Genomic DNA, 57,671 nt, shown 5'->3' on the forward strand with positions numbered 1-57,671 from the left:
CAAGGGCTTTGCGATCGGCGGAGACCGTCATGACGACGTGGTCCTCGCCTTGCAGCTGACGGATCGTGCCGACGAGGTTCTCGGTCGCGGTGACCAAGCGCAGCCCGGTTTCGCGTGCGGCCGAGGTGATCGCGTGCACGGCAGGCGACGGCTCCCGGTCCACAGCCAGAACGGCTTCGAGGTGATCGCCGTGCGCCAGGCCGAGCACCAGCTCGCGGCCTTCCAGCTTCTTGAGCTGACGGGTTCCTTTGCGGCCATCGATGTCCAGGTCGTCGATCGGCCCGAGCGACCAGTCGTCGTTGTGCCGCACGGTTTCCGGCTCGGCGGGGTCGAACAGTTCGAAAGCCCGTTCCACCAGGTCCGTGGTCTCGTTGCCAGGCAAGGGAATGAGGTCGCTGAGCAGCCACCGGCCCGAGCTGAGCGAGGACTCGTCGAGAACCAGCACGTCAACGTTGTCCAGGAGACGCAATGCGGATCGGTCCATCACGAGCGCGCCGCGCCTGGCGAGCACCCGGCCGAGTTGCGCCGCGAAGGAAGCCCGGCCGACTCCGACAGCCTTGGGCAGCGACGCCAACGCCAGGCCAGCCGCCCGCCGCGGCCCAGCGAAGGGCAACGCCACAGCACCCGCGCTCACGCCTACGAGCAGCGCGCGATGGGCGTAGCTCTCAGCTGGGCCGTCAGGAAGTGGGCGTGGCCGTTCGGTGACCACAGGGTCAGCCGCCGCGTCCTCCGGGCCCTTGATCAGATCGGCCTCAGCTTCGCACCACGCTTCCTTGTGCGCCTTGGCTTCACGCCATTGCTGCACGCGCTGTGCGGCGTCGAGCATGGTGCTTTCGCTGCGTGCGGCCAGTCCGTGTGCGACCGCCGCGATCATGGACGTCGCCGAGTCGGCGCGCTCGTGGCCATGCAGGTACTGGCCGAGCCGGGCCTTGAGCTTGGGATGCATGTCGATGGCCGAGAGCAGGCCAGCGACCTCGGCTGGCAGCGGTGCCCATGGGGAGATCTTGCTGATCGCGGAGATCACCAGGCCGACGGCGTCCACCGCGAGCGTGGGCAGCAGCCGGGTGCCGACGGCGCCGTCCGCGGGGTGGTGCAGCTCGTCCTCGACGATCCGCTCTTCCTCGGTGTCCGGCTCCGCCTCGGCCTTCTCGACGAGTTTGACCAGCTCAGACTGACGGGCCCGGTCGTCGACCGCGATGATCACGCGGGACGAGGGCGCGTTGACCGCGGCCCAGAGCACCCCGGGCTGTTCGGCCAGTCGTTTTTCCACGCGCCGGGCCACTCGTGCGCCGCGTGGCCCGTGCACGCCGTGCACCTCGATGTGCAGGCGCCCTGGGCACGACCAGACGTTTCGGCGGTCTCGGTCGAGCAGCGCGCGAGCGATGCTGAACGGCGTCGGCACAGGAATACCCAGCAGCTTCACCCTGTGGGCTTTCCCAGTCGATCATCACCACAAAACAAGCACGCGTGCTTGATTTTCGGAACGGACCGTGCCACGGTGTGAGATGTGAGCGTCTTGAGCACGCCCGAGCGTGATGCGCTGAGGCAGACCGTGCGGCGGTTCATGGCTGCCGAGGTCCTGCCACACCAGGAAGAGTGGGAACGGGCCGGAGAGCTTCCTCGCGAGCTGCACCGCAAAGCGGGCGACCTCGGGCTGTTGGGCGTCGCGTTCCCGGAAGAGGTCGGTGGTGGTGGCGGCGACTACCTCGACGGACTGACCGTCGCCGAGGAAATGCTGTACGCGGGCGCCGCCGGAGGCTTGATCGCGTCCCTGTTGACCTGCGGGATCGCGGTCCCGCACATCGCGTCCGCCGGAGATCGCGTCCAAATCGAGCGCTGGGTCCGGCCGACGCTGGCAGGCGAGAAGATCGGCTCGCTCGCGGTGACCGAACCGGACGGCGGGTCCGACGTGGCCAACGTCCGGACTGTGGCGAAACGGGACGGCGATGACTACATCGTCAACGGCGCCAAGACTTTCATCACGTCCGGCTGCCGTGCGGACTTCGTGACCACGGTCGTCCGGACCGGTGAACCGGGCGCGCACGGCATCTCGTTGCTGGTGATCGAGCGCGGCACGCCAGGATTCACGGTGTCCCGCAAGCTGGACAAGATGGGCTGGCTCTGCTCGGACACCGCCGAGTTGTCCTTTGTGGACTGCCGGGTGCCCGTTGCGAACCTCGTCGGGGCGGAGAACACGGGGTTTATCCAGGTCGCGCAGCACTTCGTGACCGAACGTCTGTCGCTGGCGGTCCAGGCGTACGCCGCCGCCCAGCGCTCGTTGGACCTGACGCTCGCGTGGGCGCGGATGCGTGAGACATTCGGGCGCCCGCTGATCTCACGCCAGCTCGTCCAGCACACCTTGACCGACATGGCCCGAAAGATCGACGTCGCCCGCACGTACACGCGCAGTGTCGCGATGAAGTACCTTGCCGGCGAAGACGTCATTGCCGAGGCGTGTTTCGCCAAGAACACTGCTGTCGAGGCAGGCGAGTGGGTGGTGGACAGGGCCGTGCAGCTGCACGGCGGCCTCGGCTACATGCGTGAGGCGGAAGTCGAACGGCAGTACAGGGATATGCGGATCCTCGGGATCGGCGGCGGTACCTCGGAGATCCTCACCGGCTTGGCCGCGAAGCGATTGGGATACACACAATGACTTTTGTCGAGTCCGACGAACGGCTCGCGCTGCGCAAGGCGGTCTCCGACCTGGGCAAGCGGTACGGCCATGACTACTACGTCCGCAAGGCCCGCGAAGGCGGGCACACCACAGAGCTGTGGCAGGAAGCCGGAAAGCTTGGCTACCTCGGCGTCAACGTGCCCGAGGAGTTCGGCGGGGGCGGCGGCGGCATCGGCGACCTCGCGGCCGTGTGCGAGGAGCTCGCGACGGCAGGCTCCCCGCTGCTGATGATGGTCGTGTCCCCGGCGATCTGCGCGACGATCATCGCCCGCTTCGGCACCGACGCGCAGAAACAGCAGTGGCTGCCGCGGTTCGCCGACGGCTCGGTCGTGATGGCGTTCGGGATCACCGAACCGGACGCCGGATCGAACTCACACAAGATCACCACCACCGGCCGCAGGGACGGCGGCGACTGGGTGCTGAACGGCCAGAAGGTCTTCATCTCGGGAGTCGACGGCGCCGACGCGGTCCTGATCGTCGGCCGGACGGAAGACGCGAAGACCGGGAAGCTCAAGCCGGCGCTGTACATCGTGCCGACCGACGCGCCAGGCTTCACGTACCAGAAGATCGAAATGGACCTGGTCACCCCGGACCGCCAGTACACCCTGTTTTTGGATGACGTCCGGCTGCCCGGCGACGCGCTGGTCGGCTCGGAGGACGCGGCGCTCGCGCAACTGTTCGCTGGCCTGAACCCCGAACGGATCATGGGCGCGGCATTTGCCACTGGAATGGGACGCTTCGCGTTGAACAAGGCGACCGAGTACGCGAACACGCGCAGTGTCTGGGGCGCTCCAATTGGTGCGCATCAGGGGCTAGCGCACCCGTTGGCCGACGCGCACATCAACATCGAACTCGCCCGCCTGATGACACAGAAAGCCGCGGCGCTCTACGACGCGGGCAACGACATGGCCGCAGGTGAAGCCGCGAACATGGCCAAGTACGCGGCAGGCGAAGCCGGAGCGAAGGCGGCAGACCAGGCACTGCAGACCCACGGCGGCAACGGCATGGCGAGCGAATACGGCATGGGCGCGCTCGTGCTGGCGTCGCGCGTCGGCCGGATCGCCCCGGTGAGTCGTGAGATGATCCTGAACTTCGTGGCCCAGCACTCGCTGGGATTGCCGAAGTCCTATTAGGAGTTTTTGACCGTGCGCCAACCGCAACAGGACCGCAGCCGCGCGACAAGGCAGCGGCTGCTCGAGTCCGCGATCGAGGCCCTGGCCGAACTCGGCTGGCAGGGCAGCACGGTCGCGGTCGTGGCGGAACGGGCAGGCGTGTCGCGAGGTGCGGCACAGCACCACTTCCCAACCCGCGAAGACCTGTTCGCGGCAGCGGTGGAGTACGTCGGCGAAGCCAGGCAAAGCTGGACCCGTGAACACAGTGCGGACCTGCCGACGGGCCCGGAACGCACCCGCGCGGTTGTGGATCTGATCGTCCGGATCTACACGGGCCCGCTTTTCCGTGCGGCACTGCACTTGTGGGTCGCGGCAACCTCGGACGCCCAACTGCGTGCCTCGATCGTGGACCTGGAAGCAAGGATCGGGCGCGAGCAACACAAGCTCGCGCTGGAGTTGCTGGGCGTGCAGGAAAGCACGCCGGGCGTAAGGGAGACCGTGCAGGCAACCCTGGACATGGCCCGCGGTCTCGGTTTGGCGAACCTGCTGACTGACGACAGCAAGCGGCGCGCCGGAATCATCGACCGCTGGGCCGAAATCCTGGACTTGGCACTGACCGAGGCGGCCAGGGCATGATCGAAGTCGTCGACTACGACCCGGTCTGGCCCGCGATGGCGGCGGCCGCGATCGCTGACGTGCGAGGCCTGTTCGTGGACATCGAGCACATCGGCTCGACCTCGGTGCCAGGCCTGGCAGCCAAACCGGTGATCGACCTGATGGCAGCGGTACCCACGCTTGCTGAGGTATCGGCGGATTCCCTTGCCCGCGTGGACTTTCACCCGCATGACAACGGCATGACAGATCGCCTGTTGTTCATCCGCACGCGCGACGGCGTGCTGACCCACAACCTGCATGTCGTGACAGTGGCCAGCTGGCCAACGCGCAACCAGCGCATCCTACGCGACTACCTCCGCGAGCACCCTTCGGACGCGGCGCGTTATGCCGCTCTGAAAAGGAAACTGGCTGCGGGCGGTATTCACCATGGTGACTATGCGGCAGCGAAGACCGAACTGATCCAGGAACTCACCGACAAGGCACGGACCCGGCTCGGGTTGCCGCTCGTCGACGTGCGGGAGAAGTGATCGAGGCAAGGCGCCTTGCCTCGAACTCATCTACGCCTGAACAAGGCTGATCCGTTGGCGTTCAACGTCAACATCCAAGATCTTGACCTGGACCACGGTGCCTTCAGCGATCTTGGCACCCGGCAGCAGCCCATGGATTTCGGGCGCCATCTCGACAAAGACGCCGAACGGCACCTCGGTGACGACACGTCCAGTGAGGACAGTGCCATCCCGCTGTGCGGCGATGAACGATGCGAAGGGTTCTGTCATGTTCTCACCTCCTCTCCTCAACACCAGTGCTGTTGCCGACTGGGTGGAGAGGGCGGGCCACGGGCCCGCGGAGAGGTCACGACAAGACCGGGAATCCTGTCTGTGCTTGGCGCATGGCCGACCCGGTAGTCACGCCGCAAACTCTAGCACGCCTAAACCCTCGTGAGTGGTTAGCCGTGTTAGAACACGGCTAACCACTCACGAGCGTCTACCAGCGGCGGGAGCTATAGGCGTTCGAGGGTGACGGGCAAGCCGTCCGATGGGGCCGGAAGTGCCGTGGAGTCCCAGCGGACTTTGTAGTCCTGGGGTACGGACCACCGGTACCGGGTGACCATCTGGTGCAGCAGGGTCTTCACTTCCAGCATCCCGAAGTGCATGCCGATGCACTTGTGCGCCCCACCGCCGAACGGCATCCACGCGTACCGGTGAGCCTTGTCCTCCCGGCGATCCTCACTGAATCGCTCGGGATCGAAGTGTGAAGGCTCCGACCAATACTCCGGAAGCATCTGATTGACCCAAGGCCCCAACGAGATCATGGTGTCCGCGGGAACGAAGTGACCAAGGATCTCGGTGTCCCGCACAGTCTTGCGAGCCAACGAAGGCACCGGAGCGACCAACCGCAAGGACTCCTTGATGACCAACTCCAAGTCCCGCAAACCTTCCAGAGCATCAATATCCAACGGCCCTGGTCCAGCGGCCATGCACTCGGCGCGAACCCGGTCCTGCCACTCGGGATGTTTCCCGAGGTAGTAAGCGGCGGCGGTAGTAGTGATGGTCGAAGTGTCGTGCGCGGCCATCATCAAGAAGATCATGTGGTTGACGACATCATCGTCACTGAAAGCCTCGCCAGAATCGGCCTGAGCGTGGCAAAGCCCGGAGAACAGGTCATTGGAGTCACTGGCCCGCTTGGCAGGAACATTGCGCCGGAAGAAGTCCTCGAGAACCCGCCGCCCCCGCAACCCCGCATTCCACCGTCCACCAGGGACACCGAAGCGGATCATGGAGGTCCCAGCGCGCACGGTCGACACGAAGGCCTTGTTCAGAGAGTCCTTCTCGGAACCCAAAGCCGAAGCCATGAACACGCGACCAGCGATGTCCAGAGTGAGCTGCTTCATGTGCGGGTAAACCGAGAAGGTCCCGGTCTGCCAAGCCTGAACGCCCGAGGCCGCCACCGAAGCCACATGCTCCAGATACCCGGTGACCCGGGGACGGGTGAAAGCCTGCTGCATCAGCCGGCGATGGAACATGTGCTCATCGAAGTCCAGCAGCATCAACCCACGCTTGAAGAACGGCCCAATGAAGTAAGTCCACCCCTGCTGCGAGAAAACCTTGTCCTTGTTGGTCAACACGACCTGTGTGGCATCACCGCCAGCCACCCCGACGATGTTCACCCCGAAAGCCCGCATCCACGAAACCGGACCATAGGTCTCGTAGCGCTTCAACCCGAAGTCCAGCCCCAGTCGCAAGGCCGTCAACGAGTGCCCGATCAGCGGGATCCCGCCGTCCCCAGGCACGGCCTTCAGCGCCGAACCCTCAGGCACATGAGTCAATTCACTGCTGCGCCAGCGTTTGTTGAGCAGCCATTCGTCAAACCGAGTCGCGCCGGCCATGTGCGTCGTTGCCACTGCCTGCCTCCGCTGCTGTGTCCAGTACGGCTACCGCGAGTCCGGTCAGCTCGGCCACCAGCCCAGGTCTGGTGGTGACCCGAGGTGTCCGGGTGAGATCGTTGACAATGGTCAGTGCCGCGTGCACGGCTATTCGAGCTTCCGGCTCCGGCAGCGATGGCGCAACGGTCCTGAGCAACGTCACCCATTCGGCGACATACGCCCGCTGTACCTTGACCAGTTCCTTGCGGTCCCGGTCCGGCACGTTGCCAAGCTCGCTCGCGAACACCGAAAGCAGGTCGTCCGACCCGGACACGATGTCCACATAGGATGCCACGAGCCCGGTCAGTGCCTCGTGCGGGGATGGCGCGGTCTCGATCACCCGGCGCGCGCCCACCTGCAACCGGTCGGCCATCCGATACCCGGCCGCCATCAGCAGCTCGGCCTTCCCATCGAAATGCCGGTAGACGCTCGGTCCGGCGATCCCGGCCGCGGCCCCGATGTCCTCCATGCTCACGTCGCGGTACCCGCGTTCACGGAACAGCCGGGTCGCTACCGTCAGTAGCTCCTCACGGCGGGACAGCTGCACAGGAGGCCGTTGCCACGAGGCCCGCGTGCTGACCGGAGTTTCCGGCACCGAGCTGCGGAACACCGCACACGCCATCCGCCCGAGCAACTGCTCGAACCGGCGTTTCGGCAGCGTCACGTGATGGTCGGCAACACTGCCGAACACGCTCAACGCCGCCCAGCTCAGCAACTCAGCGTCATCCAACGCCAGTGAAGGACGGGCGCCGCGCAAAGCCGAAACCCAGTCGCCCATCAGCTCCGAGCCGCGTTTACGGATCTTGATCTGGTCGGCTTTGTCCAGGTGACGGCCCTGCCAGCGCCACAACGCGGTGATCTCACGCCGCTCGACCGCCAACGCCGACACGGCCGACACCAGTGCGTCCAGCGGCTGCGATTGAGCCAGCGCCTGATCGGTCACCAGGCCGAACTTGTCCAAGCCGGTGAGCAGGACATGCGCCAGGACGTCCTGCTTACCGCGGAAATGGCGATACACAGCCGGGCCGGTGACGCCCGCGGCCGCCGCGATGTCGTTGACGCTCACCCCGTGATAGCCGTGCCTGCGGAACAGCTCGGCAGCAGCGTCGGTCAGCTGCTCCTTGCGGTTGCGCGGTCGGCTGTTCACGGCGGGAGTGACCTCCGTCTCGTAATCGGTCAATAGCTAAGCTAGATCAGCCAGTTCTGCTTGACAAGCAGCGGATTCGTTCCATTATGTGAATGAGCATTAGCACCAGCGCGGGTGAGAGGAACTTCGGCGTGAGCACAGAAGCGTTCATCTACGAGGCGATCCGAACGCCTCGCGGCCGGGGAAAGAAGACCGGCTCGCTGCACGGCGTCAAACCGATCTCGCTGGTGACCGGGCTCATCGACGAGATGCGCACCCGTCACCCCAACTTGGACACCGACCGGGTCAGCGACCTGATCCTCGGCGTCGTGTCGCCCGTCGGCGACCAGGGCTCGGTCATCGCCCGTACCGCCGCGATCGCCGCCGGGCTGCCGGACACGGTCGCCGGCGTGCAGGTCAACCGGTTCTGCGCGTCCGGCCTCGAGGCCGTCAACCAGGCCGCGCAGAAGGTCCGCGCGGGCTGGGACGAGCTGGTCATCGCCGGTGGCGTCGAGTCGATGTCCCGCGTCCCGATGGGTTCCGACGGCGGCGCGTGGGCGATGGACCCGGAGACCAACTACGAGACCTACTTCGTGCCGCAGGGCGTCGGCGCGGACCTGATCGCCACCATCGAGGGCTTTTCGCGTGACGACGTCGACGCGTACGCCATTCGTTCGCAGGAACGTGCCGCGAAGGCTTGGGCGGGCGGGTACTTCGCCAAGTCCGTGGTCCCGGTCAAGGACCGCAACGGTGTGGTCATCCTGGACCACGACGAGCACATGCGCCCCGACACCACGGCCGAGGGCCTGGCCAAGCTCGGCCCGTCGTTCGCCGGGATCGGCGAGATGGGCGGCTTCGACGCGGTGGCGCTGCAGAAGTACCACTGGGTCGAGAAGATCAACCACGTGCACCACGCGGGCAACTCGTCGGGCATCGTGGACGGCGCCGCACTCCTGCTGGTCGGCAACGAGCAGGTCGGCAAGGATCTCGGGCTGACCCCGCGGGCCCGGATCGTGGCCACCGCGGTCACCGGCTCCGACCCGACGATCATGCTGACCGGCCCGACGCCAGCGACCCAGAAGCTGCTGAAGACCGCGGGCCTTGGCATCGAGGACATCGACCTGTTCGAGTTGAACGAGGCCTTCGCCTCGGTCGTGCTGAAGTACCAGAAGGACCTGGGCATCCCGGACGAGAAGCTCAACGTCAACGGCGGCGCGATCGCGATGGGCCACCCGCTCGGCGCGACCGGCGCGATGATCACCGGGACCATGGTCGACGAGCTGGAACGCCGCGAAGCCCGCCGGGCCGTGGTCACTCTCTGCATCGGTGGCGGCATGGGCCTCGCCACCCTGATCGAGCGCGTCTGAGGGATCCATGACTGAGAACATGATTCGCTGGGAGCAGGACGCGGACGGCATCGTCACGCTGACGATGGACGACCCGGACCAGTCGGCCAACACGATGAACGAGACGTACGCGCGCTCGATGCACGACACGGTCGAGCGCCTGTACGCCGAGCAGGACAGCATCACCGGCGTCGTGCTCACCTCGGCGAAGAAGACCTTCTTCGCCGGTGGCGACCTGAAGATCATGAGCAAGACCGGCAAGGCCGACGCCGCCGCGATCACCGAGCACGCCAACGCCATGAAGGCCGACCTGCGCAAGCTCGAACTGCTGCCCAAGCCGGTCGTGGCCGCGATCAACGGCGCCGCGCTCGGCGGTGGCCTTGAGATCGCGCTGGCGTGCAAGTACCGGATCGCGTTGGACGCCAAGGGCAGCCAGATCGGTCTGCCCGAGGTCACACTCGGCCTGCTGCCTGGCGGCGGCGGTGTGGCGCGAACTGTTCGCCTGCTAGGCATCCAGAGCGCGCTGCTGAACGTTCTGCTGCAGGGCCAACGGCACAAGCCGGCCAAGGCCAAGGAAATCGGCCTTGTGCACGAGGTCGTGGCGACGCCGGAAGACATGATCGCGAACGCCAAGACCTGGATCAAGGCCAACCCTGACGCCGTGCAGCCGTGGGAGGTCAAGGGCTACAAGATTCCCGGTGGCACGCCTGCGAATCCGTCGTTCGCGGCGAACCTGCCCGCGTTCCCGTCGAACCTGCGCAAGCAGCTCAAGGGCGCCAACATGCCCGCGCCGCGCAACATCATGGCGGCCGCGGTCGAGGGCTCCCAGGTGGACCTGGACACCGCGTTCCTGATCGAGACGCGCTACTTCGTGGACCTGCTGACCGGCCAGGTCGCCAAGAACATGATCAAGGCGTTCTTCTTCGACCTGCAGCACATCAACTCCGGCGGCTCCCGTCCGGACGGGTACGAGCGCTACACCGCCCGCAAGGCTTTGGTGCTCGGCGCGGGCATGATGGGCGCCGGTATCGCGTATTCCTGCGCCAGGGCAGGGATCGAGGTCGTGCTCAAGGACGTGTCCATCGAGTCGGCGCAGAAGGGCAAGGACTACTCGGTCAAGCTGCTCGAGAAGGCCGTCTCCCGCGGCAAGATCACGCAGGACAAGGCCGACGAGGTGCTCGCCAGGATCCACCCGACCGACAAGGCCGAGGACGCGGCAGGCTGCGACCTGGTCATCGAGGCCGTCTTCGAGGACCCGTCCTTGAAGCACAAGGTGTTCCAGGAGATCGAGGGCTTCGTCAATCCGGATGCCCTGCTCGGCTCGAACACCTCCACGCTGCCGATCACGGGTCTGGCTGAAGGCGTGCAGCGCCAGGAAGACTTCATCGGCCTGCACTTCTTCTCGCCGGTGGACAAGATGCCGCTGCTCGAGATCATCCGCGGCGCCCGGACCAGCGACGCCACGCTGGCCAAGGCGATCGACGTGGCCCAGCAGATCAAGAAGACCCCGATCGTGGTGAACGACAGCCGCGGCTTCTTCACCAGCCGCGTGATCGGCACGTTCCTCAACGAAGCGGTCGCCATGGTCGGCGAGGGCATCGCCGTCCCGTCGATCGAGCAGGCGGGCAGCCAGGCCGGATACCCGGCGCCACCGTTGCAGCTGATGGACGAGCTGACGCTGACCCTGCCACGCAAGATCCGCGAGGAGACCAAGGCAGGCGTCGAGGCAGCGGGCGGCACGTGGGTCGCGCACCCGTCCGAGGCCGTCATCGACAAGCTGGTGCTGGAGTACGACCGCAAGGGCCGCTCGACCGGCGCGGGCTTCTACTCCTACGTCGACGGTAAGCGCGCGGGCCTGTGGGACGGGCTGGCTGAGGCGTTCGGCTCCGGCTCGAAGGAGATCCCCTTCGAGGACATGAAGGAGCGGATGCTCTTCGCCGAGGCGCTGGAAACCGTGAAGTGCTTCGACGAAGGCGTGCTGACCTCGATCCCGGACGCCAACATCGGCTCGATCATGGGAATCGGCTTCCCGCCGTGGACCGGTGGCGTGATCCAGTACATCAACGGCTACCCAGGCGGCCTTGCCGGATTCGTGGCACGGGCCCGTGAGCTGGCGCAACGCTACGGATCGCACTTCGAGCCGCCCGCCTCGCTGGTCACGAAGGCCGAAAAGGGCGAAATCTTCGAATAATCCCAGCTCAGCCCTCGTGAGTGGTTATGCGTGTTAGAACACGCATAACCACTCACGAGGTTTTTTGTGCGCGCGGTCACACCGGTCATCCCGGGTTTTCGGTGGTTAGGGCACGCGCGAGCTTGGGTACCCGGGCCTCACAACGGACATGACCGGGGTGGGGAGAGAGAACACCATGACGTACACGAAGCGACTGCCAAAGCCTGTGGTCGAGCAGTGGGACTGGCAGCTGGAAGGCAGCTGCCGTGGTCAGGAGTCTGCTGTCTTCTTCCACCCGGACAACGAGCGCGGCCCGGCGCGGCGGACCCGTCAGGCCAAGGCCAAGCAGGTCTGCCAGGCCTGCCCGGTGATCGTGCAGTGCCGCCAGCACGCGCTGCGGGCCCGTGAGCCATTCGGCGTCTGGGGCGGAATGGACGAGGACGAACGCCGCGCGATCTTCTCCAAGCGGACCCGCGAACAACACCAACCCGCTGCCTGACAGGACGGTCCCCCCGGTCGGATACGTTGTGTCACTGTGGACACGTTCATGGTTGAGCAGCTGAAGCTGCGCTGGCCCGAGGACTGGACGAAGCTGCACGTCTACTTCGTGCCCGACCCCGCCGAGATCAAACCGCTGGTCGACGCCTACGCTGCTGTCCTCGACAGCCTGGATTGCGTTGCGCGGCAACCGGTTGAGTGGCTGCACTCGACGATGATGGTCCTCGACGGCGTGCCTGCCAGTGACGTGCCCGCCGACCAGCGCGCGGAGCTGATCGACCGCCTCAAGCAGGCCGTTTCCGACGTACCCTCTTTTACCGTGACCTGCGGGCCAGCGGTCGCGGGCCGGGGCACAGTGACCCTGGACATGGTGCCCGACAAGGACTTCGTGACGTTGGTCGGGCGGGTGAAGGCTGCGGCAGGGCAGATGTTCGGGCCGGAAGCCGTGAAATACGCCAACAACCGGCCGCACATCACGCTCGCGTACGCCACAGGCGACGGCGACTCAGGAATCATCCAGGACAAACTCCGGCACGCCACGGACCTGCGCGCGACGCTCACAGTCGACACCGTGCGCCTGGTGGACGTGCTCGTGGACCGTGAGCTTTTCCAGTTCAGGTGGGAGGAACTGGCCGTGCTGCCGTTGAAGTGACCTCGGTGCGCACGCGCTCGCGGATGTCCCTGACAGTCGGGTCCTTGGCGAAGGCCTGCGAGACGCGGATCAGCCAGTCCCGCTCCGCATTGATGTCTCCCGTGCCAGCGTTCGGACTCTCGGCGGTACGCGGGTCCGGGTGATAGCGAACGCCCGCCGCGTGCGCCTCGATCGCGCTAGCGGTCACCGCAGCCTCAACCAGAACCTCTATCTGGTCACCCGTAATGCCTCGCTGTTGCGCGGCTTCGGTTGCCCAAGCGCGAACCTCAGGATGGCAGTACGCGCGGAGAGCCAGGTTCGCGTCACGAATCTCAATCACGCGACGGTAGACGCCGAAGTCGTCGTCATCGACCGCCAGCTTGATCTCCGGCAACACGCCGTGCAGCTCGCTCCACAATGGCTCAAGCGCCCGCAGGCGACGGGCCGTCCGCGCGCGCCGTATCGGTCGGGCAACCAGCGGCACCACACCACCGACGGCGATCAGCGCCGCGGCGGTCGACGACAGCAGCGCGGTCACCTCAGCCTCGGCCGCCACAGGAGACGCACTGAGCCGGTTGATGACGAGAACAACGGTCTTCCACAACGCCCACAGCAGACCGGCGAAAGCACCCAGCATCATGATGTTCAACCCGACGCGCAGGGCGCGATCCGTTGCTGCGGCTGAATAGCGGCGAATCAGTGCCACGAACGCGCCAAGACCCGCCGCACAGTAGGCGCTGAACAACGTGAGGTACGCGGCAATCGTGGGCCTGTTGCCGTAGACGGTCACGAACTCGATCTCGAACTGGGTGTCGCCCGCGAACAGCAGAACACCCATCGCGAGCACGACCAAACCAGCGATCACCCCGTGCAGCACGACAAGGCGGCGCGCCCGCGCCCCTTCCCGCACGGTGTACGCGAGGATCGCGATCACGCACCACCCGGCCACGATCACCAGGCCGTTGCCGATCCAGCGGCCGAAGTTCGGCAGCGGCTCGAAGGTGTGGATGAGCCGCAACGTGCCCGGCGCGATCGCGAAAGCGGCGAGCCCGAGCAGCGCGAAGCAGGCCACGGCGTAGCGCGCCGCGGTGTTCACGGTCCCTTGCCTGGCTTTGAAGACAGCGATGACCAGGCAAAGCACGCCGACGGCGTACTTCACGTAATCGACCACGCGTGAGCCACCTATCCGAAAATTGATCCGAGTCGGTCGAGGCCACCCGCGAGCTCAGGGTTGACCGGGTGCGTCGGGCGGGCGAGGCCGCCGCGGATCAGGATGACAGATGCCAGCATCTCCGCTTCGGTCTCCTCGGCCTCGGAGTACACCGTGCGGCCGAGCACCCGGCTGATCAGCTTGGCGGACAGGTTCTTCATCAGCAGCGCGGTGACCGCTTCTGGCAGCGCGCTCGTTCCTTTGTGGCCGCACAGCAGGTGCCCGATCTCGTGGGCGATGATGTGCTCCTGGTGCAGCCGGGTGGTGTTGGACGCGTAGAAGATGTAGTCGGCGTCCGGCGTCTCGACGAACATGCCGCACGGAGTGTCCCGTTTGGCGGCCATCCCGACCAGTTCGATCCGCCTGCCGCGGTGCTCGACGAGCGCGGCGACGAACGCCTCGGCGCTGAACGGCTGAGGGATGGGCAGACTCTCGGCCAGCTGTTCACAGCGTCGACGCAGATCTTCCAGCGCCACGTTCACCCCCGTGATCGACCACCAGCCGACGGCGAGCCGCCGGCACATCGACCAGCGTAACGCCGGGCGATCAGTCATCCGCGCGCCGTTTGGCCTCACGCTTGGCGATCGCGTCGATCATGTCGTTGATCGTGCCGAGCCCGTCCTCGGACAGGTTCACGGCGCGCAGCGCGACATTGCGGACCTCGGCATTGCGCAGCGCGCCAAGCAGTTCGAGCTCGGCATGGATCTGCTTGCCCTGGTCGTCGTCGAAGAAGTACGCGACGGGCACGTCGAAGAACTCCGCAAGCGCTTCCATGTGCCGCTTGGTGGGATTGTCCCGGCGGCCGGTGCGCAGCTGCCAGAGGTACGTCGCGGAGAAGCTTTCGCCGGTCGCCTCCCGGCACGCGGCCGCGACCTCCTCGTTGGTGTACTGCTCACCATCGGGCCTGCGGACGATCTGGAACAGCTTGTCGATCTTGGCGGCAAGCGTCGGAGCCGTGCCCTCGGTCATCTCGATCCTCCCCCAGCAGCTCACGTGAATCCGACTACCTGTGACATTCATGCTAGTTGACACGGCGGCCGGCGCCGATAGACTCTCCCATGAGCTGAGATGAATCATGGGGATATGCGATTCACGGTAGCTGAGTCGTGGCGGTGTTCCGGGGAGCTGGGGGTTTCCCGGAATGCCGCACATCCGCGGTAGGCCGCGCGACGACTGCCACACGCACATCCCGGACCGAGGCTCGCAGGCTTTGCGTCCGCGGTCCTCTTTTCATCTGGTACCGAAACGGGAATTTCGCCGCGCCGGGATGGCCGGTTTACCCGGTGTTTGACGCTTGACATCCGGCGCCATGGAATGGCGGCGAAACAAATTACCGTTCCTTTGGGCATGGGAACTTTTGGGCATTGCGGCGGGTATCGAGGTTCATCGATAGGCGATCCACGTTGCCACCGTGCCGACTTCGCGACCATCGTGATCGAAGTCGACTAGTGAGATGCTGATCGTCAACCCCAGCAATGGAAACTCCATGTTTTCAGTGAAAAAGGGGCGATGGCCGACCACTCTTGTGGCCGCCTTTTCGGTAGCGCTGCTGCGGCGAGTCCCGCATTCGCAGCGACTGCTGCCCAACCCGGCGAAGAGGGCAACTGGCACCCGGAACACATCCAGACGGCTGGCACGCTCAGCGAGGGGATACGAACCGCAGAGCCAGATGATTTTTGTCGCCCACACGGGCGTGGACGCCCAGGTTTACGCCGCCCACCGGTCACGGAATGCCGGTAGTAACTGGAGTGGCTGGACGTCACTTGGTGGGGTGAGCGTGGGAACACCCGCGATCGCGGCAACAACATCATCCGGCCCTACTGCGCTGGCAACCAGAGCCCCGACGCCAGCATCTGGTTCAACCATATGGATCAGCGCGGCATTCCAGGGACAAGCTGGACGCCAGATCTGGCTGGTTGGCACAGTCGGTGGGACGTCGGCCTGAGCGTCGTGGATAACGACGTATACGCGATAGCAACAGGCAACGATCACAACAACACGTATTACAAGCGCGAAATGCACGGTTAGGACGAACATCGTTCAAAGAGCCCGCCACTACCCGGTGGACGGGCTCTGGCCCCGCGGCGCTACGCCGGTGACCCCGGCAACGCGTGAGGTCATCCATCGGTGCTCCGTTGCGATCCAACTCGTCAGCGCGGTGATGATCAATGCAACGCCCGCGACGAACGTGAGCACGGTGCAGACCCCTGATGTGATCCGGAGGCCTTTCGGCTTGGTCTTCGCGTCGGCGTAACGCAAAAGCAGGAGCAGGGTCACTGTTGTCAGCACCGCCACACAAGACATCAGAATCGGCGCCAGAGTCATCGCCTCGACCTCAATGTCGGTCACCATCGGGGCAACCGCAGGGTGCCTGCGTTGTCCACTTGCGACTATGCGAAGTGGACTGACTACGCCTCTTCTTCGAGCATCCCGTCGCGCAGCTTCTGGAGGGTGCGGGCCAGCAGGCGGGATACGTGCATCTGCGAGATGCCGATCTTCTCCGCGATCTGGGTCTGGGTGAGGTTCCCGAAGAACCGCAACAACAGGATGGTCCGTTCCCGCTCCGGCAGGTCACGCACGAGCGGCAGCAGCGACTCGTGGTTCTCCACGCCTTCCATCGCCGCGTCCGGTTCTCCGAGCATCTCGCCGAGTGACGTGTTGTCCGAATCCTGCGTCAGCATGTCGTCAAGTGATACCGAGTGGTACGCGTTGCCTGCCTCAAGCCCTTCGTACACCTCGTCTTTGCTCATGCCGAGACGGGTCGCGATCTCGCTCGGGGTTGGCGCGCGACCCAGTTGCTGTGACAACTCGTTGCCTGCCGCCGTGATCGCCAGGTGGAGTTCCTTCAGCCGTCGCGGTACGCGCACAGACCAACTGGAGTCACGGAAGTACCTGCGGATCTCACCCATCACGGTCGGCACCGCGAATGACAGGAAGTCCGTGCCACGGTTGGGATCGAAGCGGTCGACCGCGTTGATCAACCCGACCGTGGCGACCTGGACGAGGTCTTCGTTCGACTCGCCACGGTGGGAGAACCGCCTGGCGATGTGCTCGGCGACCGGCAGGTGCCCGGTCACCAGTTCGTCGCGCAGCGCTATCCGGCGCGGGTCGTCCTGGTCAAGCCCGGCGAGCTCGTGGAACAGCGGCGTCAGGTGCTCGTAGCCGTTCTTGGTCCTCGCTCGTGTCGTCACGCCCCACCTCTGCCGCGCTTGGCCAGCTCGATCAGCACTCGGTACCCACCCGGGACCTGCTCGACTCGTGTGCTGGCGGTGTCGGCGAGTGTCGTGAGCACCCGCCAACCGAACGAATCGGTGTCAAGCAGGGCGTCCACTGTGGACAAAGCGGAAGCCTGCATGCCGATCGTGTCGTCGGTGACCCGGAAACGGCACCGCAGCTCGGTTCCCGGCCATGCCGAGCCTGCCAGCATCGAGCAGGCCTCGTCGACCGCGAGCTTCAGATCGGCGACGAAATCGAGGTCGAAGTCCTCGCGCATCGCGATCGTGGCCGCGAGCGACCTGATGATCGGCAGGTACCGTGCCTCCGCGGGAACTCTCAGTTCGATGTCGCCTACGTCAACCGAACTGTCCACGGTGGACTTGTTGGCCGCAGTCATGATCACCGCCCCTCTAATCGTGTGACTGCTGGTTGGCTGGTTAACCCGTGGCTCGGCGAACCAAACGCATGTAACGGTGGGTAATGGCTGGGAAGTCGAATGGTTGAAATACCGTTCACCTGGGTAACTACCAGGGGTGTCGCGCCGATCATCCAGGTGAACCGCACGCCTGGGGAGGTGGACGAGAGATGAGCGACGAGTGTCCGCTTGTGCAGACACGGGCTCGGGCCAGAGCACTCGTGGCGATGGCACGCGACGGCGACACGGCCGGGCTGGTCGACGCCCTCGACCGGCTGCTCGATGAGCAGGCGGAGGGCGGGCCGAGCCCGCACCGGATAGTCGGCGAGCTCATCTCCGCCGCGGTTCAGATGGTGTCGTTACGGGCGGGCGAGGTGCCCGCGCATACGCTTTTCGCCGTCGACATCCGTGACGACACCGACCACGCGGTGGCGATCGACCACCTCGAGCCGCCACTGCGCGCGACCATCCGCGCGTTGCTGGCCGAGCTGAACGGCCATCCGGACGACGCCAGGTTCCAGCTCGAACTCGCGTTGCGTGACATCGATCTGGAATCGACCCTCGAAGTGGTCGTGCACGCTCTACTGTGGACGATAGGAATGCTGGAGTGGTGCGAGGAACAGGGCGTCGACGCTCCGGATTGGCTCAGGGGAGCGGGGTTGGCGGCTTAACCGATACGGTGTCCCTGTGCCGGGAGATCTGAGCGAGTATCGCCGCAAACGTGATGCCGCACGCACTCCCGAGCCCATTCCTGATGCCGCCGAGTTGCCTCCCCGACGTAGTGAACACAGCGACGATGTCATTTTCGTGATCCAGGAACACCACGCGCGCCAGTTGCACTGGGATGTCCGGCTGGAACGTGGCGGCGTGCTCGTGTCGTTCGCGGTACCGAAGGGGCTGCCGACCGATCCGAAGACCGTTCGGCTGGCTGTGCATACCGAAGACCATCCGATGGAATACGCCACGTTCGAAGGCGTGATCCCGAAGGGCGAGTACGGCGCCGGGAAGATGACCATCTGGGACCGCGGTACGTACGAAACGCTCAAATGGGAGGACTACGAAGTCGACGTCATCCTGCACGGCGAACGGGTTGACGGTCACTTCACATTCTTGAAGCGCAGCGAAGGCTGGATCGTGCGCAGGCGCGGCGCCGCGCAGGACCCGAACTGGCAGCCGCTGCCTGACGAGATGAAACCGATGCTGGCCACGGTCGGCTCGATGCCGCCAGCCAACCAGAAGGACAAATGGGCGTACGAGTTCAAGTGGGACGGCGTGCGCGCGCTTGTCCGGGTCGAGGGCGGCAGGCTGCAGATCTTCAGCAGGGCCGGCAACGACGTCACGGCGAGCTACCCGGAACTCGCCGAGCTCGGCAAGGAACTGGGCAGCGCACAGGCCTGGTTTGACGGTGAGATCGTCGCGTTCTCCGGCGGCAAACCGAGCTTCGCCGAGCTGCAGAAGCGGATGCACGTCGGCAACGCCGCGCAGGCCCGCAAACTCGTCAGCCAGGTTCCAGTCAGCCTGCTGCTGTTCGATCTGCTGCATTTCGAAGGCCGGTCGCTGCTGAAGCTGCCGTTCGCCGATCGCCGTGCTCTGTTGGAGAAACTCGGTTTGCGTGGCAGTCATTGGTACACCGCGCCGTCGTATCCCGGCGCGGGTGACGCGGTGATCGCAGCCAGTCGCGAACAAGGCCTCGAAGGCGTGATCGCCAAACGGCTGGATTCTCGCTATATCCCTGGCCGGTCCCCGGCGTGGATCAAGATCACCGACGTGCAGCCGCAGGAAGTCGTGATCGGCGGCTGGCGACCCGGTGAAGGCCGTCGCGAGGGCGTGCTTGGCGCGCTGCTGCTCGGGATACCCGAAGAGGGCGGGTTGCGGTTCGTGGGTTCGGTAGGCACCGGTTTCTCCGATGCCGATCTCGAGTCGCTGACCGAGCGGTTACGTCCGTTGGCCCGCAAGACGTCTCCGTTCAACGGAAAACTGCCGCCGGAGCGAGCGAGGGGAGCCAAGTGGGTGGAGCCCGAGCTGGTTGGGGAAGTGGTGTTCCGGATCTGGACGCCGGACGGCCGGATGCGCGCCCCGGTGTGGCGCGGCCTGCGGCCGGACAAGTCGCCGGGCGAGGTGGAGCTCAATGGCTGATCAGCTGGTCAAGGTCGAGGACCGGACGCTGAAGCTGACCAATATGGAGAAGGTGCTGTATCCCGAGGCCGGGTTCACCAAGGGCCAGGTGATCGACTACTACGCCCGGATCGCGCCGGTTCTGCTGCCACATTTGAAGGATCGTCCGGTCACCCTGCGTCGGTATCCCAACGGGGTCGACGGCCAGTCGTTCTTCGAGAAGAACGTCGCACGGCACGCGCCGGAGTGGGTGCGCACCGAGCGGCTGCCGACGCCGGGCAGCAGCAAGGGCAACGAATTCCTTGACTTCGTGGTGATCGAGGAACTCGCGACGCTCGCGTGGGTGGCCAATTTGGCCGCACTGGAGCTGCACGTTCCACAGTGGAGGATCGGAAACGATCCAGACCTGCTCGTGTTCGACCTCGATCCCGGTCCGCCCGCGACCGTGGTCGAGTGCTGCCAGGTCGCGCTGTGGCTGCGCGAGGAGCTGGCCGAAGGCGGCTACGAGGCATGGCCGAAGACCAGTGGCTCCAAAGGAATGCAGCTCTATGTGCCGGTCGAGCCCGGCGAGCTGGACACTTGGACCTATTCCCGCAAGCTGGCCGAGCGGCTGGCCCGCGAATACCCGCGGCAAGTTGTCGCCACGATGGCCAAGGCGCAGCGCGGCGGCAAGGTCTTCATCGACTGGAGCCAGAACCGTCCGGCCAAGACCACGATCGCGCCGTACTCGCTGCGCGCCCGGCCGCAGCCAACCGTTTCCACCCCCGTGACCTGGCAAGAAGTCGAGGCATGCGATCACGTTGATGATTTGACCTTCACCGCGGACGAGGTCCGCGCCCGCGTCGAGGAACTCGGTGATCTGCTCGACTACGGCTAGACGGCCGCCGATACCCGTCGGAAACGGACCGTTAACCCTGCTCTCACCGTTCGAGCGAAGGACTCAGTTGGTGGGTCCCGCTAGGGAAAAACAGGGGTAACCTCCCAACGGGGATCGGTTGGAAGGGAGTGGTTCACGGTGTCACGTCAGCGTTCTTCTGTCGTACCAGTGGGTGCGATGAAGCCGAGAACCTCGCCGGAGCACCGGCGGTTACGTGCTGAGTTGCCCCGGCCGATACTAGCGCTGACTCCAGGCCTGCAATTGCGCCGTGCTGTCGACATCGCACTCGTGGATCTGCAGAAAGTGTCGCAGGCGGAGCGAACCGAGATGCTCGGCGCGATGCGCCGGGTCAACGACAATCTGCACGGTGCGCTCGCGCACACCGCGGCCATCGGTGAGACGTGCATGGTCGCTGCCGCGGTGCAAGCCGTGCATGCGGCCGAACGCCACCTCGAAGCCTCCGAACTGAGCCAGGCCCGCGTGGCGTTGACCACTGCGCGCGACCGGCTCACCCCGCCGTCGGCGAGGGACCTGTCCTGAGCGAAAATATCGACGAGAATCTGGCGGCGCTGGCGCGCACCCATGGCGTAGCCACCTGGTACGAGGACGCGGACCAGCGCCGGGTCGAAGTGGACCGTGCGGTCGTGCTGGCCATCTTGGAACAGCTCGAAGTGGACCCAACCGGGCCCGCCGCGCGCACTGGCTTGCCGGACACGATCGTTGTCCGGCAAGGAACTCGCTACGAAACCGGTTCCGGGTTGCTGCGCACCGAAGACGACACGCGTATCGCGATCACCGACCGGTTGCCCGCGGACCTTCCGTTGGGCTGGCACGTCTTGGAAACCGACGACCGGGAAATCCCGCTCGCGGTAACGCCCGCGCGGATGCCGGATGTTCCGCGTGCGTGGGGGTGGATGCTGCAGCTGTATGCCGTGTACTCGCGTGAGTCGTGGGGCATGGGCGATTACGGCGACTTGGCGTCTTTCGCCAAGCAGGCCCATGACCAGGGCGCTGGCGTGCTGCTGGTGAACCCCGTTCAGGCGATCGTGCCGACGCTGCCGGTCAACCGCTCGCCGTACTCGCCGTCCAGCCGCAGGTTCGCGAATCCCTTGTATATCAAGGTAACCGACACCGTGGAGTTCCATCGAGCCGATCCGGCCGTACGTGAGCAAGTGCTTGCTCTGGCGCCAGGGCCGCCTGCCGAGTTGATCGACTACGACGTGGTCTGGGCCGCGAAGCTGGCTGCGCTGGAACTGTTGTGGCCCGGGGAGATCCGCGACCTTGAGCCCGGTGTGCGTGATTACGCGACCTTCTGCGCGCTGGCCGAGCGACACGGCGGCGACTGGCGTGAATGGCCTTCTTCTCTGCGCCACCCGGACAGTCCCGATGTCGCTGCCGCGCGCCGCGAACTGGCGCCGCGGATCGCGTTCCACGCCTGGCTCCAAGAGGTCTGCGAGACGCAGTTGGGCACGGCCCGTGCCGCCGCGCGCGACATGTCTGTGGGCATCGTGCACGACTTGCCGGTGGGCGTGGATCTCGGCGGAGCGGACGCCTGGGCGCTGCAGGACGTGCTCGCGCCGCGTGTCACGGTCGGCGCGCCGCCGGACGCGTTCAGCCAGCAAGGCCAGGACTGGCGACTGCCGCCATGGCGCCCGGACAGGCTCGCCGCGGCCGGATACCAACCTTTCATCGAAGTTTTACGAAGCGTGCTCAAGCACGGCGACGGTATCCGCGTCGACCACGTCGCAGGGCTGTGGCGGCTGTGGTGGATCCCGCCGGGCGAACCGCCGAGCCGTGGCACGTACGTGCACTATGACTCCGAGGCGATGCTGGGCATCCTCGCGCTGGAGGCCCACCGGCACGACGCCGTGGTGGTCGGCGAGGACCTCGGGACCGTCCAGCCGCACGTCACGCGGACACTGCACGAACGAGGGATGCTGTCCTCAGCCGTGCTGTATTTCCAGCGTGACTACGAAACCGCTGGTCACCCGTTTGTGCCCATCCGTTCGTGGGAACCCGCTTCCATGGCCAGCATCTCCACCCACGACCTGCCGACCGCCGCCGGATTCCTCGAAGCCGAGAACGTCCGCGTCCGCACCGGACTCGGGCTCGTCAACGATCAGGCGAAGGAGTACGAACGGGTGGCGGCCGAACGGCGTGACCTGATCGACTTCTTGGTGAAGGAAGGCGTATTGGAGTCGCCTGACGCGAGTGAAGACGACATCCTGGTCGCCATGCACGCAGTGCTCACCCGCGCCCGCAGCGCGTTGATTCTCACATCGCCCCCGGACGCGCTCGGTGACCTGCGACAACCCAACCTGCCAGGAACAGTCGACGAGTACCCGAACTGGCGAATCCCGCTGTCCGTGCCGGTGGAGCAGTTGTTCGCACATCCCGTTGTCCAGCGGGTCGTGCACGCTCTGACGGAGAACGCCAACCCTGGGTGACATCGCACGTGCCCCTGATGTGTACCGCGTGGCTCTCTTCTAGGGTCATCGCAAAGCAACACGAGGAGCGAGTGTGCGGCCCTGGCCCGGATCCCCTTATCCACTCGGCGCCACGTATGACGGCGCCGGGACCAATTTCGCGCTGTTCTCCGAGGTAGCTGAGTTCGTCGAGCTGTGCCTGATCGACGACGACGGCAGGGAGACGCGGATCAAGCTGCCTGAGGTGGACGGGTTCGTGCACCACGGCTACCTGCCGACCATCGGCCCAGGTCAGCTGTACGGTTACCGCGTGCACGGGCCGTACGACCCGGCCAACGGGATGCGCTGCAACCCGAACAAGCTGCTGCTGGACCCGTACGCCAAGGCGATCGCGGGCAGCAACGTCGACTGGCACGAGTCTTTGTTCGCTTATCCGTTCGGTGACCCTGACGGGCGAAATGACGGCGACTCCGCTGGTCACGTGCCGATGGGCGTGGTGGTCAGTCCGTACTTCGACTGGGGCAACGACCGGCACCCGAAGACTCCGTACAACGAGTCGGTGATCTACGAGGCGCACGTCCGCGGGTTGACTCTTCAACATCCTTTCGTGCCAGAGGAAATCCGTGGCACGTACGCCGGCCTCGCGCATCCGGTGATCATCGAGCACCTGAAGAAGCTGGGCGTGACCGCGGTCGAGCTGATGCCGGTGCACCAGTTCATCACCGACCACGCGCTGTCCGAGCGTGGCCTGCGCAACTACTGGGGCTACAACACGATCGGGTTCTTCGCTCCGCACTCCGCGTACTCGGCCACCGGCCGGGGCAACCAGGTGCAGGAGTTCAAGGCGATGGTCCGTGACCTGCACGAAGCGGACATCGAGGTCATTCTCGACGTGGTCTACAACCACACCGCCGAGGGCAACCACCTCGGGCCGACGCTGTCCATGCGCGGCATCGACAACGAGGCGTACTACCGGCTCGTCGACGACGACCGCCGGTTCTACATGGACTACACCGGCACCGGCAACTCGCTGAACGTCCGCAACCCGCACACCCTGCAGCTGATCATGGATTCGTTGCGCTACTGGGTGACCGAGATGCACGTCGACGGGTTCCGGTTCGACCTCGCCGCGACGCTCGCCCGCGAGTTCTACGACGTGGACCGGCTGTCCGCGTTCTTCGACATCGTCCAGCAGGACCCGGTGATCAGCCAGGTCAAGCTGATCGCCGAGCCGTGGGACGTCGGCCCCGGTGGCTACCAGGTCGGCAACTTCCCTCCACTGTGGACGGAGTGGAACGGCCAATTCCGTGACACCGTCCGGGATTTCTGGCGCGGTGAGCCCGCGACGCTCGGCGAGTTCGCTTCTCGGATCACGGGTTCGTCGGACCTGTACCAGGATGACGGGCGCAGGCCGTTCGCGTCGATCAACTTCGTCACCGCGCACGACGGCTTCACGTTGAACGACTTGGTGTCGTACAACGACAAGCACAACGAAGCCAACGGCGAGGAAAACCGCGACGGCGCCAACGACAACCGGTCGTGGAACTGCGGCGCCGAAGGCCCGACGGAAGATGCTGAAATCCTTTCGTTGCGGGCAAAACAGCGTCGGAACATGCTGGCGACGCTGATGCTGTCGCAGGGCGTGCCGATGCTGGTCGCCGGTGACGAGATCGGCCGCACCCAGGGCGGCAACAACAACGCCTACTGCCAGGACAACGAGATCTCGTGGGTGGACTGGGAACGGGCCGAGGATTTCGGTGACCTCAAGTCGTTCACGTCCGCGTTGACCAAACTTCGCCGTCACCACCCGGTGTTCCGGCGTCGCCGGTTCTTCGCCGGACGCCCGATCCGCAAGGACGACGAGCTGCGTGACATCGGCTGGTTCACCCCGTCCGGTCAGGAAATGACCGAGCAGGACTGGGAATCCGGGTTCGGCCGGTGCATCGTCGTGTTCCTCAACGGCGAAGGCATCGCGGATCTCGACCAGCGCGGCGAACAGGTCACCGACGACTCGTTCCTGTTGTGTTTCAACGCCCATCACGAAGACATCGACGTGACCCTGCCCAACGGCGACTACGCCGAGAAATGGACAGTGGTTGTGGACACCGCGACCGGGGAAGTCGCTGCTGGACCGACGATCCCGGCCAAGTCCACGTTGACGGTCGCTGCCCGGTCCCTGGTCGTGCTGGAACGAGCCGAGGAAGAAGAATAGATGATTCCCAGCTCCACCTACCGGCTGCAACTCGGGCCGGACATGACGTTCGAGCATGTCGCCGAGATCGCGGACTACCTTGCCGCACTGGGCGTCGGCGCGGTGTACGCGTCACCAGTGCTGGCCGCGACGCCAGGATCCACGCACGGCTACGACGTGGTGGACCCGACCATCGCTTCGCCGGCGCTTGGCGGCGAGGACGCGCGGATGCGTCTGGTCGGCGAGTTGCAGGAGCTGGAGCTGGGACTGGTCATCGACATCGTGCCCAACCACATGGGCATCGCCGACCCGCCAGCGAACCCGTGGTGGTGGGACGTACTGGCGAATGGCCGTTCTTCGGACTACGCCTCGTATTTCGACATCGACTGGGAAGTCGGGCCGCTGCTCGTACCCGTACTCGGGTCGGATTCGCTCGATGATTTGTCTATTGTGGATGGCGAGCTGCGGTACTTCGAACATCGGTTCCCGATTGCCGAGGGGACTTCGGGCGGGACCGCCCAGGAAGTTCACGAGCGGCAGCATTATCGCCTGGTGAACTGGCGCCGGGCCAACTCGGAGCTGAACTACCGGCGGTTCTTCGACATCACCACGCTGGCCGCGGTTCGGGTTGAGGATCCTGAGGTTTTCGAGGCCACGCATTCGGCTGTGCTGCGGTGGATCTCGAATCTGGAGGTCACCGGGCTGCGGATCGATCACCCGGATGGCCTGGCCAACCCGGGGGAGTACCTGCGGCGGTTGCGTGCGGCGGCGCCGTCCGCGTGGCTCGTGGTCGAGAAGATCCTTGGGGCGGATGAGGTTCTGCCGTCCACCTGGCCCGTGCATGGCACGACCGGATACGACAAGCTTCGGCTTGTCTGTGGGCTGTTCATCGATCCGGCCGGTGAGGCTGGTTTCTCCTCGCTGGCGGGCGATCAGGACCTTGTTGCGATGGAACTGGATCGCAAGCGGTGGGTTGCCGAGAACTTGTTGCGTGCCGAGGTCCGGCGGATCTCGCGGCTCGGTGTCGACGAGTCCGAGGTTATCTCGTTCCTTCCTCGGTTCCCGGTCTATCGGTCCTATGTGGCCGATGGGGTTGCCGCGAATCTGCCATCGGGGACCATCGCTGAGCAAATGCTTGCGCAGCCAGGTGGGGAGTTGACCTCCCGGGTCGAGCAGACAGCGGCGATGGTGATGGCCAAGGGCGTCGAGGACACGACCTTCTACCGGTACAACAGGTTCGTCGCGTTGAACGAGGTCGGCAGCGATCCCGGCCGCTTCGGCGTCCCGGTTTCCGAGTTTCACACCAAGATGGCCGAGGCCGTCGAAACCTCGATGACCACACTGTCCACACACGACACCAAGCGATCCGAGGACGTGCGGGCCCGACTTGCCGTGCTGTCAGAGATCCCGGCCGAGTTCGCGGACTTGGTGCGACGCTGGACCGCCAAGGCTGGGCTGTCCGAGCCGACGCTGAACCTGTTGGCGTGGCAGACGATCGTGGGCGCGTGGCCGATCAGTGAGTCCCGTTTGCAGGCCTATTTGGAGAAAGCCTCGCGGGAAGCCAAGATCGCGACCAGCTGGACCGACCGTAACGCGGAGTTCGACGCCGAGGTCGCCGCGTGGCCCGCGCGTGTGCTCGCCGAACTCGGCGAAGAGATCGACGAATTCGTGTCACAGATCCGTGCCGCGGGATGGTCGAACTCGTTGGGACAGAAGGTTATCCAACTGGCCATGCCCGGTGTGCCGGACGTGTACCAAGGCACCGAGCTGTGGGACTACTCCCTGGTCGACCCGGACAACCGGCGCCCGGTGGACTTCGAACTGCGCCGCCAGATCCTCGCCGAAGCCGAAGAGACCCTGCCCCCGATCGACGAATCGGGCGCGGCCAAACTCCACATCGTGTCCCGGATCCTGCGCCTGCGCTGGGAAAACCCCGAACTCTTCACCGGCTACGCACCCATCACCGCATCCGGCCCAGCGGCCGACCACCTGGTCGGCTTCGCCCGCAACGGCCTGATCGCCCTGGCCACCCGCCTGCCCCTGGGGCTGGCGCGCTCTGGGGGATGGCGCGACACGAAGGTGAAACTGGACGGACCCTGGACTGATTCCCTCGTGAGTGGTTATGCGGGTTCTAACCCTGATAACCACTCACGAGAGGTTTTGGTGTCTGAGCTGTTCGCCACCTACCCGGTGGCCGTTCTGGTGCAGGGGGACGCGTGAGCTTCTCTGTGTGGGCTCCGGGCCATTCAAGGGTGCGTGTGCGGGTCGACGGTGAACTCCACCCGATGAATGAGGATTCCGGCGGCTGGTGGCACGCCGAGGTCGCCGGGACCGACTATTCGTTCTTCGTGGACGACGACGAGACACCGCTGCCAGACCCGCGTTCGCTGCGCCAGCCGGACGGCGTTTTCGGGCCGTCCCAGGTCTATGACCACAGCGCTTTCCCGTGGACCGACCAGGGTTGGACGGGTCGCGCGTTGCCCGGAAGCGTGCTGTACGAGCTGCACATCGGGACTTTCACGCCTGAAGGCACTTTCGACTCGGCGATCACCAAGCTTGATCACCTCGTCGACTTAGGCGTCGACCTCGTCGAGGTGATGCCCGTCAATTCCTTTGACGGCACAACGGGTTGGGGTTATGACGGCGTTTTGTGGGGCGCCGTTCACGAGCCTTATGGCGGCCCAGACGGGTTCAAGCGGTTCGTCGACGCGGCGCATTCCCGGGGTCTTGGCGTGGTTTTGGACGTCGTCTACAACCACATGGGCCCTTCTGGCGCCTTTCTGGACCGGTTCGGGCCGTATTTCGCGGGCCGGAACCTGTGGGGTCCGGCATTGAACGTCACCGGTCCCGGATCCGACGAGGTCCGCAGGTACGTGCTGGACAACGCGCTGATGTGGTTCCGCGACTTCCACGTCGACGGGCTGCGCCTGGACGCCATTCACGCCATTGTGGACACCCGGGCCACTCATCTCCTTGAGGAAATGGCTCAGGAAGTCGACGCTCTGGCCGCCGGTCTGCAGCGGCCGCTGTCCTTGATCGCCGAGTCGGACCTGAACGATCCACGGCACGTCACACCGCGTGCCGCCGGCGGCTACGGCCTCGCGGCGCAATGGTGCGACGACCTGCACCACGCCCTGCACGTGTTCCTGACGGGCGAAACACAGGGCTACTACAAGGATTTCGCCGCGCCCAACGCTTTGAAGACCACGCTGGAGAACGCTTTCTTCCACGCTGGAACATGGTCGTCCTTCCGTGACCGCACGCACGGCCGTCCCATCAACAAAGCGGTGACGCCAGGCCACCGGTTCCTGTGCTTCCTGCAGAACCACGACCAGATCGGCAACCGCGCCACCGGCGACCGGATGGCGGCCTCGGTCTCACCGGGTGTGCTCGCCTGCGGCGCCGCGATCATGTTCTGCTCTCCTTACACCCCAATGGTTTTCATGGGCGAGGAGTGGGCGGCTTCGACACCTTGGCAGTTCTTCGCGTCGTTCCACGATCCCGGCCTTGCCGACGCGGTCCGGACCGGGCGACGTAAGGAATTCGCCGACCACGGCTGGGGCGAATCCGAGGTCCCTGACCCGATCGACCCGCGGACGGTGGTGAACTCCCGGCTCGACTGGTCCGAACTGGACGATCCAGCGCACGAAGCCGTGCTGGAAACCTACAAAATGCTGATTGCCTTGCGCCGCAAACACCCTGAGCTGTCCGATCCACGGCTGGACTCGTTCTCGGTCGACCAGGACGATCGGGTGGTCACGTTGCACCGAGGGGCGATCCGGCTCATCTGTAACCTGGGTAAGACGGATGTGCCACGCCCGGAAGGCGAAATTCTGCTTTCATCGGCAGTGAGCGGCGTGATCCCGCCGGAGAGTTTCGTGATCATCCGCTGATTGCGGGCTTGGCGGCCCTGATTCTGCCCTTTGGGGAACCGGTTCGCGGCCGGTCGGACCCTACCGTCGATGGCCATGACACAGGTGCTGCTCGACGTGCTGGCCCGTCCGGACAAGCCGAACTCGACCCGGCTGGTGATGACGGACGAGGCAGTCACCATCGGCGGGAAAAGCTTCGCGTGGCCGGAGATCGACAAGGTCGACTTCGGCTTCATCGACAGCTACCAGAACAAGGTCTACGTGGGCACGTCCTTCACGATCAAGGTCGGAACCCACGATGGTCGCAAAGCGACTTTCCTGATGCTCTCCAAGAGCAAGGGATTCTTCGGCGGCACGGTGGATCATCAGAAGCGCGACCACGGCCGTGAGCAATGGTCGCGAGCTGTGGACATCCTGGTCGAGCGTGCCGGTATCCGGATCGTCGAGACCGCTGTCGCCGCCGTCCGCGGGGGCGGCACGGCTGAGATCGGCGGTGTGCGGATAGACCAGCGAGGCATGAGCAAAGGCCGCCTGTTCAAGAAGTCGGTGCCCTGGAACGAGATCGCCAGCTTCGAGTCGAAGTACCCGTACCATCACGTGCTGGTTCGGCAAGGAGACAAGACCAAACCGCGGATCCAGATCGCCAACGGGACGTGGAACTCGATGCTGCTGCCGACAGTGATCAGGGTTTTCGCGCCCTGAGCCACTCCGACCTGAGCCATCCCGATCTGAGCCATCCCGATCTGCGCCCTTCCGACCTGATCCGTCCTCCCGCCGTTGAACCATCCCCGCCCATCCGGTAACCGACACCTATTGTCAGATGTAGTAGGTCTGCTACATTCTGACTGAGATGTTCGATGGGGAGGTACCTGATGGTGGGGGACGATCTCGTGTTGGACGTGCGTGACTTACGGATGCGCTACGGCACGAACGACGTACTCAAAGGCGTGAACTTCCACGCGTGCCGCGGCGAAGTGCTTGCGTTGCTCGGGCCGAACGGCGCGGGCAAGACGACGACGATCGAAATCCTCGAAGGCTTCCGGATGCGGTCAGCTGGCGAGGTATCGGTACTGGGGGTCGATCCCGCGCACGCCGACGAAGCGTGGCGTGCGCGGCTCGGCGTAGTTCTGCAGTCCTGGCGTGACCACGGCAAATGGCGGGTCCGTGACCTGCTGCACCACCTGGGCAGCTACTACACGCCATACCGCGAGCCGTGGAACGCCGACGAGTTGATCGACGTGGTCGGCCTGACCGCGCACGCGAGCAAGCGGATCATGAGCCTTTCCGGTGGCCAGCGGCGGCGGCTTGACGTGGCTGTCGGCATCGTCGGCCGCCCTGACCTGCTGTTCCTCGACGAGCCGACGGTCGGGTTCGACCCGGCGGCTCGGCGTGAATTCCACGACCTTGTGCACCGGCTGTCCGACGACGAGGACACCACGATCCTGCTGACCACGCATGACCTGGCCGAAGCCGAGAAGTTGGCCGACCGGATCCTGATCCTCGCCGGAGGCCGCGTGATCGCCGACGGTTCAGCGGACCAGTTGTCGCTGCAGATGTCGACAGAGTCCGAGGTGAAGTGGACACTGCACGGCCAGCGCTATGTGCACGCGACGACGGAAGCGACCAAGTTCGTGCACGACCTGTTCAAACAGCATGGCGATGACGTCGGCGATCTCGAGGTGCGCAGGGGAAACCTCGAGGACACGTACATGGCCATGGTGGTGGCCTTCGAATCCGGCCAGGCCGAGCCCGAGTTCGCGGCGGTGACCCGATGAACCCGATGATGACGACGATCCGCAGCGGCGCACGACGAGGCGTGATCGAGTTCAAGCAGTCGTTCTTCACCGCACAGGACCTGCTCGGGCTGCTGATCCCGAACACGATCCTGATCGTCGTGATGATCTTCATGCGCGGCTCGACCGTCGGCACGACCGGGTTCTCGCTGGGCACGATGTCACTGAGCAGCGTGCTCGGAATGACGGTGGCGTTCAGCGGCATGATGACCGTGATGCAACACCTGACGATCGAGCGTGAAGACGGAACGTTGTTGCGCGCGAAGGCAATCCCGAACGGCATGCTCGGCTACCTCGTCGGCAAGGTGGTCGTGGTGTCCGCGCTGTCGGTGGTCGGCCTGCTGATGATCCTGATCCCAGGGTTGTTCCTGTTCGACGGCCTGGCGTTCGATACGGTCGGTTCGTGGCTGACGTTCATCTGGGTGCTCGTGCTCGGGCTGATCGCGACGATGCCGATCGGCGCGGTGCTCGGCTCGATGTTCTCCAACCCACGAAACTCCGGCCTGATGTCCCTGCCGGTGATGGGCCTCGTGGCGATCTCAGGCATCTTCGTCCCGTTGACGCAGATGCCGGACTGGCTGCAGCCAATCGGCCAAATCTTCCCGATCTACTGGCTGGGGCTGGGAATGCGGTCGGCATTGCTGCCGGATGAGCTGGTGGTGGTGGAAATCGGCCAATCGTGGCGACACCTGGAAACCGTTGGTGTGCTAGGCGCATGGGCGCTTGCGGGCGTCCTGCTCGCCCCGATCGTGTTGCGCAGAATGGCGCGCCGCGAATCAGGCTCAACCCTGGCTGAGCGACGCGAGAAGGCACTGCAGAGGACCACCTGATGAGTGGCGAGGTCATCTACAACCGCATCGCGATGCTGCGGGCGGAACGCGGAATCTCCCGCAGGCAACTGGCGGACGCGCTGAGCGTGCACTACCAGACAATCGGCTACCTCGAGCGAGGCGAGTACAGCCCAAGCCTCTACCTCGCGCTGAAGATCGCGGAATACTTCGAGGTAGCGGTGGAAGTAGTGTTCTCGACGGCGCCATTCCCCAGAATCGGAGCGGAAAAAGCGGGCTGAACCCACCCGAGGTGAGTCCGGCGACCAAGCCGAACCCGCCCAAGAGGCCGGAAAGCACGGGAGTCGATCCCGTCATACCCCTGACACACAACGGATCGATAGATATCGTCGGACACAACAGAAACGAGCGTTGCGCCACTGAGGCGTAGCGCTCGTTTGGTTTGTGGCGCATCGACAAACCGGCACGTGAGGTCGATAGCCTCACCGAAATACCCACGCTTGTCCCGATGCACCTCACCCGCATGCATCGCAACCCTGATGGGAAAACCCACGTTTTTCAACTGAGGCACCACGTCCGTGATCACCCAAGTCTTCGGCACGTCCTTGAGCAGAACAAGCATGCCGTCGCCGCGATCAACGAACGGCCCAGTAGTTTGCGTAGCCTCCTCAACAACTTCGTAAAGCCGCTCCCGGATCTGACCACGGGTGGCGTTGGTCCCCGCGGTGGACCCGACAGCGTCGAGAGCGAGGATCGTCCGATACACAGGTTGCAGTCGCATAGCGCTAGGTTGTGAAACCCAGCGGGTGTCCCGCCAGCGAAGGGACACTTGTGGGAACACATCCGGGACACCTTCGGGGAGTGCGCGTGGGATTCGCGGAGGAAGTGCGCAGAGCACTGGCGGTGGCGGGAATGAACCAAAGGCAGCTGAGCGCGGCAATGCCCTTCTCCCGGCCCAAGATCAGCGAGATGTGCAACGGCCACTACCTGCCAAGCGACGAAACAGCCCGAAGAATGATCGAAGTCCTTGTGATGGACCAAGATCGAGTGATGCGCTTGCTGCGCGAAGCCCGTGCCGCCCGCAACCCGGTCGCTGAATCGTCGTGGAACCGCCCACTCCCACTCGAGATCGCGTCATTGCTACGCGCTCAAGTCTCCGCGGCGGATGTGCTCCCGTACAAACTCCCCGGCTCACGGCCCGTTTCCTTGTCCACGTTGTACGTCCGCCAAGAACTCGGCAGCGGTATAGAAGAGACAACCGTGCCGGACCGAATGCCGGAGATCCAGCAACCCGACGACCGCGACCCAGGCTGGCGGTCGCGTAACCCTGAGCGTTTTCGCCCATTGCTTGGTGTCCGCCCACCTTCCCGACCGATCCGCGCGGCACTTGACGCACACGACCATCTGTTGGTGACGGGCGGTCCCGGCCAGGGAAAGCCGACCCTTGCGCTGCGTCTGTCGGCGGAGATGGCGGCCGCATGGGACGGCGGGCCGCCGCCGATCACCGAACCAGTAATCCCGTTGCGCTTGCCTGCCCGTGAGCTTGCGGCCCGGTTAAACCTGCCTTTCGCAGACGCGATCGCCGAAAGCGTCCTGGCCGAGTACGGCCAGATGCTGCGTGCCGGGCTGCCATCATCCTTGTTCGCCGCCAGAGTGGAAGGCGCCCGCTGGCTCCTGCTCGTCGACGCCGTCGACGCCGTCGACGAAGTCGCCGACGCGGCCGACCGTGACAGCCTGATCAACAACCTGGCCCGGTGGGCATCCGAGGGAATCTACCGATTCCTGGTGACGAGTCGCCCACTGGAAGGTGCGGGACTCGCGCCATTGCATCGGGTATCGGCGGCCCGGTTCGAACTGCTGCCCTTCGACCTCGAGACATTGCGGCTGTTCGCCGAGCACTGGTTCGAGTCAGCGGAAGCCAGCCACCAGTTCCTCGACCAAGTACGCCAAGGCCAACTGGAAGACCTCGTCCAAGTCCCCTTGCTGGCCGCGATAGCCGCGATCGTGTTCGAACAACATAGAGACCGTTCGTTGCCAGACAACAAGTACGGCATGTACCAGGACTACCTGGAGTACCTCGGTTCCACCCGGGTCCATCCTGACATGACTGATCTCTTGGAGCACCTGGGCCTTGCCCGCGTGGAGGAGGACGCTCCGCTCCTGCAAGCCGCGCACTCGTGGCGCCCCGGGCTACGCTCCAGCGACCTCGTGCACAACCTGCTAGCGACTGGCGTCTTGGTGATGCGAGCAGGCAAACTCCAGTTCCTGCACCACAGTTTCGCCGAGCACCTGGCAGCAACCGCCAAGGCCCGGCAGTTGCCGGCGCCCTTTGACGCGGAAGATCCGTTGTGGCGAAAGGCCTTGCACGCCACTCGGTACGGCTGGTCAACGGATCACGCCAGGGATGTCCTAGTCCACTACATGCACTTGAACCGAGGCGAAGCCGACGCGGTACTGACGTGGTTGCACGAGAACACGGCGCAGCTGCAAGAAGTAGCGGCGGACCTGTTGGCTCGGCGGGCTCCCGTGAGCCGACCCGTATTGCAGTCCTTCTTGGATATGGCACGGTCGCTGGCGACAACGAGTGCGTACTGGCCAGAGAAAACTCTTCGACGCGCTACTCAGGCAGCTCCAGCTGAGTGGCTGCACGCGATCTGTTCAGCATTGGATGCGCCGTGGGAATCCCGCGTAGAGGCAGCCTCGGCGTTGTGCAGGCGCCAGAACCTGGCAACGTGGAATGACGCGGTGGCGTTGTTGTGTACCGCGATGAATTCTGGAGACCTGCCGTTGAGTCTTCGCTTGCGAGCCGCACAAAGCCTGGCTACCGCGGGCGTTTCAAATCGTCAGGCCGCAGCCGAAGGGCTGAAAGGCATCCTGTCGCACCCAATGAGTCCGGACCGGGACCGTCGTGCCGCAGCGGTTGCCCTTGCTGAGCTGGGTCCGCAATGCCGGACGGACGCTGTTGCGGCGTTGGTGTCGACCCTTGACGACTGCAACGCGTCTGTTGGCGATCAAGTGCATGCCGCTGCTGGCCTCGCTGAGATTGGTATCGAGTTCCATGACCGGGCGCTGGCGGTTTTCCGGAGCGTCGCCGAATCCGATTGGGTAAACGCGGAATGCCGCCAAGACGCGGCGCTCGCTCTCGGCGCGTTGGGACCCGCGCATCTCGAGGCAGCGGCTGCCTCACTGGAAGACATGATGGTGAACCAACGACACCTACGGGTGCCCGCGCGTTCCGACCTGGCGCTTGCGATCGCCAAACTGGGACCGGTGTATGTCCCGATCGCCGCGCGGCTTCTGAACGACTTGGCGGGTGATCCATGGGATACGTATCACTACTCGCGATATGTCAACGCCACCAACCTCGCGGGCCTGGGTTCGGCTTATCACGCTGACGCTGCGAACCATTTGCGAAAAATTTTGGCCGATCCCGCAGCATCGCCGAATGAGAAGATATGGGCTGCGAAAGGCCTCACTGAGCTTGGTCCGGATTACCATCCCGAGGCCGAGGCTGAGTTCCGGCGTCTGAACCTCGACCCGATAGCAGATGGGTACGACCGGTGGGGGGCGCTTGCCGAGTTGGCGGAACTCGGGCACAAGTTCCGTGATGAAGCTGTTGCCGTCCTGCGAACCGTATTGGCTGAGCAAGCACACGAATTCAGCGACCGGTACTGGTTCGCCGCGGGTTTGACGAGATTGGGCCCCGAGTTCCATCGGCAGGCCGCTTCGACCTTCGAGACCCTCACCGGTGAGGTCAGTGTCACGAGGCGGCAGTGGCATGTCTATGCGGCTCGGATGCTGGTGCAGACCAGTTCTGGACACACTCGCGAAGTGGTGGCTGAGTTGCGATCCATCCTGCGGTCACCAATCGCCACTGTTCAGGCTCGTGTGGTGGCCGCATTGGAGCTCAGCTCTCTCGCACCCGAGTTCGTCACGGACGCGGCAAAAGGCCTACCGGCCCCCGCCGACATGCGAGCATACGACTACATGGCTGTGGCCGAGGCCTTCGGTGAACTCGGCAAGACTCACGTGGTTGATCTGGTGACTGTGCTCGCGGCATGCCTCACGGATCGGTTGGTGTTCCAGCACCATTTCGCTCGGGCTGCCGCAGCGATGGCATGTCTCGGTAGTGAGTTGCGGGTACAGACAGTACGGCTGCTGCAGACAATCATTGAGGACAACACCGAGACCGACTTCCGGCACGCGATGGCAGCGGGCGCACTAAACCGGTTCGGGCCGGCCCACTACCCGAAAGCCGAGGCGACGTTGGTGGCGTTGGTGACGGACCCTGAAGCAACAGTCTTGGGTAGGAGCTTGGCGGCAGAGTATCTGGCGCGGTCCGGGGATGAGATTCGTGATGAGGCGATCGCCGCGTTGCGCGTCATCATTGCGCGTCCTGTTGACTACCTGTCGTGGACAACTTCCGTGGAGACGTTGGCACGCTTGGATGCGGAGTCCCATCGACTGGCGGTCGCGGATGTGCGAGCGATTCTCGTGTGGGAGCCGCAGGTGCGCTTGCGACGCGCTGCCGCGTTGTGCCTTGCCCGTCTGGGGTTTCCGGGTGAAGCGATTGCCGAGTTGCGTATCCAAGCGTTCGATCCTGGCTGCCCCACCGAAGACCGGATCGTCGCGCTGTGGGAGCTGGCCCGCCTCGACCCGTTCGCTGTGGATCAGGTGGCCAGCGACCTCACCGATTTGGTTACTGCCGAGCCCATCCGTGTGGCTGATCGGTGCCGGGCTGCCGGCTATCTGGTTCAGCTGGATCGGGACGGCTGGCAGGAAGTATGTCGGCTGCTGGCTGGGATACGTATGTCACTGCTGACCAATCCACATCAGCGGTGGGGCGTCGTGGTGGTGCAGCGAGAGATAAACGCGATCACATCCGAAGGGCTGGCGTCGGTTCTGCTGGACATCTTCCATGACCCGAGAGCTGCGGCCGATGTCCGCGCCGAAGTTCCGGGAAACTATGCGATCAGGGAGTACTTGCCGAGTGGTACTAGCACGGAACTGGCGCGGGACCTGGCTGCCGATGCACTGGCGGAGCCTTCGTTGCGGGGCAAGGACGAAGCCATCCTGCAAGACATCATCTCCGCTCCCGAGTTCGATCACCGGACGAAGGTCAAAGCTATGGTGCACCTGGCCGAGTGGCATCCGCAGCACATGCCAGAAGTAGCTGCTGACCTGTTGGCATCTCGGCAGTACGTGGCTGTGGCGGGGTTCAACCGGCACTATCGACGCGAAGCCGTCACGGCCTGCCGCGCGATCGTCGCCAACACCGTCGAAGCACCGCGACAACGCTGGAGTGCGGCCATCGCACTCGATGAACTCAAGACCGAGCTGGATGAAGCCACGGTCGAACTTTTCCGAGGGGTCATCGAGCAGCCGAGTTGTCGGAGTGTCCGTGCGGCGGAAGCGTTGGCCCGGGTTGGTGAAAGCACTGGCGTGGAAACGCTTCGGCGGCTGCTCAACGACTGCCGCCGCAACAGTTACGTCCGTGTGTCCGCGGCCAAAGCCCTCATCAACTGGAGCCGAGTGGATCGACCTGCTGCGGTGGCGACGCTCGATGCCCTGGCCACCAATAATTGGCGCGCAGCCGAAGTGCTTGGCGAAGTAGCACCGGACTACAGGGATAAAGCCACAGCGCACCTGAAGCGGATCATGACAACCACACCCTCCGCACGCATAGAAGCCGCCAGGGCGATCGTGAACGTAGACCGCACCGCCATCCTGGAAGCGGCCGACGTCCTCAGGGAAGTCGCCAAGGACCCGAAGTACGCCAGACGAGCCCTGTTCGTCCTGGGCCAGTTGGCGCGGCCGTTCTGCGACGAAGCGCTGCCGGGTCTGAGGGCACTGATGAAGCAGTCCGATCACACCGTGCGATGGCGGGCGGCGGAGGCGATGGCCATCCTGAGACGCGACCTTCGGGAAGAAGCCTCCGTCGTGGCCCGTGAGGTTGCGAGAGACGAAACGGCCCCATGGCACGTCCGGATGAGGGCTGCCACTGGCCTTGCCAAGTGGAGTCTCATTTGCCGAGACGAGGCACGGGCGGTTTTGCTTGATGTAGGCTTGAGTCAGCGTCCAACCAGAGGGTGATCCTCGTCACGCGTCCGTGTGTCGCCTTGACGGGTAGCTCGAATAAATGGAGCGCGCGTTCGCGCTGCTCAGGGCTATGATTTGACGCAGACATAACCTGTTCGAGTGATGCTGAGCGATACAGGCGTCATACGCCCATGTGTCGATCGTCCCATACGTGGAATACCTAGACGACAGGTACCGTTGAACGCTGTGTAACCGGCAACACCGGTACACCCCGTTCGCTACCCCGGGCCGAACCAAGGCGGCGTGGGGTAAAACCTGCGCGCCCTTGAAAGGGGGAGACCATGTCCGTCGAGACGACCAAGGCCGCTGTACGCCCTCGGGAAGACGCCGATCTGGTTGGATACTACCTGGCCGAGGTCGGAGCGACACCACTGCTCACCGCTCAGCAGGAAGTCGAGCTCTCCAAGCGTATCGAAGTCGGACTTTACGCGACCGAACTGCTTCGCCGCCACGCCGAAGGCGAGGACATCGGGCACGACCCGGCCGAGCTGAAGATCCTGGCCCGCGAGGGCAGGCAGGCGAAGGACCACATGATCCGCGCCAACCTGCGGCTCGTCGTGTCCCAGGCGCGCAAGCGCTCGCAGGCTGGCCTGCCGATGCTCGATGTCATCCAGGAAGGCAATCTTGGCCTGATCCGTGCCGTGGAGAAGTTCGACTACTCGAAGGGCTTCAAGTTCTCCACGTACGCCATGGCCTGGATCAAGCAGGCGATCGGGCGTGGTCTCGCCGAGCAGACCCGCACTGTCCGGCTTCCGGTTCACGTTGTCGAGGAGCTCGCGAAGTTCCGCAGGGTCGAGCGCAAGCTCGAGACCAAGCTGAACCGCGACCCCACGCCGGAGGAGCTGGCCGAGGAGGTCGGCACCACCGCCGAGCGGATCGTCGAGCTGCGGCGCGCCGGGCGCGACGCTGTCAGCCTGGACACTCCGGTTGGTGAGGACGGCGACTCGAAGATCGCGGACCTCGTTCCCGACGCGGAGGCGGAGAACGCCGCCGAGATCCTGGAGCGTGAGGAGCTGTACACCGAGCTGCGCAAGCAGATCGCCACGCTCCCGCAGCGCGAGGCGTTGATCATCTCGTTGCGCTACGGCCTGCACGACGGCCACGAGTACACGCTGCAGCAGGTGGCCGACCGGATCGGGCTGACCCGCGAGCGGATCCGTCAGCTGGAGAAGCACGCTCTTGCCGAACTGCGGCACCCGAGCCGCAACCAGAACCTGCTGGCACTGGCGGGTTAATCAACCACTTGGGCGAGCAGGGCCGTGAAGGCCTTTCTGTCCACTGTGATCGGATCGGCGGCCAGCCAGCCGCCGATCTCCCTGACAAAATCCGCAGGCACCATCGGCGGGATCACCGCACCCGTGTAATCCGTGGTGATCTCACCAGGCCTGCTGGGATACAGCAGCAACACTCCGCGCACCTCGAGCTCCGGCCAATGCGCACGGAAAGCCGGGATCTGCTCGATCAGCTGAATCGACCCGCCACGGAACGGGTGGTCATTGCGCCACACCTCGCCGTCCTCGTCGATGTCGTAATGCCCGGGCAGCCACATCTTCGACTCGATCAGCACGAGTCTGCGCCCGCACAACACCGCATGGGCCACGTCGGCGAACACCGATCCCGGCTCGGCGAGACCGTGGAAAATCCGCACAGCAGGCAGCCGCGTGAGATACGTGGCCAGCACGTTCGCGGTCAGTCGTTCCGCACGAGGGTCAGCGCCCGCGCCAGGGGTTCCGTAGATCTGATTCGCGCCAAAGCGCGCCATGAATGCCTTGTGGGCGTTGCGCCCGTCGAGGTGTCGCCGCACCGACTTGAACAACACGGCGCCAGACGCGATCAACGCGAGCAACCAGATGACCAGTAGCGGGATCGGCGGCGCCACCAGCAGCAACGCCAGCAACATGGTCACCCAGCCAGCGATCGCGGCCGCCAGCACCGGCGGGTCCGGCTTGATCGGCGGCGCCATCACCGCCTGCGTCACGGTTACGCTGTGCCACCACCCGATCGTGTCGGCTGAGATCTCCGTCAGAACGGGGACGTAGTTCGGGTCGTCCCGCACGATCTTGCGCGCGACCCGTCTGACCACGGGCGCGGGCGGTTCTTCTTCCTCTTCTTCGTCCTCGTCGCTGTCGTAGTACGCGCGGCGTTCGGGGTCCGACAGCGTCTCGTACGCCTCGCGGAGCAGGCGAAACGTTCCCGCGGTGCCGCCAGCGTCCGGGTGCATTACCTTGGCCAAAGCCCGGTACGCCGACCTGATCTCGCTGGCTGTGGCGTTCTCGTCGACGCCAAGCAGTTCGTAGTAGTCGACGTTCTGCACCCGCACAAGATATTGGGTCGCGGTCGCGCTCAACGAAACGGGCCACTCACCGCGTGTGGGGTGTGGGGAGCTAGAAGGGGGGACGGCCGTGACGTTCGAAGAGTTCGCCGAGGCCCGAACGCCGGGCCTGCTGCGCTACGCCACCGTGCTGACATGCGATCCGCATCTGGCCGAGGACGTCGTGCAGGAGGTTCTCGTGCGGGTGTACCGGAAGTGGAAACGCATCAGCGCGCTGGACATGCCGGAGGCCTACGTCCGGCGCATGATCACCAACGAGTTCCTGTCGTGGCGCAGGCGCAAGGCATCGACAGACGTGCCGTTCTCGCCTGAGGCGATCGCCGATCTCGGCCTGACGACGAGGGATTCCGCGGCCCAGTACGACGAACGGGACCTGTTGCTGCGTGACATCGCCGCGTTGCCGCGTAAGCAACGGGCGGTGTTGGTGTTGCGGTACTTCTGCGACCTGCCGGACGAGCAGATCGCCGAGAACCTCGGCTGTGGCGTGGGAACCGTGCGCAGCCACGTCTCAAGAGCCCTCGCGACCCTGCGCATCACGCCCGCGCCGAGCCGAGTGTGAGGACACGATGAGCACAGAGGAAAAGATCAAGCAAGCGTTTGAGCGCCAGGCTGGGCGGGCCGGAGACCACCGCGCGGTACTGGCAGAGGTGCGGAAGGCCACGGCCAAGCGCCGGATCAGCGGCTGGGGGATGGGCCTGATCAGCATCGGTGTGGCCGCGGCCGTGGCAACCCCGATCGTGTTGTCCTCAGCGGGACAGCCGTATACGGCTCCGCCCGCGGATCCAATGGTGACAACGCTTCCGGCGGCTCCAGTCCCGGAGAAACCGGCCGAGCACGCGGGTGAAGGCGTGACCGTGTTGCAGTACAGGCCAACCTGGTTGCCGGACGGCGCATACGAAGTCTCCCGGATGTTCGCGGGAGAGAGTGCTCTCATGCGGATCTGGGAGTTGCCCGGCAGCGAGACCGCCAATCAGCGGACTCTGCGCCTCCTGCTGAGCCAGGCCGCGATGCCGACCGTGGGCAAAGCCGTTGACATCAACGGGATTCCCGGAATGCTGGTGACCGATCACCAGGAAACCTCGGTGACGTGGATGGTCGAGCCGGGGCAGCGCCTCTCGGTTATCTTCCCGGGCACAGACGAAGTCGCTGACATCGCACTGCGGGTCGCGCGCTCGGTCAAGCCCGATGGGGACGCGGCGTTCGTGTGGCCCCTCGAGTTCCAGTGGCTGCCAGAACACCTGCAGCCAAGCGGATTCACTGTCCACGCCATTGATCTGAAGTACGTCGATGTGTCGGCGAGCGCACAGACCATCCCAAGGGAAGCCGAAAAAGGCGTCTCGGTGAGCATCTTCACACTGCGCCCGCCGGGCGTGCCAGGCGGCGTGCCGCCGTATCGGCCGGAGGGTGGCACACCAGTGACGGTGCGCGGCAAGCAGGGGGTGTTCGTCTCGGGTGAGGTGTATGTGGAGTTCGAGCTCGGCCGGGCGATGGTAGTCAGTGGCCCACTCTCGCAACAGGATCTGGTCAGGATCGCTGACTCGATCAAGATCGGGCCGCTCAACTATCCCTGGATCGGGACTCGTTAGACGCCGTCCTGAGCTGGTCGGCTTGATCGGTCAACGCACCTATCCGGTCGGCCAGCTCAGGATGACTGCCGCGCAAGCGTTCTCGCACGGCCGTGAGCGGCGCGAGCAACGCAATCGGGTCGTCTTCAGACAGTGCGGCGGCCAGTTTTCGCGGACGCATGCCTGGCAGACCGATGATCTGTCCGGCCAGCTGGCGCAGGACTGCCGAGTTCTTCCTTGCCCAATCGCTGACCGCGCGGTCAGCTGCCCTGCGGTCGCGGACTTCCCGAACCCGGTCCTCTGCGCCGGATGTGCCCGATGGCAAGGGGCTCAGCCGCAGGTAACGGCGCTCGGCGGCCTGCCTGCTTGCCAGGCCGAGCGCGGGTGCGATCGCCGCCCAGCTGGTCCCCAGTTCACGCGCCGCGGTGATGAGTGCCGGTTCCCACCGTGCGAGGTCGTCCCGCAACTGCCGCAGGACAACCAAAGCAGCGAGCAGTTCAGTCGAGGACGGATGCTGGTTTCCCTCAGCGACTTGCTGCACCTGGTTCATCGCGTCGGTCGCCGACGACCCCGAGCCCCAGCCCTGATCGTCCAGGTACTGCCGGGCTTCGCGGTAGTTGTCCATGGATGTCATCATGATGACGACATTGGCTCTTGTCAACGGGGTGACGACAGTGCTACCACAGAGGTACGTGCGTAACGACACCAGAAACCAGGGAGGACAAGACAATGTTGATGCGCACCGACCCGTTCCGTGAGCTCGACCGGTTGACCCAGCAGTTCTTCCAACCAGCTGGCACGTGGACGAGGCCCGCGTCGATCCCGATGGATGCCTACCGGGACGGGGACGAGTTCGTTGTGCACTTCGATCTGCCCGGTGTCGACCCGCAGGCAGTGGAGGTCGATGTCGAACGCAACGTGCTGACCGTGAAGGTCGAGCGGCGGCCGACGCACAAGGCGGATGTCCAGATGCAGGTGTCCGAGCGCCCGCTGGGTGTTTTCTCGAGGCAGCTGTTCCTCGGTGACAGCCTGGACACCGAGCGTATCGACGCCGCCTATGCCAATGGTGTGCTGACACTGAGGATCCCGGTCGCCGAGCGCGCGAAGCCACGCAAGATCGAGATCTCGGCCGACACCGAGCAGAAGCAGATCACCACGAGCTGACAAGTCTATTGTGGACAATGAGAGGGGTCGGCCCATGCAGGGCCGGCCCCTTGTCCGACTCGCCAGCCGGAATCGAACCGCGCGTCCTCTCCTGTCGGTGAAGCCACCGGCCTGAGTGCTCTCCCACTTGAGCTATGGCGAGGCCCATATTCTCACTCGACTATGCGTCCGTTCTCTACGCCCTTTCGAGTGCATGTCGTCAAAGTGTTTGCCACCATCCGTCTACCGTTGGCGGCGCGTCGATGTCCACTCGTTCACCCGGTTTGGGGACAACGAGTGTCACATCCTGGGCTTTTGCCTCACGCCACAAGCGATCCACGGGTTGCCCCCATGCGTGTGGCGCCAGCGTGAAAGTGGCCCAGTGCACGGGAATCAGCACGTGCGCCTGCACGTCCAGATGCGCGGCCACGCCTTCTTCCGGCGTCATGTGTATGTCAGGCCACATCGGGTCGTACGCGCCGATCTGGACAAGTGCCACGTCGAAGGGCCCGTGCTGCTGGCCGATCGCGGCGAATCCGTCGAAATATCCCGTATCCCCGCTGTAGAACACGCGTCGCTTCGGACCGGCGACGACCCACGACGCCCAGAGTGTCCCATCACGTGAGAGCCCGCGGCCGGAGAAATGCTGCGCCGCGGTCGCGGTCAGCCGCAGTGGACCGGCGGTCACGCTCTCGTCCCAGTCGAGTTCGATGATCCGGTCGGCCGGTACCTGCCAGCGCTCCAGGTGTGCCCCGATCCCCAGTGGCACAACGAATGGCGCACTCTGCGTACGCAGGAGGGCACGCACCGTCGGGAGGTCGAGGTGGTCGTAGTGGTCGTGCGAGATGACGATCGCGTCCAGCGTAGGCAGCTGGTCGATCGATACCGGTACGGGGTGTAGTCGGCGCGGGCGGCAGCCGACGGTGACACTCGTTCGCTCCACACTGGATCGAACAACACGCGTGCGCCGTCGAGCTCGACCAGCGTGCTCGCGTGTCCGTACCAGGTGACGTACAGACCATCGGGTCGGGTGGGGGCACCCGACTGTGCGACGAGAGGGACTGCGCCGCGTGGCTTACGGCGATCCTTGTCCGCCCTGTAGCGCCGGATGAGGTCACCCGGGTCACCATTCGGCGTCGTTCGTGTTGGGTGTCCGTTACGGAACTTCCCATCACGGAACTGCGGCGACCGCCGCACTCGCTCCGCGCGCTCGCCACGCGGCGCGCCGCCCATTGCCGCGGGCACGCCCCATGCCGCCCTGGCGAGCAGGCCCGCCGCGGTCAGGCCGAGCGCGGTACGGACCATCCTTTTCATACGTCCCACCAAGTCAGACTACCCGCGTCCGCGTGTAGCGTGGCGCGCGTGACCGCGTTACTACTGTGTGATGTCCAACTCGGGCTGGGCGGACCGAGGGTGGACGTGGCCGTGACCGACGGGCGTGTCTCGGCGATCGGTCCAGGGTTGCCCCGCGAGGGTGAGCTCGTCGACGGTCGTGGCGGAACGGTGCTGCCGGGCTTGGTGGACGTCCACGTGCACATGACCCAGTGGGCGAGTTCCCGTCGGCGCATTCCGTTGGCACACGCGAAGTCCGCGGCCGACGTCGTCGACACGATAGCCCGGGAGAGTGCCGCGAAACCAGGCGAATTGGTGATGGGGCACGGCTTTCGTGACAGTGCGTGGCCTGACATGCCGCACAAGGACCTATTGGAACGAGCACTGCCGGGTCAGCCGATCGCGCTATTCAGTAACGACCTGCACACGCTCTGGCTCAGCCCGGCGGCGCTGCGCATGATCGGCCGTGAACATCCGACGGGTGTGTTGCTAGAGAACGATTGCATGGCGGCGACGGCAGAGCTTCCGGCCGCCACGGACGAGTGGGTCCTTGAGGCGACCGACGCCGCCGCAGCTCGCGGCGTGACGGAAATCGTCGACTACGAGTACAGCGACACGGTCTCTGTTTGGTTGCGACGGTTGGCTTTGCGTCAGCTCGGTGTACGCGTCTCTGCCGTGATCTCGCGGCCGCTGCTCGACACCGCGATCGAGCGAGGGCACCGCACCGGTGACGCCATCCCCGGCACTGACGGAATGCTGAAAGTAGGGCCGTACAAGCTCTTTGTGGACGGCTCGCTCAACACGCGCACCGCCTACTGCCACGACCCGTACCCCGGCCAGGAGACGCATGGCCTGTTGGAACTGCCGTTCGACGAGCTCGTTCCCTTGATGGACAAGGCATCCAGGCACGGGATCAGCCCGGCCGTGCACGCCATCGGCGACCACGCCAACACGATCGCGCTGGACGCCTTCGCCAAAGTCGGCTGCACCGGCCGGATCGAACACGCCCAGCTCGTGCACCCTGATGATTTTTCGAGGTTCGCCAAGCTCGGCGTGATCGCGGGCGTGCAGCCCGCGCACCAGCCGGACGACCGGGACGTCGCCGATCAGCATTGGGCCGGTCGGACGGAGAACGCTTTCCCTTACGGGGCATTGCTTGCCGCAGGCGCGACGCTGGAGATCGGCTCGGACGCCCCGGTCGCGCCGCTGGATCCGTGGGACGGGATCGCGTCGGCGGTGAGCCGGACCGACGACGGACGCCCGGCCTGGCACCCGGAGCAAGCGATCGCCCTGGACATCGCGCTGGCCGCGGCCAGCCGTGGCCGCCGGGGCATCAAGGTCGGCGACGTCGCGGACCTGACGGTGACCGAGGTCGACCCGGCAACCCTTGCCCCGCATGATCTTCGCCAGATCCCGATCGTGCTGACGATGACCGGCGGGCGCCTGACCCACCGGCTTAGCCGCTGATTGTGTTGGCGCGCCAGAAGTCCCGCATGATCTGCGGCGCGGTCGCACTGGTCATCGTCACCTGCGTGAGCAGGATGGTGACCGTGCCGGTCGACGGGATGATGTGCGCCGCCGTGCCGAGCCCGCCGGTCCAGCCGTAACGACCGGGCACGTTCCACGGGTTCCTGGCGGTGACGTCGACTGAGCCACCGAAGCCCCAGCCTTGGCCTTCAAGGAAAATCTCGCTGTCCCGCCGTTGCTCAGCGGTCAGATGATCGGTCGTCATGCGCGTGATCGACTCGCGGGAGAGCAGGCTGTGGTCGAGCAGTGCACGCCCGAATTTCAGCCAGTCATCCGCGGTGGACACGAGCCCTCCCGCTCCGGACGCGAACGCGGGCAGCGATGTCCACGCTTCACCGGGGCGTTCGCTGACCTCAAGATCGTGCGTGTACAACGTGGTGAACCGATCTTGTTTGGCAGCAGGCACTTCAAACGCGGTGTCGGTCATGCCAAGCGGGCCGAAAACCCGCTCTGCCAGGAAGTCAGGCAACGACTGCCCGGAAATCCTGGCGATCAACACGCCTTGGATGTCCGAGCAGGTGTTGTACAAGAAGGTCTCGCCTGGTTGAGCCAGCATCGGGATGGCCGTGAGCTGCGTGAGCCACTCGTCCAGCGGCGGCGGCCCGAAGGTGAAGTCGAACAGCGACTGCGCGGCAGGCAGGGAGAAATCGGTGGGGAGGCCGTATCCCGCGCGGGACGTCAGCAGATCGAAGACGGTGATTGGGCGGCTCGCCGGGACAACGTCCTCGACCGGGCTCTGCGGAGTGCGGACGACCTGCAGATCGGCCAGCTCTGGCAGCCATTTGTCCACGCGGTCGGCCAGCGCGACCTTGCCGTCCTCGACCAGCACCATCAGTGCGGCCGCGACGATCGGCTTGGTCATCGACGCGATCCGGAAAATGGAATCCCGCTTCACCGGACCAGCGACGCGAACCTCGACGTCGTCACCCCGCGCGACCAACGACACCGCGGCAGGCACGACACCACTGTCCACATAGGCCGCAAGATCCACAGTTTCTCCTTACCTCGCCGAGAATTCCCAGAACTCTTCGATGTACGGCGGTGACGTAGGATCCTCAACGGCGAGCTGCGTCAGCAGAATCGCGACCTGCCCGGTCGCTGGGGCGAGGTATGCCGAGGTCCCGGTGCCGCCGACCCAGCCGTACCGGCCGAGCACGTTCCCGGCAACCCGGGTTTCGACGTCGACCGAGCCGCCGAATCCCCAACCTTGCCCCTGAAGGAAAAGCTCGCCGCCCGCGCGCTGCTCGTCGGTCAGATGATTGGTCATCATGAGCTGCACGGATTCGCGGGAGAGCAAGGTGTCGTCGAGCAGTGCGCGCCCGAACCTGAGCCAGTCGTCGACCGTCGACACGAGCCCGCCGCCTCCGGAAGGGAAAGCCGGTGGCTTGCTCCACTGCCCGTCCGGCGGGTCAGCCAGTTCCATCTTGTGACGGTAATAGCTGGTGAACCGTCCAAGCTTGTCCCGCGGAACCCAGAAAGCCGTGTCCACCATGCCAAGAGGCTCGAAAACGCGTTCAGCGAGGAAGTCGACCAGGCTCCCGGACAGCCGCGAAATCAGCACCCCCTGCAGGTCAGAGGCCGCGTGATACAGAAAGGCCGCACCTGGCTGCGCGGCCATCGGGATGCTGGCGAGTTTGGCGAGCCACTCGTCCGGCGGAGGAGGCGCCTGCACTTCGCGGCCGTCCCACCCCATCACGTCGCCGAACATCGTGACCGCAGGGCTCTCAAAGGGGGTGGCGAAGCCATATCCGGCCCGCGAAGTGAGCAGGTCGAACACGGTGAGCGGGCGCCTGGCAGCAACCACGTCGTCAACCGGACTGTCCGGCGTACGCACGACCTTGGGGTCTGCGAGCTCCGGCAGCCAGTTGCTGACGGGATCGTCCAGCGCGAGTTTGCCGTCCTCAACCAGCAGCATGACCGCGGCTGCCGTGATCGGCTTGGTGATCGAGGCGATCCGGAAGATCGTGTCCCGCTCGACCGGGCCGAAGGTCCGCACGTCGATGTCGTCACCGCGTGCCACAAGTGTCACGACACCCGGCAGTTGGCCGGCGTCGACGTAGTTCTGCAGTTCCATGTCAGTGCAGACCTGCCGATCGTCGAGAACTCATCGTTTACGCCCGATGAGCTGGCACATTCGTGCGATGTGCTTGTACGGCACCCGGTCGGTGACCGCGAGTTCGAGCCGCTCGAGTTCAGCGAAGAACTCGGGATCCCGCTTGCGGTCGTCGTCCACGATGTAGTCGCTGACGCTGCGAATGCCGTAGTGCCCCACCAGTTCGCAGTCGTCCAGCAGCCCGATGATCTTCTCGGCGGTGAACAGCGTGATGTCGGTGTCGAAGAGTTCGGTCCTTGCCTTGTTCGTGTCCAACGCGGCCAAAGCCGCGGTCAGGTCCAGCTTGCGGATCGCCGTGGTCAGCGGCGCCGCGTGCTGGTTGAGGACGATCACCGACAGCAGGCCATCTCTTACGAGGAGTTCCTTGGCGATATTCAGGGTGTGCGCCGGATCCGGCACGTATTGCAGGAGGTTGTGGCAGAGCACCACGTCGAATCCGCCAAGCCCCGCCGGGAGATCGTGTACATCCGCGGTCACGCAGGTCAGCCCGGAGGCACGAGCCTTGGTGATCATGTCCGTCGACCGGTCAACCACCGTGACGTCATGGCCCCGTGCAGCCAGGCGAACAGCGTCACCGCCATCCCCGCCCGCGAGGTCCAGGATCTTGAGCGGACCCGCGGGCAGGTGGCGAGCCAGGTTCGCCTCGGCCAGCGAATACCGCAACCGACCCCACGGACTTTCCCGCCACTCCTGCCAGTCCCCCATGACACAGACGGTAGCGATACTGTATTTCAGACTACGAACACAGTGAAATCTAACAATGACGAAAACTGAAGAACTCAACCACATGGTCGACCGGCCTTGAGGGTCAATTCACAACCGTGTGTGCCGTCTGAATGAACCGGGCAATCCGCGACGACCGGCTCCCCGCCTGCCACAGCACCAATGTCCGGTAAGGCTCAGCATCAACCACCGGCACGTAAGTCACATCAGGCCGAACATTCAAAGCAGCCAGCGAAGCGGGAACCAACGCCACGCCCTGCCCAAGAGCGACAACATCCAGCAGTTGAGCACTGTCCTGAACCACGGGCCCGTCAGGACGATCTCGGTCGACGACCCCACGGGTGCTCCACCGAGGAGCTGGCTCGGCACGCAAATCCGCAGTACCGAGTACCGAACGAGCAGCCAGCGCATGCCCGACGGCAAGCGCGGCAACACGTGGCTCAACCGCCAAAGACTCAACTTCCAAACCGTGCCCGTCAACGCACGCCGCGATAGCAACATCCGCGCGGCCAGAGCGAACCATGTCGGCCTGCTCCCCGAAACCGCTCATAACCACTCGTATCTCTGACGCCTCGAACCGTGAGCAGATCCGCTGCAGCAACCGGGTCGCCACCCCGGGTTTGGCAGTGACAACGAGCTCGGGCCGTTGCGTCCGACGAACCGCGGCATGCAAAGCGCCGAGAACGACGGCCGCCTCTTCACGCAAAACCTCCCCAGCCTGAGTCAAGGTCAGCCGAGACCCAGAGCGGTCGAAAAGCTCCACACCGAGCCGACGCTCCAGCTGACGGATCGCCCGTGACAGCGGCGGTTGCGCAATCCCGAGGCGCGAGGCCGCGCGGGTGATGTTCTCCTCGTCAGCCACAGCGCAGAAGTAGCGCAGTTCACGGATCTCGGGCTCTGCCATACCGCCAGGGTATGGCGTGCCACCCGATCGGTCTTTCCCTTGCCGCGCAAAGACGACTGGGATGGACGGCATGACCGAAGTAGCACTCGTCACCGGCGGCAACAAGGGGATCGGCCAAGAGATTGTGCGTCAACTGAAAGACCGGGGTTTCCGGGTCTACGCCGGAGCCCGCGAACCGCAAGAAGGAATGGTGCGCCTTGACGTCACCGATCCCGAATCCGTTGCGAAGGCGGTCAAGACCATCGAAACCGACGCCGGACGCCTTGACGTTCTGGTCAACAATGCCGGAGTGATGGTGGAGTGGGACGTCCAGGACGTCACGGCCGCACATCTCCGGGAAACCTTCGAGGTCAACGTTTTCGGCGTCGTCACGGTCACGTCGGCCTGTCTGCCCTTGCTCCGCCGCTCCAGAAACCCGAGGATCGTCAACATGTCCAGCGGCCTCGGGTCGCTGACCATGCTCAGCAATCCGGACAGCAGGGCATTCCTGGCATACAGCTCATCCAAAGCCGCACTCAACGCGCTGACCCTGATCTACGCCAACGCCCTGCGGGCCGACGGCATCAAAGTAAACGCCGTCAGCCCTGGAATGGTGCCGACCGACCAGAACGCGGCGGCGCCTTTCCCGCGTGGCAACCGCACGACAGCCGATGGCGCGGCAGTCCCGGTCCAGCTCGCGACGATCCCGGTTGACGGTCCCACCGGCACGTTCCTCGGGCCGGATGGCGTCATACCGTGGTGAATGAAGGCGCGCGGCCAGTGATCGCGACGATCTGCTCGAGCAGCGGAGCGTCAGACCCCACGAAAACCCGAGGCCCCCACAGCGAGGGGATCGGCGCCTCCGGCACGAACACGACCACATGCTCGTAGCACGCTCGCAAAGTGTCTTCCGGCAGGTCGAAGGGTTGCCCGGTGGCCTTGGCGAGATCCCAGCCGTGCACGACGATCTCGGTCAGCGCGATCTTGCCCCACACCGAGGTCGGCAACTCCAGCCCAGCTGCCACCGAGCTACCTTGCCAAGCTGAAGGCGAGTCCCAGGCCTTGCCGAGCGCCAAGACCCGCTCGACCACGCCAGAGCTCACCTCACCGCCTGCCATCGCGCCGAACCCCGTGGCTACCTCGTCAACGTGCGCGATCAGATCGGCAACGGTGTACTCGCTGCACGGGGTCGGGTTGGTGAACTGGGAATCGGTGACGCGCACCAGCACGTCGGCCATGGCCTGGCAGGCGGGTTTCAAATCGATCATATGGGTGCAGACCAGCCGCACGTCCGGAACTCATCGGTCCTCCGCCGATGGTGTGATCTCGGACCATTACCGATTGAGTGACTTTGCATGGTTGTGCATAATCATCCATATGACTGTACGGGTAGGGGTCGCCGGAGCGAGCGGATACGCGGGCGGTGAGGTCTTGCGCCTGCTGCTTGGGCATCCCGGAGTCCAGATCGGGGCGCTGACCGCCGGTGCCAGCGCGGGCATGAAGCTCGGCCAGTACCAGCCGCATCTGCTGCCGCTCGCCGACCGCGTGCTCAGTGACACCACTGTCGACGAGCTCAGTGGCCACGAGGTCGTGTTCCTCGCACTGCCGCACGGCAAGTCCGCCAAGATCGCGGCCGAGCTGGGCGAGGACACCCTGGTCATCGACTGCGGCGCGGACCACCGCCTCGAGGACGAGAAAGCCTGGCAGCGCTGGTACGGCGGCGACCACGCGGGCACCTGGCCATACGGTCTCCCGGAGCTCGCCGGGCAACGCGAGAAGCTCACCGGAGCGAAGCGAGTCGCAGTGCCCGGGTGCTACCCGACGGTCTCCTCGCTGTCCCTCGCGCCCGCCTTCCAAGACGGTCTGGTCGAGCCCGAAGCGGTCATCGTCGCGGTGTCGGGTACGTCCGGTGCAGGCAAGTCGCTGAAGCCGCACCTCCTCGGCTCCGAGGTGATGGGTTCGGTCAGCGCGTACGGAGTCGGCGGCACGCACCGGCACACCCCGGAGATCGTCCAGAACCTGAGCAAGGTCGCGGGCGAGAACATCGCCGTCAGCTTCACACCGGTTCTCGCGCCGATGCCTCGCGGCATCCTCGCCACATGCAGCGCGACCCTCAAACCCGGCAAGACCCTCGACGATGTCCTTGCCGCATACGACAAGGCCTACGCCGACGAGCCGTTCGTGCACGTCCTGCCGACCGGGACCTGGCCGACGACCGGTGCCGTGCTTGCGTCCAATGCCGTGCAGCTGCAGATCACGGTCGATCCGGATTTGCGCAGGCTGATCGTCATCGGCACGATCGACAACCTGACCAAGGGCACCGCGGGCGCTGCCGTGCAGTGCATGAACATCGCGCTCGGGCTGCCCGAGACAACCGGGCTTTCGACTGTGGGAGTCGCCCCGTGAACCGTGCCAAGGGCGTCACCGGGCCTGCTGGTTTCCGGGCCGCCGGGGTCGCCGCGGGGATCAAGGCGAGCGGCGCCTTGGACTTGACGTTGGTGGTGAACGACGGCCCGAACAACGCGGCCGCTGGCGTGTTCACCACGAACCAGGTCAAGGCCGCGCCGGTCCTGTGGTCCCAGCAGGTCCTCAAGGAGCGCAAGCTCAAAGCCGTCGTGCTCAACTCCGGCGGCGCCAACGCGTGCACCGGCCATGAAGGCTTTCAGGACACGCACGCGACCGCCGAGAAAGTGGCGGAAGTCCTGGAATGCGGCGCGATCGAGGTCGCCGTCTGCTCAACCGGGCTGATCGGCGAGCGCCTGCCCATGGACAAGGTCCTGTCCGGTGTGGACGCCGCGAAAGCAAGCCTCGGCAACACGGTCGAAGCCGGGCTGAACGCCGCAACGGGCGTGCTGACCACCGACAGCAGGCCGAAGCAGTCGTGGAAAGCGCACGAGCAAGGCTGGTCGGTCGGCGGTTTCGTGAAAGGAGCGGGCATGTTGGCGCCCAACATGGCGACCATGCTTTCGGTGATCACCACCGACGCCGACGTCGACAAGGACACCCTCGACGCCGCATTGCGCGCAGCGACCAAGAAAACCTATGACCGCCTGGATGTCGACGGCGGAACGTCCACGAACGACACAGTCATTGTCCTCGCCTCCGGCGCGTCCGGAATCACGCCAAGCCAAGAGGACTTCGAGGCGCTGCTCACCGAAGTGGCCGCGGACCTGGTCAAACAGCTGCAAGGCGACGCGGAAGGCGTGACCAAGGAGATCGCGATCACCGTCACCGGTGCCGCGACCGAGGACGAAGCCGTCCACATCGGACGCATTGTGGCCGAGGACAACCTGGTGAAGACCGCGCTGTTCGGCTCGGACCCGAACTGGGGCCGGATCGCGATGGCTCTCGGCAGAGCCAAGGCGCGGATCGACCAGCACCAGCTGTCCATTGTGATCAACGGGATCCGCGTGATGCACAAGGGAACCCGCGGCGAGGACCGGTCGAACGCGGACCTGTCCGGCCGGGACATCGAGATCATCATCGACCTGGCGATCGGCCACGGCGAAGCGACCATCCTCACCACGGACCTCTCCCATGGGTACGTCGAAGAGAACAGCGCCTATTCCTCTTGACGTCCTCCCACGGCCGAAGCCGACGGGATTCCAACCCATACCCACCACTCAGAAAGCGACGGGAGCGAGTTGAGGTTCACAGTTCACAGCCCCGCCCAATGGCTGGAGGGCTCCCTGCGCTGTCACCGCCCGCCCGGCGGCGATGTTCCGTGCCGCGTTCACGTCCGCGTGACAAGTAAACCTGCATACGATACACTGGAATACCGCTTGGCTCTTGCGGTTCTCCGATGCGATGTGGCTACAAGCCGAACATTGCTGGGACGTGAACGCAGCTTTGACTCTTTCAACCCGGCCAGCAGCCTTGTGTTCCAGCCGGGTTATCAGCAGTCCCCAGCCATTGGCAAGGATGCCGCGGTTGAGTCCAGCTTTCTGACGCACGTTACGACCCGGCCGCTCGATCGTGCCCTTTGCGGAGCGGGCCATACCACGGATATTGAGGTCTTCTACCCGAATCACGTCGAACCTACGGGCCAGTTCGGTGGAACTTTTTTCCACCCAATCCTTCCGCCGGTCCGTCTCTCGTGCGGTAAGTCGTGTGATCGCTCGCCTAACACGCCTGCGTCGATGAGACCCTCGTTGACAGCGGGCGAGCCTATGGTGGAGCTGCTCCAGCCTTCGACGTTCGCCACCTGTCAGGCCGGGCACTTTCAGTATGTCTCCGGTCGACAGTGCCGCAGACACCACGACGCCCCGATCGACGCCGACGACCTGGCTATTGCCAGGAGCAGGTATCGGATCGGGAATCGCGGCGAATGCGATATGCCACCGGCCGACTCGGTCTTGAGTGACTCGGTAGGACTTGACTCCGGGAGTCACTCGTCGCGACCAACGGAACCTGATCCACCCAACCTCGGGCACCCAAACCTGTCCACAACGGCGGTTGAGTCGCTGTATGTGCTGTGGTTTGAGCGCTACCTGCCGAAACCCCTCATCTCTACCGGCCTTGCGCCATGTGGGTTTGCGATGCGTGCTGGCAAAGAAGTTACGCATGGCTTGGGCGAAATCGCGCAGCGCTTGTTGCTGCACTGTCACAGAACCGGCCCGAAGCCACGGGAATTCTGCTCGCGCTTCGGTCAACTGTCGAGCCTGCTCAACATAGCCAGGCGCCGAACCCATACCTGGTCGCCAATGACTGTGCTGCTCTACAGCAAGGTTCCACACCAACCGTGCCTGCGTGCAATGCTTCAACAATCCGACCTCTTGCTCGGGCGTCGGCGACAGTCGGTAGCGTGGCATAGACCGAACGTTAACAGCTATCGCTCGCCACACCGGAGTCACCACGCCCGATTCAATGAAGCTAGTTTTTCTCGAGCGCTTGAACACAAATGCCTTCCTAAAACGGAGCCACGATGAACAACAACGCGGACCGCAAGGCAGCGGTACTCATCGAGGCTTTGCCGTGGCTCCAGCAGTTCCACGGCGCGCTCGTAGTGGTCAAGTACGGCGGCAACGCCATGATCGACGACGAACTCAAACAAGCGTTTGCCCAGGACATGGTGTTCCTGCGGCTCGCCGGGCTGCGGCCGGTGGTCGTGCACGGCGGCGGCCCGCAGATCGGCGCGATGCTCACCAAGCTCGGTATCGAGTCCGAGTTCCGCGGCGGCCTGCGCGTCACCACACCGGAAGCCATGGACGTGGTCCGGATGGTCCTCGTTGGACAGGTCGGCCGCGAGCTCGTCGGCCTGATCAACGCGCACGGCCCATACGCGGTCGGCATTTCCGGCGAGGACGCGCATCTGTTCACCGCCGAGCGCCGAGGCCTGGAGATCGACGGCGAGCAGGTCGATCTCGGTCTGGTCGGCGACGTGGTGACGGTCAACCCAGCTGCGGTCGAGGACATTGTCGCGGCAGGCCGGATTCCGGTTGTGTCCACAGTGGCTCCGGACGCCGATGGCGTTGTGCACAACGTGAACGCCGACACCGCGGCGGCCGCGCTGGCCGTTGCGTTGAAGGCACGCAAACTTGTGGTCCTGACGGATGTCGAAGGGCTGTACAAGAACTGGCCGGACAAATCCTCGCTCGTGCAACGGATCGACGCTGCCGAGTTGGAGAAGGTGCTGCCGGACCTGGCAAGCGGGATGGTGCCCAAGATGGAGGCATGCCTGCGCGCGGTCCGTGGGGGAGTGCCGCAGGCGCACGTGATCGACGGCAGGCTGGCACATTCCGTGCTGCTTGAGGTGTTCACGAGCGAGGGCGTCGGCACGATGGTGCTACCTGACGAAGGGGATGCGTGATGACGCTCCAACAGCGGTGGGAAGCCGCGATGATGAACAACTACGGTACGCCGAAGTTGGGACTAGAGCGCGGCGAGGGCGCGTACGTCTGGGACACCGACGGCAACCGATACCTCGACATGGTCAGCGGAATCGCGGTGAACGCGCTCGGCCACGCGCACCCTGCGATCGTGGCCGCGGTGACCGAGCAGATCGGCAAGCTCGGCCACACCTCGAACCTGAACATCAACCTGCCCGCACTGGAGTTGGCCGAGCGCTTGCTCGACGTCGCCGGTGTCGACGGAAAGGTCGTGTTCACCAACTCCGGCGCGGAAGCTGTTGAGACCGCGCTGAAACTGAGCCGTCTGACCGGACGCACCAAAGTGGTCTCGACCGACGGCGGTTTCCACGGCCGCACAATGGGTGCGCTCACGCTGACCGGTCAGCCGCCCAAGCGCACCCCGTTCGAGCCGCTGGTTCCCGGCGTGACACACATTCCCTACGGTGACGCGGCCGCCCTTGAGTCCGCTGTGGACAGTGAAACTGCCGCGTTCATCGTCGAGCCGATCCAGGGCGAGCAGGGTGTAATCGTGCCGCCGGAGGGGTACCTTCAGGCGGCACGGGAAATCACCGCGAAGCACGGCGCTTTGCTGATCCTGGACGAGGTGCAGACCGGGATCGGCCGGCTGGGCACGTGGTTCGCCTTCCAGCAGGCCGGAATCGTGCCCGACATCATCACCCTGGCCAAGGGGCTCGGCGGTGGATTGCCGCTGGGCGCGTGCATCGGGATCGGTGACACGGCGAACCTGTTCCAGGCAGGGCATCACGGCACGACCTTCGGCGGCAACCCGGTGTGCACCGCGGCCGGACTGGCTGTGCTGAACACGATCGCGTCCGAAGGACTGCTCGACCAAGTTTCCTCTGTCGGCAAGGAAATCGCCGCAGGGGTCGAGGGACTCGGGCACCCGCTGATCGGCGGCGTCCGTGGCGCGGGCCTGCTGCTCGGTATCATGCTGCGTGAGAAGGTCTCTGGCGCGCTGGCGGCGAACGCACAGCAGGCCGGGTACCTGATCAACCCCATCCAGCCGGACGTGATCCGGCTGGTACCACCACTGATTCTCGAACATGACGACGCCGCACGGTTCGTGGCCGACCTGCCAGCGGCTTTGGAGGGATTGTGACCGTCCGGCACTTCCTGCGTGACGACGACCTGTCACCGGCCGAACAGCTCGCGGTCCTCGACCTCGCCGCTGAGCTGAAGAAAGACCCGTTGGGGCACAAGCCGTTGGCTGGCCCGAAGAGCATCGCGGTGCTGTTCGAGAAGAACTCGACCCGCACCCGGCTGTCGTTCGAGGTCGGCATCGCTCAACTGGGCGGCCAGCCGATCATCGTCGACGGCCGGATGATGCAGCTCGGCCGTGAGGAAACCATCGAGGACACCTCGCGCGTGCTGTCGCGTTACGTGCACGCCGTGGTGTGGCGGACGTTCGCGCAGAAGCGCATCGATGCGATGGCTTCGGTGTCCAAGGTTCCGGTGGTCAACGCGTTGACCGACGAGTTCCACCCGTGCCAGGTCCTCGCCGACCTGCAGACCATCAAGGAGCGCAAGGGAAAGCTCGCCGGGCTGACCCTGACCTACCTCGGTGACGGCGCCAACAACATGGCCCACTCGCTGATGCTCGGTGGCGTCACCGCAGGTCTGCACATCCGCCTTGTCGCGCCGGAAGGCTTCCAGCCCAACCCGGACTTCGTGATCGACGCCAAGAAGCGGGCAACCGAGACCGGCGGCAGCGTCACGCTGCTGACCGACCCGGATGAGGCCGTGGAAGGCGCGGACGTGCTGGCCACGGACACGTGGACCTCGATGGGCCAGGAGAACGACGGCCTCGACCGGGTGACCCCGTTCCGTCGCCTGCAGGTCAACGCGGCGATGCTGGACCGTGCCGCGCCTGGCGCGATCGTGCTGCACTGCCTGCCCGCGCACCGCGGCTGGGAGATCACCGACGAGGTGCTCGACGGCCCGGCCAGCGCGGTGTGGGACGAGGCGGAGAACCGGCTGCACGCCCAGAAGGCGCTACTGATGTGGCTGCTGGAGCAGTCGTGACCACCGCGGGTACCCGCGTCGCCAGGCAGGCGCGGATCGTCGAGCTCGTGTCCACAATGGCCATTCGCAGTCAGACCGAGCTCGCCAAGATCCTTGCCTCGGAAGGAGTCGAGGTCACGCAGGCGACACTCTCGCGTGATCTCGACGAACTCGGCGCGGTCAAACTGCGCGGCCCGGACGCGGGTGCTCCCGTGTACGTCATCCCCGAGGACGGCTCGCCGGTCCGTGGCGTGCAAGGCGGCACGAGCCGCCTGACCAGGCTGCTCGGCGAAGTCCTCGTCTCGGCCGACCACTCGGCCAATCTGGCTGTCCTGCGCACCCCGCCAGGGGCCGCGCAGTTCCTGGCCAGCGCGATCGACCGGGCGGCATTGCACGAGGTCGTCGGCACGATCGCGGGAGACGATACGGTCCTGATCATCGCCCGTGAACCGCTCACCGGCGCCGACCTGGCCGACCGTTTCAGCACCATGGCAGGCCTGAAAGACCCCTCGTGAGTGGTTATCCGTGTTCTAACACTGATAACCACTCACGAGCTTTGAGCAGGGAGTTTGCAGAGTGAGTTCGT

52 protein-coding genes, 1 tRNA gene and 1 pseudogene (2 of these 54 cut by a window edge) are annotated in these 57,671 nt (G+C 65.0%); 34 read left to right on the forward strand and 20 right to left on the reverse strand.

Features of this window, described 5'->3' with window-relative positions:
- Nucleotides 1-1,423 carry the 5' end (the start) of a cation-translocating P-type ATPase gene (locus LWC34_RS44220; RefSeq protein ID WP_233731290.1) on the reverse strand. Its footprint begins 2,765 nt before the window's first position, so the window shows 1,423 of its 4,188 coding nt (coding positions 1-1,423); its start codon is at nucleotides 1,421-1,423; its stop codon lies beyond the left edge, outside the window.
- An 84-nt stretch (nucleotides 1,424-1,507) separates the two neighbouring features.
- On the opposite strand from LWC34_RS44220, the gene LWC34_RS44225 reads away from it, so the two are divergent.
- The 4 genes from LWC34_RS44225 to LWC34_RS44240 are packed head-to-tail and all read left to right on the forward strand — an operon-like array spanning nucleotide 1,508 to nucleotide 4,928.
- Entirely contained in the window at nucleotides 1,508-2,653 is a 1,146-nt protein-coding gene (locus LWC34_RS44225; protein ID WP_308200230.1) for an acyl-CoA dehydrogenase family protein, read from the forward strand.
- The gene (locus tag LWC34_RS44230; protein WP_233731291.1) at nucleotides 2,650-3,807 is read left to right on the forward strand and encodes an acyl-CoA dehydrogenase family protein; all 1,158 of its coding nucleotides are present in this window, start codon (nucleotides 2,650-2,652) and stop codon (nucleotides 3,805-3,807) included. The genes LWC34_RS44225 and LWC34_RS44230 overlap by 4 nt, the downstream gene beginning before the upstream one ends.
- A 12-nt stretch (nucleotides 3,808-3,819) precedes the next feature.
- Complete coding sequence (locus tag LWC34_RS44235) at nucleotides 3,820-4,422, forward strand: TetR/AcrR family transcriptional regulator (RefSeq protein ID WP_233731292.1); 603 nt, start codon at nucleotides 3,820-3,822, stop codon at nucleotides 4,420-4,422.
- Complete coding sequence (locus LWC34_RS44240) at nucleotides 4,419-4,928, forward strand: GrpB family protein (protein WP_233731293.1); 510 nt, start codon at nucleotides 4,419-4,421, stop codon at nucleotides 4,926-4,928. The genes LWC34_RS44235 and LWC34_RS44240 overlap by 4 nt, the downstream gene beginning before the upstream one ends.
- A gap of 30 nt (nucleotides 4,929-4,958) precedes the next feature.
- On the opposite strand, the gene LWC34_RS44245 is transcribed toward LWC34_RS44240, so the two are convergent.
- The 3 genes from LWC34_RS44245 to LWC34_RS44255 form a co-directional block, all read right to left on the reverse strand.
- Nucleotides 4,959-5,177, reverse strand: coding sequence for a S1 RNA-binding domain-containing protein (locus LWC34_RS44245; protein WP_233731294.1), 219 nt, complete (start codon nucleotides 5,175-5,177; stop codon nucleotides 4,959-4,961).
- A gap of 224 nt (nucleotides 5,178-5,401) precedes the next feature.
- Nucleotides 5,402-6,787, reverse strand: a complete 1,386-nt coding sequence (locus LWC34_RS44250) for a cytochrome P450 (RefSeq protein WP_235731037.1) — start codon at nucleotides 6,785-6,787, stop codon at nucleotides 5,402-5,404.
- Nucleotides 6,765-7,970: a TetR/AcrR family transcriptional regulator gene (locus tag LWC34_RS44255; RefSeq protein WP_233731296.1), complete on the reverse strand. Its 1,206-nt coding sequence runs from the start codon at nucleotides 7,968-7,970 to the stop codon at nucleotides 6,765-6,767. The genes LWC34_RS44250 and LWC34_RS44255 overlap by 23 nt, the downstream gene beginning before the upstream one ends.
- Before the next feature lie 131 nt (nucleotides 7,971-8,101).
- On the opposite strand from LWC34_RS44255, the gene LWC34_RS44260 reads away from it, so the two are divergent.
- From LWC34_RS44260 to LWC34_RS44275, 4 genes are all read left to right on the forward strand, one after another.
- Complete coding sequence (locus LWC34_RS44260) at nucleotides 8,102-9,316, forward strand: acetyl-CoA C-acetyltransferase (protein ID WP_233731297.1); 1,215 nt, start codon at nucleotides 8,102-8,104, stop codon at nucleotides 9,314-9,316.
- Between the two features lie 7 nt (nucleotides 9,317-9,323).
- Nucleotides 9,324-11,486 (forward strand): 3-hydroxyacyl-CoA dehydrogenase NAD-binding domain-containing protein, encoded by a 2,163-nt coding sequence (locus tag LWC34_RS44265; protein WP_233731298.1) that lies wholly within the window; start codon nucleotides 9,324-9,326, stop codon nucleotides 11,484-11,486.
- 175 nt (nucleotides 11,487-11,661) lie between these two features.
- On the forward strand, nucleotides 11,662-11,964 hold the full coding sequence (locus tag LWC34_RS44270) for a WhiB family transcriptional regulator (RefSeq protein WP_233731299.1): 303 nt from the start codon (nucleotides 11,662-11,664) through the stop codon (nucleotides 11,962-11,964).
- A gap of 48 nt (nucleotides 11,965-12,012) precedes the next feature.
- The gene (locus LWC34_RS44275; RefSeq protein WP_233731300.1) at nucleotides 12,013-12,615 is read left to right on the forward strand and encodes a 2'-5' RNA ligase family protein; all 603 of its coding nucleotides are present in this window, start codon (nucleotides 12,013-12,015) and stop codon (nucleotides 12,613-12,615) included.
- Here LWC34_RS44275 and LWC34_RS44280 read toward each other — a convergent pair.
- The 6 genes from LWC34_RS44280 to LWC34_RS44305 all read right to left on the reverse strand — a co-directional run bounded on the left by LWC34_RS44280 (nucleotide 12,578) and on the right by LWC34_RS44305 (nucleotide 17,417).
- Entirely contained in the window at nucleotides 12,578-13,765 is a 1,188-nt protein-coding gene (locus LWC34_RS44280; protein ID WP_233731301.1) for an MAB_1171c family putative transporter, read from the reverse strand. The two genes, LWC34_RS44275 and LWC34_RS44280, sit on opposite strands and share 38 nt — an antisense overlap.
- A gap of 11 nt (nucleotides 13,766-13,776) precedes the next feature.
- Nucleotides 13,777-14,358 (reverse strand): M78 family metallopeptidase domain-containing protein, encoded by a 582-nt coding sequence (locus LWC34_RS44285; RefSeq protein WP_233731302.1) that lies wholly within the window; start codon nucleotides 14,356-14,358, stop codon nucleotides 13,777-13,779.
- Complete coding sequence (locus tag LWC34_RS44290) at nucleotides 14,351-14,773, reverse strand: XRE family transcriptional regulator (protein WP_233731303.1); 423 nt, start codon at nucleotides 14,771-14,773, stop codon at nucleotides 14,351-14,353. The genes LWC34_RS44285 and LWC34_RS44290 overlap by 8 nt, the downstream gene beginning before the upstream one ends.
- 1,086 nt (nucleotides 14,774-15,859) lie before the next feature.
- Nucleotides 15,860-16,156, reverse strand: a complete 297-nt coding sequence (locus LWC34_RS44295; protein ID WP_233731304.1) for a hypothetical protein — start codon at nucleotides 16,154-16,156, stop codon at nucleotides 15,860-15,862.
- A gap of 56 nt (nucleotides 16,157-16,212) precedes the next feature.
- Nucleotides 16,213-16,995, reverse strand: a complete 783-nt coding sequence (locus tag LWC34_RS44300; RefSeq protein ID WP_308200231.1) for a SigB/SigF/SigG family RNA polymerase sigma factor — start codon at nucleotides 16,993-16,995, stop codon at nucleotides 16,213-16,215.
- A complete protein-coding gene (locus tag LWC34_RS44305; RefSeq protein WP_233731305.1) occupies nucleotides 16,992-17,417 on the reverse strand; it encodes an ATP-binding protein in 426 nt (141 codons plus the stop codon). The genes LWC34_RS44300 and LWC34_RS44305 overlap by 4 nt, the downstream gene beginning before the upstream one ends.
- A gap of 188 nt (nucleotides 17,418-17,605) precedes the next feature.
- Here LWC34_RS44305 and LWC34_RS44310 point away from each other — a divergent pair, with 188 nt between their 5' ends.
- From LWC34_RS44310 to LWC34_RS44375, 14 genes are all read left to right on the forward strand, one after another.
- Nucleotides 17,606-18,106 (forward strand): hypothetical protein, encoded by a 501-nt coding sequence (locus LWC34_RS44310; protein ID WP_233731306.1) that lies wholly within the window; start codon nucleotides 17,606-17,608, stop codon nucleotides 18,104-18,106.
- A 16-nt stretch (nucleotides 18,107-18,122) separates the two neighbouring features.
- Nucleotides 18,123-19,571: a non-homologous end-joining DNA ligase gene (gene ligD / locus LWC34_RS44315; protein WP_233731307.1), complete on the forward strand. Its 1,449-nt coding sequence runs from the start codon at nucleotides 18,123-18,125 to the stop codon at nucleotides 19,569-19,571.
- Nucleotides 19,564-20,427, forward strand: a complete 864-nt coding sequence (gene ligD / locus LWC34_RS44320; RefSeq protein WP_233731308.1) for a non-homologous end-joining DNA ligase — start codon at nucleotides 19,564-19,566, stop codon at nucleotides 20,425-20,427. The genes ligD (LWC34_RS44315) and ligD (LWC34_RS44320) overlap by 8 nt, the downstream gene beginning before the upstream one ends.
- Before the next feature lie 177 nt (nucleotides 20,428-20,604).
- Entirely contained in the window at nucleotides 20,605-20,967 is a 363-nt protein-coding gene (locus tag LWC34_RS44325; protein ID WP_233731309.1) for a hypothetical protein, read from the forward strand.
- An 8-nt stretch (nucleotides 20,968-20,975) separates the two neighbouring features.
- On the forward strand, nucleotides 20,976-22,874 hold the full coding sequence (malQ, locus tag LWC34_RS44330) for a 4-alpha-glucanotransferase (protein ID WP_233734051.1): 1,899 nt from the start codon (nucleotides 20,976-20,978) through the stop codon (nucleotides 22,872-22,874).
- 73 nt (nucleotides 22,875-22,947) lie between these two features.
- Nucleotides 22,948-25,065: a glycogen debranching protein GlgX gene (gene glgX, locus LWC34_RS44335; RefSeq protein WP_233731310.1), complete on the forward strand. Its 2,118-nt coding sequence runs from the start codon at nucleotides 22,948-22,950 to the stop codon at nucleotides 25,063-25,065.
- Entirely contained in the window at nucleotides 25,066-27,264 is a 2,199-nt protein-coding gene (gene treY / locus LWC34_RS44340) for a malto-oligosyltrehalose synthase (RefSeq protein WP_233731311.1), read from the forward strand.
- Nucleotides 27,261-28,937, forward strand: coding sequence for a malto-oligosyltrehalose trehalohydrolase (gene treZ / locus LWC34_RS44345; RefSeq protein ID WP_233731312.1), 1,677 nt, complete (start codon nucleotides 27,261-27,263; stop codon nucleotides 28,935-28,937). Before treY ends, treZ begins: the two co-directional genes overlap by 4 nt.
- A 75-nt stretch (nucleotides 28,938-29,012) precedes the next feature.
- Nucleotides 29,013-29,618 carry a hypothetical protein gene (locus tag LWC34_RS44350; RefSeq protein WP_250109468.1) on the forward strand — a complete coding sequence of 202 codons (606 nt, stop codon included), beginning with the start codon at nucleotides 29,013-29,015 and terminating at the stop codon, nucleotides 29,616-29,618.
- A gap of 170 nt (nucleotides 29,619-29,788) precedes the next feature.
- Complete coding sequence (locus LWC34_RS44355) at nucleotides 29,789-30,691, forward strand: ABC transporter ATP-binding protein (protein ID WP_233731314.1); 903 nt, start codon at nucleotides 29,789-29,791, stop codon at nucleotides 30,689-30,691.
- The gene (locus LWC34_RS44360) at nucleotides 30,688-31,539 is read left to right on the forward strand and encodes an ABC transporter permease (RefSeq protein ID WP_233731315.1); all 852 of its coding nucleotides are present in this window, start codon (nucleotides 30,688-30,690) and stop codon (nucleotides 31,537-31,539) included. Before LWC34_RS44355 ends, LWC34_RS44360 begins: the two co-directional genes overlap by 4 nt.
- Nucleotides 31,539-31,778, forward strand: a complete 240-nt coding sequence (locus LWC34_RS44365) for a helix-turn-helix transcriptional regulator (protein WP_233731316.1) — start codon at nucleotides 31,539-31,541, stop codon at nucleotides 31,776-31,778. The genes LWC34_RS44360 and LWC34_RS44365 overlap by 1 nt, the downstream gene beginning before the upstream one ends.
- 586 nt (nucleotides 31,779-32,364) lie before the next feature.
- On the forward strand, nucleotides 32,365-37,590 hold the full coding sequence (locus LWC34_RS44370) for a HEAT repeat domain-containing protein (protein WP_233731317.1): 5,226 nt from the start codon (nucleotides 32,365-32,367) through the stop codon (nucleotides 37,588-37,590).
- A gap of 287 nt (nucleotides 37,591-37,877) precedes the next feature.
- On the forward strand, nucleotides 37,878-38,831 hold the full coding sequence (locus LWC34_RS44375; protein ID WP_233731318.1) for a sigma-70 family RNA polymerase sigma factor: 954 nt from the start codon (nucleotides 37,878-37,880) through the stop codon (nucleotides 38,829-38,831).
- Here LWC34_RS44375 and LWC34_RS44380 read toward each other — a convergent pair.
- Nucleotides 38,828-39,910: a J domain-containing protein gene (locus LWC34_RS44380; RefSeq protein WP_233731319.1), complete on the reverse strand. Its 1,083-nt coding sequence runs from the start codon at nucleotides 39,908-39,910 to the stop codon at nucleotides 38,828-38,830. The two genes, LWC34_RS44375 and LWC34_RS44380, sit on opposite strands and share 4 nt — an antisense overlap.
- A gap of 88 nt (nucleotides 39,911-39,998) precedes the next feature.
- Here LWC34_RS44380 and LWC34_RS44385 point away from each other — a divergent pair, with 88 nt between their 5' ends.
- A complete protein-coding gene (locus LWC34_RS44385; RefSeq protein WP_233731320.1) occupies nucleotides 39,999-40,487 on the forward strand; it encodes a SigE family RNA polymerase sigma factor in 489 nt (162 codons plus the stop codon).
- 7 nt (nucleotides 40,488-40,494) lie between these two features.
- On the forward strand, nucleotides 40,495-41,514 hold the full coding sequence (locus LWC34_RS44390) for a hypothetical protein (RefSeq protein WP_233731321.1): 1,020 nt from the start codon (nucleotides 40,495-40,497) through the stop codon (nucleotides 41,512-41,514).
- Here LWC34_RS44390 and LWC34_RS44395 read toward each other — a convergent pair.
- Nucleotides 41,486-42,130, reverse strand: coding sequence for an HSP18 transcriptional regulator (locus LWC34_RS44395; protein ID WP_233731322.1), 645 nt, complete (start codon nucleotides 42,128-42,130; stop codon nucleotides 41,486-41,488). The genes LWC34_RS44390 and LWC34_RS44395 overlap by 29 nt on opposite strands.
- Before the next feature lie 92 nt (nucleotides 42,131-42,222).
- On the opposite strand from LWC34_RS44395, the gene LWC34_RS44400 reads away from it, so the two are divergent.
- Nucleotides 42,223-42,657 carry an Hsp20/alpha crystallin family protein gene (locus LWC34_RS44400; RefSeq protein ID WP_233731323.1) on the forward strand — a complete coding sequence of 145 codons (435 nt, stop codon included), beginning with the start codon at nucleotides 42,223-42,225 and terminating at the stop codon, nucleotides 42,655-42,657.
- Nucleotides 42,658-42,714: 57 nt separating this feature from the next.
- Here the strand turns inward: LWC34_RS44400 and LWC34_RS44405 are convergent.
- Together LWC34_RS44405 and LWC34_RS44410 are read right to left on the reverse strand one after the other, a co-directional pair.
- A tRNA-Arg gene (locus tag LWC34_RS44405) sits at nucleotides 42,715-42,799 on the reverse strand.
- 57 nt (nucleotides 42,800-42,856) lie between these two features.
- Nucleotides 42,857-43,941, reverse strand: a pseudogene (locus LWC34_RS44410) (MBL fold metallo-hydrolase).
- 57 nt (nucleotides 43,942-43,998) lie between these two features.
- Here LWC34_RS44410 and LWC34_RS44415 point away from each other — a divergent pair.
- Complete coding sequence (locus LWC34_RS44415; protein WP_233731324.1) at nucleotides 43,999-45,435, forward strand: amidohydrolase; 1,437 nt, start codon at nucleotides 43,999-44,001, stop codon at nucleotides 45,433-45,435.
- Here LWC34_RS44415 and LWC34_RS44420 read toward each other — a convergent pair.
- From LWC34_RS44420 to LWC34_RS44435, 4 genes are all read right to left on the reverse strand, one after another.
- Nucleotides 45,425-46,486, reverse strand: a complete 1,062-nt coding sequence (locus LWC34_RS44420) for a serine hydrolase domain-containing protein (protein WP_233731325.1) — start codon at nucleotides 46,484-46,486, stop codon at nucleotides 45,425-45,427. The two genes, LWC34_RS44415 and LWC34_RS44420, sit on opposite strands and share 11 nt — an antisense overlap.
- 9 nt (nucleotides 46,487-46,495) lie before the next feature.
- Nucleotides 46,496-47,569: a serine hydrolase domain-containing protein gene (locus LWC34_RS44425; RefSeq protein ID WP_233731326.1), complete on the reverse strand. Its 1,074-nt coding sequence runs from the start codon at nucleotides 47,567-47,569 to the stop codon at nucleotides 46,496-46,498.
- A 30-nt stretch (nucleotides 47,570-47,599) separates the two neighbouring features.
- The gene (locus tag LWC34_RS44430; RefSeq protein ID WP_233731327.1) at nucleotides 47,600-48,313 is read right to left on the reverse strand and encodes a class I SAM-dependent methyltransferase; all 714 of its coding nucleotides are present in this window, start codon (nucleotides 48,311-48,313) and stop codon (nucleotides 47,600-47,602) included.
- Nucleotides 48,314-48,416: 103 nt separating this feature from the next.
- The gene (locus LWC34_RS44435) at nucleotides 48,417-49,235 is read right to left on the reverse strand and encodes a LysR family transcriptional regulator (protein WP_233731328.1); all 819 of its coding nucleotides are present in this window, start codon (nucleotides 49,233-49,235) and stop codon (nucleotides 48,417-48,419) included.
- Between the two features lie 70 nt (nucleotides 49,236-49,305).
- Between LWC34_RS44435 and LWC34_RS44440 the strand changes: the two genes are divergently transcribed.
- Nucleotides 49,306-49,977: an SDR family NAD(P)-dependent oxidoreductase gene (locus LWC34_RS44440; RefSeq protein ID WP_233731329.1), complete on the forward strand. Its 672-nt coding sequence runs from the start codon at nucleotides 49,306-49,308 to the stop codon at nucleotides 49,975-49,977.
- On the opposite strand, the gene LWC34_RS44445 is transcribed toward LWC34_RS44440, so the two are convergent.
- Complete coding sequence (locus LWC34_RS44445; protein ID WP_233731330.1) at nucleotides 49,964-50,482, reverse strand: TIGR03086 family metal-binding protein; 519 nt, start codon at nucleotides 50,480-50,482, stop codon at nucleotides 49,964-49,966. The genes LWC34_RS44440 and LWC34_RS44445 overlap by 14 nt on opposite strands.
- A 109-nt stretch (nucleotides 50,483-50,591) precedes the next feature.
- On the opposite strand from LWC34_RS44445, the gene argC reads away from it, so the two are divergent.
- Both argC and argJ read left to right on the forward strand, forming a co-directional pair.
- Entirely contained in the window at nucleotides 50,592-51,620 is a 1,029-nt protein-coding gene (gene argC, locus LWC34_RS44450; protein WP_233731331.1) for an N-acetyl-gamma-glutamyl-phosphate reductase, read from the forward strand.
- A complete protein-coding gene (gene argJ / locus LWC34_RS44455) occupies nucleotides 51,617-52,789 on the forward strand; it encodes a bifunctional glutamate N-acetyltransferase/amino-acid acetyltransferase ArgJ (protein ID WP_233731332.1) in 1,173 nt (390 codons plus the stop codon). Before argC ends, argJ begins: the two co-directional genes overlap by 4 nt.
- A 48-nt stretch (nucleotides 52,790-52,837) precedes the next feature.
- On the opposite strand, the gene LWC34_RS44460 is transcribed toward argJ, so the two are convergent.
- Nucleotides 52,838-54,025 (reverse strand): RNA-guided endonuclease InsQ/TnpB family protein, encoded by a 1,188-nt coding sequence (locus LWC34_RS44460; protein ID WP_250109469.1) that lies wholly within the window; start codon nucleotides 54,023-54,025, stop codon nucleotides 52,838-52,840.
- Nucleotides 54,026-54,138: 113 nt separating this feature from the next.
- Here LWC34_RS44460 and argB point away from each other — a divergent pair, with 113 nt between their 5' ends.
- From argB to argH, 5 genes are all read left to right on the forward strand, one after another.
- On the forward strand, nucleotides 54,139-55,023 hold the full coding sequence (gene argB, locus LWC34_RS44465; protein WP_233731333.1) for an acetylglutamate kinase: 885 nt from the start codon (nucleotides 54,139-54,141) through the stop codon (nucleotides 55,021-55,023).
- Nucleotides 55,023-56,183, forward strand: a complete 1,161-nt coding sequence (locus tag LWC34_RS44470; protein ID WP_233731334.1) for an acetylornithine transaminase — start codon at nucleotides 55,023-55,025, stop codon at nucleotides 56,181-56,183. Before argB ends, LWC34_RS44470 begins: the two co-directional genes overlap by 1 nt.
- Nucleotides 56,180-57,106, forward strand: a complete 927-nt coding sequence (argF, locus tag LWC34_RS44475; RefSeq protein WP_233731335.1) for an ornithine carbamoyltransferase — start codon at nucleotides 56,180-56,182, stop codon at nucleotides 57,104-57,106. The genes LWC34_RS44470 and argF overlap by 4 nt, the downstream gene beginning before the upstream one ends.
- The gene (locus LWC34_RS44480) at nucleotides 57,103-57,600 is read left to right on the forward strand and encodes an arginine repressor (RefSeq protein WP_233731336.1); all 498 of its coding nucleotides are present in this window, start codon (nucleotides 57,103-57,105) and stop codon (nucleotides 57,598-57,600) included. Before argF ends, LWC34_RS44480 begins: the two co-directional genes overlap by 4 nt.
- Before the next feature lie 61 nt (nucleotides 57,601-57,661).
- Nucleotides 57,662-57,671: the start of an argininosuccinate lyase gene (gene argH, locus LWC34_RS44485; protein ID WP_308200232.1), read on the forward strand. The gene runs 1,394 nt beyond the window's last position; the window shows 10 of its 1,404 coding nt (coding positions 1-10); its start codon is at nucleotides 57,662-57,664; the stop codon falls past the right edge of the window.

The organism is Kibdelosporangium philippinense, assembly GCF_021390435.2.
GTDB classification, from domain to species: Bacteria; Actinomycetota; Actinomycetes; order Mycobacteriales; family Pseudonocardiaceae; genus Kibdelosporangium; species Kibdelosporangium philippinense.

Coding starts and splice junctions, on each gene's coding strand:
- LWC34_RS44230 (WP_233731291.1), top strand. CDS start 2,650: ATGACTTTTGTCGAGTCCGACGAACGGCTCGCGCTGCGCAAGGCGGTC.
- LWC34_RS44240 (WP_233731293.1), top strand. CDS start 4,419: ATGATCGAAGTCGTCGACTACGACCCGGTCTGGCCCGCGATGGCGGCG.
- LWC34_RS44245 (WP_233731294.1), bottom strand. CDS start 5,177: ATGACAGAACCCTTCGCATCGTTCATCGCCGCACAGCGGGATGGCACT.
- LWC34_RS44250 (WP_235731037.1), bottom strand. CDS start 6,787: ATGGCCGGCGCGACTCGGTTTGACGAATGGCTGCTCAACAAACGCTGG.
- LWC34_RS44265 (WP_233731298.1), top strand. CDS start 9,324: ATGACTGAGAACATGATTCGCTGGGAGCAGGACGCGGACGGCATCGTC.
- LWC34_RS44270 (WP_233731299.1), top strand. CDS start 11,662: ATGACGTACACGAAGCGACTGCCAAAGCCTGTGGTCGAGCAGTGGGAC.
- LWC34_RS44275 (WP_233731300.1), top strand. CDS start 12,013: ATGGTTGAGCAGCTGAAGCTGCGCTGGCCCGAGGACTGGACGAAGCTG.
- LWC34_RS44285 (WP_233731302.1), bottom strand. CDS start 14,358: ATGACTGATCGCCCGGCGTTACGCTGGTCGATGTGCCGGCGGCTCGCC.
- LWC34_RS44290 (WP_233731303.1), bottom strand. CDS start 14,773: ATGACCGAGGGCACGGCTCCGACGCTTGCCGCCAAGATCGACAAGCTG.
- LWC34_RS44295 (WP_233731304.1), bottom strand. CDS start 16,156: ATGGTGACCGACATTGAGGTCGAGGCGATGACTCTGGCGCCGATTCTG.
- LWC34_RS44305 (WP_233731305.1), bottom strand. CDS start 17,417: ATGACTGCGGCCAACAAGTCCACCGTGGACAGTTCGGTTGACGTAGGC.
- LWC34_RS44310 (WP_233731306.1), top strand. CDS start 17,606: ATGAGCGACGAGTGTCCGCTTGTGCAGACACGGGCTCGGGCCAGAGCA.
- ligD (WP_233731308.1), top strand. CDS start 19,564: ATGGCTGATCAGCTGGTCAAGGTCGAGGACCGGACGCTGAAGCTGACC.
- LWC34_RS44325 (WP_233731309.1), top strand. CDS start 20,605: ATGAAGCCGAGAACCTCGCCGGAGCACCGGCGGTTACGTGCTGAGTTG.
- treY (WP_233731311.1), top strand. CDS start 25,066: ATGATTCCCAGCTCCACCTACCGGCTGCAACTCGGGCCGGACATGACG.
- LWC34_RS44350 (WP_250109468.1), top strand. CDS start 29,013: ATGACACAGGTGCTGCTCGACGTGCTGGCCCGTCCGGACAAGCCGAAC.
- LWC34_RS44355 (WP_233731314.1), top strand. CDS start 29,789: ATGGTGGGGGACGATCTCGTGTTGGACGTGCGTGACTTACGGATGCGC.
- LWC34_RS44360 (WP_233731315.1), top strand. CDS start 30,688: ATGAACCCGATGATGACGACGATCCGCAGCGGCGCACGACGAGGCGTG.
- LWC34_RS44365 (WP_233731316.1), top strand. CDS start 31,539: ATGAGTGGCGAGGTCATCTACAACCGCATCGCGATGCTGCGGGCGGAA.
- LWC34_RS44375 (WP_233731318.1), top strand. CDS start 37,878: ATGTCCGTCGAGACGACCAAGGCCGCTGTACGCCCTCGGGAAGACGCC.
- LWC34_RS44390 (WP_233731321.1), top strand. CDS start 40,495: ATGAGCACAGAGGAAAAGATCAAGCAAGCGTTTGAGCGCCAGGCTGGG.
- LWC34_RS44395 (WP_233731322.1), bottom strand. CDS start 42,130: ATGATGACATCCATGGACAACTACCGCGAAGCCCGGCAGTACCTGGAC.
- LWC34_RS44400 (WP_233731323.1), top strand. CDS start 42,223: ATGTTGATGCGCACCGACCCGTTCCGTGAGCTCGACCGGTTGACCCAG.
- LWC34_RS44425 (WP_233731326.1), bottom strand. CDS start 47,569: ATGGAACTGCAGAACTACGTCGACGCCGGCCAACTGCCGGGTGTCGTG.
- LWC34_RS44430 (WP_233731327.1), bottom strand. CDS start 48,313: ATGGGGGACTGGCAGGAGTGGCGGGAAAGTCCGTGGGGTCGGTTGCGG.
- LWC34_RS44435 (WP_233731328.1), bottom strand. CDS start 49,235: ATGGCAGAGCCCGAGATCCGTGAACTGCGCTACTTCTGCGCTGTGGCT.
- LWC34_RS44440 (WP_233731329.1), top strand. CDS start 49,306: ATGACCGAAGTAGCACTCGTCACCGGCGGCAACAAGGGGATCGGCCAA.
- LWC34_RS44445 (WP_233731330.1), bottom strand. CDS start 50,482: ATGATCGATTTGAAACCCGCCTGCCAGGCCATGGCCGACGTGCTGGTG.
- argC (WP_233731331.1), top strand. CDS start 50,592: ATGACTGTACGGGTAGGGGTCGCCGGAGCGAGCGGATACGCGGGCGGT.
- LWC34_RS44460 (WP_250109469.1), bottom strand. CDS start 54,025: ATGCCACGCTACCGACTGTCGCCGACGCCCGAGCAAGAGGTCGGATTG.
- argB (WP_233731333.1), top strand. CDS start 54,139: ATGAACAACAACGCGGACCGCAAGGCAGCGGTACTCATCGAGGCTTTG.
- LWC34_RS44470 (WP_233731334.1), top strand. CDS start 55,023: ATGACGCTCCAACAGCGGTGGGAAGCCGCGATGATGAACAACTACGGT.